The organism is Streptomyces sp. NBC_01190, from assembly GCF_045039895.1.
Classification (GTDB): domain Bacteria; phylum Actinomycetota; class Actinomycetes; order Streptomycetales; family Streptomycetaceae; genus Actinacidiphila.
This window is the reverse complement of sequence record NZ_CP108580.1, coordinates 6518357-6576027: the sequence shown is the minus strand read 5'-3', so window position 1 is coordinate 6576027 and position 57671 is coordinate 6518357. Positions and strand designations below refer to the sequence as shown.

The window sequence follows — 57671 nt, the reverse complement described above, 5'->3', positions numbered from 1 at the left end:
AGCCGGCCACCGACCGCGAGGCCGACGTGGCGGCGGCGCTGCGGGCCGACGGACACACCAACCGCTGGTGGCTCGACCCGATCCACGGGCGCGGCTACCCGCAGGACATGGTCGAGCTCTACGGCGTCGACCTGCCGATCAAGGACGGCGACCTGGAGTCCATCGCGGCTCCGCTGGACTGGCTGGGCCTGAACTACTACTTCCGGCAGATCATCGCGGACGACCCGACGGGCCCCGCGCCGCACGCCAAGTCGGTGTACCTGCCGGGCGTGCGCCGCACCGCGATGGACTGGGAGGTCAACGCCGACGGTCTGGAGCAGTTGCTGGTCCGGCTCTCCGAGGAGTACGGCGCGAGCCGGATCCTGGTCACCGAGAACGGCTCGGCCTACCACGACACGGTGGGCCCTGACGGCCAGGTGGACGACCCGGACCGGTCCCGCTACCTGGAGGAGCACCTGGCGGCCTGTGCCCGCGCGGTACGCCGCGGGGTGCCGCTGGCCGGCTACTACGCCTGGTCGCTGCTGGACAACTTCGAGTGGGCGTACGGCTACGACAAGCGCTTCGGCCTGGTGCACGTCGACTACGCCTCGCAGCAGCGCACCATCAAGGGCAGCGGCCGCCGCTACGCGGAGATCATCGCGGCGCACCGCCGCAAGGCGCGCCGCGCGGCCTGACCCCGATGGGCTGACCTGGTGCCCGGCTCCGTCCGGGGTCCTCGCTCAGTTCCCGCCGGCCGGCCGTTCGATGAGCCGGCCGGTGGGGTCGCCCGCCACCGCGCCGTCCCGCGCCACCACCCGGCCCCGCAGCCAGGTGGCGCGCACCACTCCGGACAGGGTGCGGCCGGCGTAGGCGGTGACCGGGTTGCGGTGGCGCAGCCGGGCCGGATCCACGGTGAAGGTCTCCTCGGGGGCGAGGACGGTGAAGTCCGCGTCGAAGCCCTCGGCGATGGCGCCCTTGACGGCGTCGAGTCCGGCGAGGCGGGCCGGTCCGGCGGACATCCAGCGGGCGACGTCGGCGAGGGTGTGACCGCGGCGGCGGGCTTCGGTCCAGACCGCGGGCAGGCCGAGCTGGAGTGAGGAGATACCGCCCCAGGCGGCGGCGAAGTCGCCGGTGTCCCGGTGCTTGAGCTCGACGGTCGACGGCGAGTGGTCGGAGACCACGCAGTCGATCAGCCCGTCGGCCAGCGCCCGCCAGAGCAGATCCTGGTTGGCGGCCTCCCGGATCGGCGGGCAGCATTTGAACTCGGTCGCCCCGTCCGGCACTTCCTCAGCGGTCAGGGTGAGGAAGTGCGGACAGGTCTCGACCGTGATCCGTACCCCTTCGCGGCGCGCCGCCGCCAGCAGCGGCAGCGCGCCGGCGGAGGACAGGTGCAGGATGTGTACCCGGGCACCGAGCCGGCCGGCCAGCGCGATCACCGCGGCGATCGCCCGCTCCTCGGCCACCGGGGGACGCGAGGCGAGGAAGTCGGCGTACCGCCGCCCGGGGCGCCGCGGGGCGCCGTCGATGACCGCCGGATCCTCGGCGTGCACGATCAGCAGCCCGTCGAAGCGGACCGTCTCGGCGAGGGCCGCTTCGAGTTCGGCCGGCCCGAGCGGTGGGAACTCCTCGACGCCGGAGTCCAGCAGGAAGCACTTGAAGCCGAAGACCCCGGCGTCGTGCAGCGGCCGCAGTTCACCGGTGTTGCCGGGGACGGCGCCGCCCCAGAAGCCGGTGTCCGTGTGCACCCGGCCGCGGGCGGTGTCCCGTTTGACGGCGAGGTGGGCGGTGCTGGTGGTGGGCGGGACGCTGTTGAGCGGCATGTCCACCAGGGTGGTGATGCCGCCGGCCACGGCCGCGGCGGTCGCGGTCGCGAAGCCCTCCCACTCGGTCCGCCCGGGATCGTTGATGTGCACATGGGTGTCGACCAGGCCGGGCAGCAGCACATCGTGGCCGAGGTCGGTGCGGCGGACCCCGGTCGGCACCGGGGCGTCGTACGGCAGCACCGCGCTGATCGTGCCGCCGGTCACCGCGATCGCGGCGGGACGTTCGCCGTCCGGGGTCACCACCCGGGTCGAGCGCACCAACTGCCTGCCCTGCACGGGCTCCGCCACCGTACGCCCCCCGGTTCTCCGGCCGCCTCGCCGTATCGTTGACGACACCTTCGACAAGCGCCTTCGACGGCACCACTGACGGCACCTTCGACGGCCATCGTGGAGAGCGTTCGGCCCCACGTCAAGGACGGTAGGATTCCACGGAGCGAAACCCACCTTCCGCTCGCCTCGCGCGCCGCCGCGCTTCCGGGCCGGGCTCCCCGGCGAGTCGCGCGCACCGCCGCGCCGGGGCTCGACCGACCGAGGGGATGGCACCGTGTCCGCTGACCGCGCCGGGGGCGTCCAATCGCTCGAGCGCGCCTTCGACCTGCTGGAGCGGATGGCCGACTCGGGCGGCGAGGTCGGCCTGAGCGAGCTGTCGGCGACCAGCGGGCTGCCGCTGCCCACCATTCACCGGCTGATGCGCACCCTGGTGGCCTGCGGTTACGTCCGGCAGCAGCCCAACCGGCGGTACGCGCTCGGGCCCCGGCTGATCCGGCTCGGCGAGGGGGCCTCGCGGCTGCTCGGCAGTTGGGCCCGGCCGTATCTGGCGGAGCTGGTCGACGCGACCGGCGAGACCGCCAACATGGCGCTGCTCGACGGCGACGAGGTGGTCTATGTGGCGCAGGCACCCTCCCGGCACTCGATGCGGATGTTCACCGAGGTCGGCCGGCGGGTGCTGCCGCACTCCACCGGGGTCGGCAAGGCGCTGCTCGCCGACCTGCCGGCCGGGGAGGTCCGCGCGCTGCTGGCCCGCACCGGCATGCCGGCCGCGACCGAGCACACCATCACCGAACCGGACCTCTTCATCGCCGAGTTGGAGCGGATCCGCGATCGCGGGTACGCCGTGGACGACAACGAGCAGGAACTGGGCGTGCGGTGTCTGGCCGTCAGCGTGCCGGACGCCCCCACCGCGGCGGCCATCTCGGTCTCCGGCCCGGCCGGCCGGCTCACCGAGGCCGCCACGGAGGCGATGGTGCCGGTGCTGCTCGCGGTGGCGCGCCGGCTGGCGGCGGCGCTCGCCGACACCGGGGTCCCCGCCGGGGCCGGCACCGGGCTGCCGGTCGGCTGAGCGAACCGGCCGGCCCCGGCGGCCGGTTCGGGCCCGGGAGCGCGGTTCGGCCCGCGGGCGCCGACCGGAGCCGGCCTGTCAGCTCCCAGGTCAGGTCACGTCAGGTCTGGTCAGCTCACATCCGGCCGCCGTACGGCGGCGCCAGGGTCTCCACCGCCTCGCGCACGGCGTCCAGCGGTACGGTCAGCGCGCTGACCGAGCCGAGCGCGGCGGTGACCAGGAGTAAGGAGTGCCGGAGGTGCTCGGTGTCCGCCAGGATCCCGGGGCAGCCGGTCCTGACGGCCTGCCCCGCCAGCGCGTGCAGTTCGTCGAGTTCGTCCTCCGCGACCGCGCGGTCCGGTAACACCGGTCGGTACGCCGCGAGTTCGCGGCGCAGCTTGGCCACGGCGGCGTGCAGGCACACCACCGCGCCTCTCGGCACTACCTTCTCGCCCAGCCGCTCGGACCTGCCGAAGCGGTCGTCGTCGAGCACCTGACTATCCCCCACCACCACGTACTTCCAACCCCATTGAGTCGTACTGGCTCCCGGGCGTCTCGGCCCTCGTCCCCCGGGGCGGATCAGTAAACGCGACCGGGCGGCGTTCGCGCTATACAGTCGTAGAAAATTGCGCCGAATTCCACGTCGGGCCGGACCGCTGTGTGCGCGACTGATCACTCTCGGACGTTTTGTCCCCCCTCCCCACGCTCCCCACGCTCCCCCACCACCCGCCACACCAGGACGTCCAGCGTGGTGTAGCGCTCCGCGCCCTGTGACGAGGGGAGTTGACGAATCGTCAGCACCGCGGTGGCGCCGTCCGCCGAGCGCAGGCACAGCCGTGTGCCGGCCGACACCGAGGCGCTGCGGACGAGTTGGGCGCCGGGGGCCGCGGCCCGGCACGCGTCGGGCGTGACGGGGGCTCGGGGCGGGAGCGGCGCGAGGGTGCCGCGGCGGGGGTCGACCACGAAGGCGTCGGCCGCGGGGGTGAGGCCGAAGTCGCCGTTGTACGGGCCGGGGCGGGCCACCGGCGGACCGTCCCGCCATGACAGCGCGTAACCGGCCGGCAGCCGAACCGCGGGGTAGCCGACCGGGCCGGACGGCTGGGCCGATCCGGTGGCGCCGCCGCCGCCCGGGGCCGCGGGGGACGGCGCGGGCGCGGCGGGGGACGGCGCGGGTGCCGCGGGCGCGGTGGGTACGGCCGGCAGCGAGGAGGCGGGCGCGGCGGCGGCTCCCTCGCCGTGCGCCGGCTGGTCCACGCGCAGTCCGTCCGCCGCCACGACGCCCGCGGTGACGGCCAGCGCCAGGCCGGCCACCGCCGCCACCAGCACCGAGGTCCGTCGCCTCGGCCGTCGGACGGTCAGCCCGTGCGGCCGGTACGGCGGCCCCCACGGGAGAGCGTGCGGAAGCCTGGCGCCGGGGGGCGCGGCGGCCGGGACCGGGGGCGCGAGCGGCACCGGCGGCACGGGGCGAGTCGGCTGGGCCGGCTGGAGCGGCGGGGCCGGATGGAACGGCACGGCGGTCGGTGGAGGAGGCGCCGGCGGAAGCGCGGCCGGGCCCACCGCGGCCGCGAGGGTGGCGGGCAGCCAGGGCGCGGGGTGCCGGTGGAAGCGGCGAGCCGACATCGGGGCGGCCTGCCGGCACATCGCGGCGATCTGGGCCGGCGACGGTCGCAGCGCCGGGTCCTTGATCAGGCAGCGGGTGACGATCTCCCGCAGTTCGCCCGGGAGTTCGCTGAGGTCCGGCTCCTCCTGCCGGACCCGCGGCAGCACCGCGTCCGCCGCCCCCGGACCGAAGGGCGCCGCGCCGATCGACGCATAGGCGGCGAGTTGGCCGAGGGCGAAGATGTCGGTGGCGGCCAACGGCGTCTTCCCGTCGGCTTGTTCGGGCGCGAGGAAGACCGGTCCACCGCCGGCCGCCGGGTCCGCGCCGACCGGCGTGAGCCCGTACCCCTTGAGCGCGGGCCCCTCGGCGGTGAGCAGGACCTGGGCGGGCCGCAGATCGCCGTGGACCACCCCGGCGTGGTGGACCACCCGCAGCCCCTCGACGACGCCCGCGACCAGCCGCAGCACGGTTCGGGTCGGCAGCGGGCCGGCCCCGTCGACGGCGGCCCGCAGCGAGATCGCGGGCAGATAGGCGGTGGCGAACCAGTGCCGGTCGCCCTCGCTGCCGCTGCCGAGTACCGCGACCGTGTACGGGCCGGCGGGGACGCGCCCCGCGCTCCGCACCTCCTGGTGGAGGCGTGCGGTGAAGCCGGGGCGCTCGGCGGCCGACCGTGACGGCACGGTGAGGGCGACGGGGCGGCCGTCGGGGGCGTACGCGAGATAGACCCGGCCGAGCGCGCCGTCACCGAGCACCGCGATGATCCGGTGGCCCGAGAGCGCGGGCGGGTCCCCGGCGGCGAGCGGCCGGAGGACCGGCGCCGGGAGGAACTGGCCGAGGTGCGACACGCCCATCAGCCCCCGTCCCCGTCCTCACCCCGAACCGCCCCGCCCGGGATACCGTCCGGGCGGTATCCCGGCGGTGTCCGACGATACCGGAACCCGCCACGCCGACCGGGGCCTGTTCCCGGACCGTGCGGCGCGCGGTATGCAGGGGGGATGGAGACGAAGGGCGAGGTGGCCGGTCTGCTGCTGGCGGCCGGCGGGGGACGGCGGCTGGGCGGCCGGCCCAAGGCGCTGCTGCCGTTCGGCGGCCGGCCGCTGGTCGAGCATGTGGTGCGGGTGCTGCGGGCCGGCGGCTGCGGCCCGGTGCACGTGGTGCTGGGAGCGGCGGCGGCCGAGGTGCGCGAACGGGCCGATCTGGCGGGCTGCGTCGTCGTGGAGAACCCGGACTGGCGGCAGGGCATGGGCTCGTCGCTGCGGGCCGGCCTCGCCTCCCTGGCCGGACCGGCCGCGGGCTCGATCACCGGGCCGGTCGCCGGGCCGACGGGGGACACCGCACCGGGCGTACGGGTGCGGCCGGCGTCCCGGGCGGGCGCGGTGGCGCGCCCCGCCGCCGCGCTGATCGGCCTGGTCGACCAGCCGGGCGTGGGCGCCGCCGCCGTGTCCCGGGTGCTGGCGACGGCGCCGAGCGGCGCCGGCCTGCCGCTGGCGCTGGTGTCGGCGATGTACGGCGGGCGGCGCGCGCATCCGGTGCTGATCGGATCGGGCCACTGGGCCGGGGTGGCGCGCAGCGCCGGCGAGGACCGGGGAGCGCGCACGTATCTGCGGGAACACGCCGAGCGGACGCTGCTGGTGGAGTGCGGCGACGTGGGCGACCCGGCGGATATCGACATCCCGGCGGACCTGCGGCTTCTCGACGCGGCCGCCCGGCGTGCCACCGAGCGTTGAACTTCCGCAACGTGAAAACTATGCTCCACCTGGCAGAAGCGCCCGTATTCCGTCGCGGCCCGGCAGTGGGTGGATCCCCGGTCTCGGGCCGGGGAACCACCGGCCGGCCGGACCCGGCGGACGCCGACTCCCTTTGCTCTGTGGAGGAGTGACCGCATGTCCGCAAGCGCGCCGACCCCGGCCGTCGTCTCCGAGGCCGCCCCGCCGGTGGCCCGCGCCGAGGAGGTGCTGACGCCGCCGGCGCTGGCCTTCCTCGGTGAGTTGCACCGCCGCTTCGCGCCCCGGCGCGCCGAACTGCTGGAGCTGCGCGGCCGGCGCCGGGCCGAGATCGCCCGCACCGCCGCCCTGGACTTCCTGCCGGAGACCGCGGAGATCCGGGCCGGCGCATGGCAGGTGGCCCCGGCTCCGGCCGCGCTCGAGGACCGCCGGGTGGAGATCACCGGCCCCACCGACCGCAAGATGACGGTCAACGCGCTCAACTCCGGTGCCAAGATCTGGCTCGCCGACTTCGAGGACGCCTCCTCCCCCACCTGGCAGAACGTCATCGGCGGCCAGATCAACCTGATCGACGCCTACGAGCGGCGGATCGACTTCACCTCCGCCGAGGGCAAGACCTACGCCCTCAAGGACGCGGCCGAACTCGCCACCGTCGTGACCCGGCCGCGCGGCTGGCATCTGAACGAGCGGCACCTGACCGTCGACGGCGAGCAGCTCCCGGGCGCGCTGGTCGACTTCGGGCTCTACTTCTTCCACAACGCTCAGCGGCTGATCGACCTCGGCAAGGGCCCGTACTTCTATCTGCCGAAGACCGAGTCGCACCTCGAAGCGCGGCTGTGGAACGACGTGTTCGTCTTCGCCCAGGACCATGTCGGCATCCCGCGGGGCACCGTCCGGGCCACGGTGCTGATCGAGACGATCACCGCGGCGTACGAGATGGAGGAGATCCTCTACGAGCTGCGCGAGCACGCCTCCGGGCTCAACGCGGGCCGCTGGGACTACCTGTTCTCGATCGTGAAGAACTTCCGGGACGGCGGCGAGCGGTTCGTGCTGCCGGACCGCAACGCGGTGACGATGACGGCCCCGTTCATGCGCGCCTACACCGAACTGCTGGTGCGCACCTGCCACAAGCGGGGGGCGCACGCCATCGGCGGCATGGCGGCGTTCATCCCGTCCCGGCGCGACCCGGCCGTCAACGAGCTGGCGTTCGAGAAGGTCAAGGCGGACAAGGACCGCGAGGCGGGCGACGGCTTCGACGGATCCTGGGTGGCCCACCCCGACCTGGTGCCGATCGCCCGGGCCTCCTTCGACGCGGTGCTCGGCGACCGGCCGCACCAGAAGGACCGGCTGCGCGAGGACGTCCGGGTCACCGCCGCCCAGCTCATCGACATCGCCTCGCTGGACGCGAAGCCGACCTTCGAGGGTCTGCGCAACGCGGTGCAGGTCGGCGTCCGCTACATCGAGGCGTGGCTGCGCGGCGCGGGCGCTGTGGCGATCTTCAATCTGATGGAGGACGCGGCGACCGCGGAGATCTCGCGCTCGCAGATCTGGCAGTGGACCAACGCGGGGGTCGTCTTCGACGACGGCGAGACCCAGGTGAAGGCCACCGCGGAGCTGGTCCGCCAGGTCGCCGCCGACGAGTTGGTCGCGATCCGCACCGAGGTCGGCGAGGACGTCTTCGCGATCGGCAAGTGGACCGAGGCCTACGACCTCCTCCTGCGTACCGCCCTGGACGAGACCTACGTCGACTTCCTGACCCTCCCGGCCTACGACCAGCTGACCGACTGACCCCTCCCGCGCGCCGAAGCCGGGCGCCCCGCCAACTCGCCTGCCGGGGCCGCCCGGCGCGGCGCCCGGCCCGGCGCCCGGCGGTCAGTGGAGGCCGGCGATGGCGGACAGGCGGCGGGCCTCGGTGCGGGTCAGGTGTGCCAGGGCTTGCTCGTCGGTCCGGGTGAGGTGGCCGTGGTCGACCACCGGGACGCCGTTGACCAGGGAGAGCGTCACCGGGGCCGCGGGGCCGAGGACGAGGGCGGCGACCGGGTCGGCGATGGACGCGTGGCCGATCCCGTCCAGCTTCCACAGCACCAGGTCGGCGAGTTTCCCCGGCTCCAGGGAGCCGATCTCCGCGGCGCGGCCGAGCACTTGGGCGCCACCGTAGGTGCCGAGGCGCAGCGCCTGCCGGGCGGTGAGCGCCCGGACGCCGCCGCCGAGGCGGTTGATGAGCAGCGCGTTGCGCAACTCGGTGTGCAGCTCGCCCGATTCGTTGGACGCGGTGCCGTCCACCCCGAGGCCGACCGGGACCCCGGCGGCGAGCATCGCGGGCACCCGGGCGATCCCGGCCGCCAACCGGGCGTTGGAGGAGGGGCAGTGCGCCACTCCGGTGCCGGTGCGGGCGAAGGCGGCGATGTCGGCGTCGTTCATGTGGACGCAGTGCGCCATCCACACATCGTCGCCGAGCCAGCCGGTGGACTCGAAGTAGTCGGTCGGGCCCATCCCGAACAGCTCGTGGCAGAACTTCTCCTCCTCCACCGTCTCGCTGCCGTGGGTGTGCAGGCGTACGCCCTTGCGCCGCGCCAGCACCGCGGCCTCCCGGAGCAGTTCGGTGGAGACCGAGAACGGGGAGCAGGGCGCGGCGGCGATCCGCAGCATCGAGCCGAAGGAGGGGTCGTGGTGGGTGTCGATGGCCTGCTCGGTGGCCAGCAGCGCGTCCTCGGTGGACTCCACCGCGAAGTCCGGCGGCAGTCCGCCGTCGCTCTCGCCGCGGTCCATCGAGCCCCGGGTGGCTGTGAAGCGCACCCCGATCTCGGCGGCCGCCCTGATCTCGGCGCCGAGCAGGTCGCCGGCGCCGCGCGGGAAGACGTAGTGGTGGTCCATCGCGGTGGTGACGCCGCCCCGGACCATCACCGCGAGCGACCCGGCGGCGGCCGCGTACACCATCGGCTCGTCGATCCGCGCCCAGGTGGGGTAGAGCTCGACCAGCCAGTCGAACAGCCCGCTGTTCTGGGCCAGGCCGCGGGTGAGCCACTGGTAGAAGTGGTGGTGGGTGTTGACCAGGCCGGGGGTGGCCAGATGTCCTTCGGCGTCTATCCGCCGGGTCACGCCCTCGACGGCGGGGGCCGGTCCGGGACCGACCGCTTCGATGAGGTTTCCCGCGACGACGATGTGCCCGGCGGCGTACTCGGTGCCGGCCGCGTCCACGGTGGCGACGGCGCAGTTCTCGATGACGATGCGTTCGGTGGGGCTCACGTGCGCGGTCATGGGTGGCCTCTCGCCTCTCCGTGCGGTCCGCGGTCGGGTCCGGTTCGTTTCAGTCCTGTTCGGTCCGGTCTAGTCCGTTTGGGTACGGCTCAGTCCCGTTCAGTCCGGCTCAGTCCGTTACTGGAATGCCGGGCGCCTCGCCCTCCCGCAGCACCGTGCCCTCGATGAGGCCGTAGGGGCGGTCGGCCGCCAGATACACCTCGTTGTCGTTCTTGAGCCCGAACGGCGCCAGGTCCACCAGGAAGTGGTGCTTGTTGGGCAGCGACAGCCGCACCTCCACCACCTCCTCCCGGTGCTCGACGACCCGGCTGCCCATCGCGTACAGCGTCTGCTGGAGCGAGCGCGAGTAGGTGTCCGCGAACGCCGTCAGCAGGTGGCCGCGGACGGCCCGGTAGGACTCGTCCCAGTCGGGGGCGGCCCCACTGTCCTCATTGGTCCCATCGACCCCATCGGCCCCGTCCCCACCGGTGTCCCCGGGATCCGCCGCGCCTGTCCAGCCGAACCGCCAGCGCGCGGCGACCTCGGTCGCGAGGACGCGGTCGTCGGTCTCCTGGAGCGTCGTGTACTCGTCCTTGAGGAAGCCGCGGAACTCCGAGTCGGTGGAGTTCATCACCACCAGGTCCTTCAGCCCGGAGATCACCTGCCAAAGCTCGCCGTCAAAGGTGACCTCGGTGGTGCGGGTCTCCTGGCCGGTGCGGACGAAGGAGTGCTCGCCCTCCTTCGCGGTGGGGATGCGCTCCCAGCCGTACTCCTCGATCCGGATCCTGGCCCGGTGGATCGTCGGCTGACCGCCGACGAAGTGCCGGGCCAGATGGATGGCGAACTGCTCGGCGGAGTCGATCCCGTGTTCCTTGGCGAAGGCGAAGACCGTGTTCTTGGTCGTGTCGGTCGTCAGCACTGAGGCGTTGGAGCCGGTGAGGTGGACGTCGTCCATGGCGCCGGAGAGCGCCACCGACACATTGAGGTCCTTGATGTGGTGGGTGGCCCCCTCACGGACGATCCGCACCACGCGGGTCTCCGCCTTGCCGTACTGGTTGGGGCCGAGCCGGGCCGGCCGGGCGGGGCGTGATGCGGCGGTCATGGTGCTAGCTCCCTCGGTATACGGAGTAGCCGAACGGGTTGAGCAGCAGCGGTACGTGGTGGTGCTCGCCCGGGCGGACCGCGAAGACGGTCGCCACCTCGGGGAAGAACACCCCGCTGTCCCCCGGCTGTTCGGTGTTCCGCTGTGCGGAGTCCCGCTGTGCGGCGGCGAGATACGCCTCGACCTCGAAGCGCAGCCGTACGTGGGTGGTGTCCGCCGGCAGCGCCGGCAGGTCCTTGCAGCGCCCGTCCGCGTCGGTCGTGCCGGCGCCGTGCGCGGTCCAGGGCGCGTCGTGCGCGGCGCGCACCGAAAGCTCGACGGTGACGCCTTCGGCGGGGCGGCCCGCGGTGGTGTCGAGGATGTGGGTGGACACGGACGTCATGACGGGTCCTCCTGGGTCAGCCGGTCGACCAGCCCGGTGAGCCGGACACGGTTGATCTTTCCCAGTTCGGCGCGGACGATCTCACCTTCGGTCGCCGCGTCGTTCCCGATCCGCGCCGTGAGCGCGGCCAGCATCTCGGCGCCGGTCCTGCCGGTGGCGCAGATCAGGAAGACATGTCCGTGGGCGTCCTGGTAGTCGAGGTTCAGCCGCAGCAGTTCGGCGCGCTCCCCGTCCCGTACGCCGCTCTGCTCGCGCGCCGAGGTCGGGTCGCCCGGCGTGGGCCTGCCGATGGGCGGGTGACCCGCGACGGCTTCGCCGAGGTCGGCGGCGGTGAGCGCGGTCATGGCCGCGTCGCTCGCGGTGAGCAGATCATCGAGCCGGGCGTACGGCCGGCCGGCGGCCACCGCGGCGCCCCACGCCGTACTGGCGCAGACCTCGCGCAGCAGCCCGGCCAGGGCCGGCGGCGCGGCGTCGTTGAACCGGGTCAGTCCCGGCGGGGCGCTGGACATCACATCCGCACGCTAGGAGGCGCCGGCCCGACGCGTCAACAGATTGTTGAAAAGTGGCCGGTCGGCGGCGCGTTCACTCCGCCGTCCGGGTGGCGTTCTCCCTGTTCAGATAGTTGTAGACGGTGAAGCGGCTGACCCCGAGCGCGGACGCGACGGTCTCCACCCCGTGCCGGACCGAGAACGCGCCGCGCTCCTCCAGGCCGCGGACCACGGTCTGCTTCTGCTCGCGGCTCAGTTCGGCGAGCGGTCCGTGCCGGCGTTCCAGATCCGCCAGGATGTGGTCGAGCGAGTCGGCGAGCCGGGGCAGCCGGACGGCCAGCACCGCCTCGCCCGCCCAGCGCAGCACCACGTCGTCGCCGCGTGCCTCGTCCGGGGCCACCAGCTCGGCGCCCAGCGCGTCCACCAGCGGCCTGACCGCGTCGGCCAGCGGGTGTCCCTCGGGCGCGGTCACCGCGGGTCCGCCGCCGACGCGGCCCCGGCCCGGGGCCCGGCCTCGCCCACCACGTTGAGCTGGAGAGAGACCCGGGTCGCCCCGACCGCGAGGGTGCGCCGCAGCAGTTCGCCGACGGCCGCGACCACCGCCTCGGTGGAGCCCTCCACGGTGTTGCCGAAGGGGCCGACGTCCACCGAGTCGAACGCCCCGTCCCTGATCACCTGACGGGCCACCAGCGCGTGCTCGGGCGGCTCGTCCAGGTCGAACGGCTCGGTCGTGAATTCCAGCCTCAGTCTCACCAGGGCCCCCACGGCGGCAGCGACGCGCTCGGCGTTCTCGGTCCGGCCGCCCCGTCGCGGCGGCCCGGCTCGCAGGCGACCCTAACCGACCGGGCCGCCGCGGCGGGGCGGGCGGCAGGTCAGGCCCCGCGGACCGGGCGGGCCGGAGGGACCCGGGGCGCCCCGGGTGCCCCGGGTGACGGAGTGTCCCGATCCGGTCACAGCGGAGCGAAGTTCCTGCACTATGGAGTCGGACAGCGTCGGCGTCCACGACCGACCGGGAGGTGCGGACCTTGGCCGACAGAGCGCTGGTGAGCTGCCCGGCCTGCGGGCAGGAGAACCACTACACCCCGCCGACGTTCGCCTGTGCGTGCGGCGTACCGCTGGTGCCCGCCGTCCGGCCCGGCGAACCGGGCGTGCACATCCGGCACTTGTCGTGGGAGGACTCCTGGGTACGGGTGCGCTGTCCGGCCTGCGGACGCTGCGACCAGTGGCCGCGGCCGGAGTTCGACTGCGCCTGCGGCGCCCTGGTGCGGCTGCCGGTCGGCGACGGCGAGACCCCGGCGGTCCCCGCCCCGGACGGACCGCGGCCGGCGGCGGGCGGCGCGGCCGCGCACCCGGGCAGCACACGGCCGCACTTCCGGCCGGTCACCGTCCGCACCGCGCGGGATGTGCTGGCCACCGCGGAGCGCTATCTGAAGTGGCTGGGCTTCGCCGGGGTGCGGCCGGCCGGCGACCGCTCCGCCACCGGCGTCGATCTGCGCGGCGACGGCCTGGTGGCGCAGGTCGATCCGACGACCTTGCCGACCGCGCCGCGCGCTGTCGAGTGCCTCTGGCTGAACTGCGCCAACGAGGACGCCGCCGGCGCGTTCTTCTCGCTGGCCGGCTTCGCCCAGGAGGCGCGGGCGAGCGCCGACCGGTTGGGCGTCCCGCTCTTCGTACTGGATCTGACCGGCACCCCGCGACCGGTCAACGACGCGGCGGACGCCCTGGTCCGCGCCGGGCCGGTCCGGGGCGGCTGACCGCGGGCGTTCACCCCTCGGCGCGGAAGCCCTCCCGCAGTTCCACCTTGCGGATCTTGCCGCTGACCGTCATCGGGAAGGCGTCGAGGATCCGCAGATGGCGCGGGACCTTGTAGTGCGCGAGCCGGCCCGCGCAGAACTCCGCCAGGTCCGTGAGCGTGGGCGGGTCGGCCGGGTCGCGGGCGATCACGCAGGCCATGATCTCCTCGCCGTAGCGCTCGTCCGGCACCCCGACCACCTGGACGTCGGAGATCTTGGGATGCGTGTAGAGGAACTCCTCGATCTCGCGGGGGTACACGTTCTCGCCGCCGCGGATGATCATGTCCTTGATCCGGCCGACGATGGCGAGATAGCCGTCGTCCCGCATCACCGCGAGGTCGCCGGTGTGCATCCAACGCCCCTCGTCCACGGCTTCCTTGGTGCGTTCCGGCTCGTCCCAGTAGCCGAGCATCACCGAGTAGCCGCGGGTGCACAGCTCGCCGGGGGTGCCGCGCGGCAGCGTCGCGCCGCTCGCCGGGTCGATCACCTTGACCTCTATGTGCGGCAGCGCGCGGCCGACGGTGGCCGTACGGTGCTCCAGGTCGTCGTCCATCCGGGTCTGGGTGGACACCGGCGAGGTCTCGGTCATGCCGTAGCAGATGGACACCTCGGCCATGTGCATCTCCGCCATCACCCGCTTCATCACCTCGACCGGGCACGGGGAGCCGGCCATGATGCCGGTCCGCAGCGAGGTCAGGTCGTAGGAGGCGAAGTCGGGCAGGCCCAGCTCGGCGATGAACATGGTGGGGACGCCGTAGAGGGAGGTGCAGCGTTCCTGCTGCACCGCGCGCAGGGTCGCGGCCGGGTCGAAGCCCGGCGCCGGTATGACGATGCAGGCACCGTGCGCGGTGGCGCCGAGATTGCCCATCACCATGCCGAAGCAGTGGTAGAAGGGCACCGGCAGGCAGACCCGGTCCTGTTCGGTGTAGCCGACCGTACCGCCCACGAAGTAGCCGTTGTTGAGGATGTTGTGGTGCGAGAGGGTGGCGCCCTTGGGGAAGCCGGTGGTGCCCGAGGTGTACTGGATGTTGACCGGCTCGTGGCAGGTCAAGGTCGCCTCGCAGGCGGCGAGATGGGCGGCGGGCACCGCGGATCCGGCCGCGAGGAGTTCGTCCCAGGAGGACTCGCCGATGTGCACGACCTCCTGCAACGCCGGGCACCTGGGCCGGACTTCGGCGGTCATCGCCCGGTAGTCGCTGCCGCGGTACTCGGTGGCGGCCACCAGCAGCCTGATGCCCGACTGGTTGACCACGAACTCCAGTTCGTGGAGCCGGTAGGCCGGGTTGATGGTGACCATGATCGCGCCGAGCCGGGCGGTGGCGTACTGCACCATCACCCACTCCGGGCAGTTGAGCGCCCATATGCCGACCCGGTCGCCCTTGGCCACTCCCCTGGCGGCGAGGCCGAGGGCCACCTCGTCCACCGCGCGGCCGAACTCGGCGTAGGTCCACCGTCTGCCGCTGGGCGCGTCGACCAGCGCCTCCCGGTCGGGGTGGGCTTCGACCGCGCGGTCGAGGTTGCGTCCGATGGTGTCACCCAGCAAGGCCGTGCCCCCCGTCCCGTGCGCGTAGGACGGCGCGGGCCCTGGCGGGTAAGACGGTGCCGTCACCGATAGTCCTCCTCATGGAACTCCCTGCTCCCGTCGTGCATGGTCGCCTCCCGTAGCTCGATGCGCCGGATCTTGCCGGAGACGGTCTTGGGCAGCTCGGCGAACTCCAGCCGCCGGACCCGCTTGTAGGGCGCGAGCACCGACCGCGAGTGCGCGAAGATCGCCTTGGCGCTCCGCTCGTCCGGCGACCAGCCCTCGGCCAGCACCACATACGCCTTGGGGACCGAAAGACGCAGCTCGTCCGGGGCGGGCACCACGGCGGCCTCGACGACCGCCTCGTGTTCCAGCAGCGCGCTCTCCAGCTCGAACGGCGAGATCTTGTAGTCCGAGGACTTGAAGACGTCGTCCGCCCGCCCGATATAGGTGATGTATCCGTCCGCGTCCCGCCGGCCGATGTCGCCGGTGCGGTAGTAACCGCCGCCCATCGCCTCGTCGGTAAGGCCGGGCTCCCCGGCGTACCCGGTCATCAGACCGACCGGCCGCTCGGTGAGGTCGAGGCAGATCTCGCCCTCGTCGCCGGGCACACCGCTCACCGGGTCGACGAGGGTGACCGTGTAGCCGGGGGTGGGGCGGCCCATGGAGCCGGCCTTCACCAGCTGGCCCGGGCTGTTGGCGACCTGGACGGCCGTCTCGGTCTGCCCGAAGCCGTCCCTGATCAGCACCCCCCACAGCCGCTTGACGTGCTCGATGACCTCGGGGTTGAGCGGTTCGCCGGCCGCCACGGCCTCGCGCGGCGGGGTGCGCAGGGCGCTCAGATCGGCCTGGATGAGCATCCGCCAGACGGTGGGCGGGGCGCAGAAGCTGGTCACCCCGGCCCGGGCCATCTCGGTCATCAGCCGGCGGGCGTCGAAGCGGGAGTAGTTGTGCACGAACACCGTCGCCTCGGCGTTCCACGGCGCGAACAGGCTCGACCAGGCGTGCTTGGCCCAGCCGGGCGAGGAGATGTTGAGGTGCACGTCGCCGGGGCGCAGCCCGATCCAGTACATGGTGGCGAGGTGGCCGGCCGGATACGACAGGTGGGTGTGCTCGACCAGCTTGGGCTTGGCGGTGGTCCCGGAGGTGAAGTAGAGCATCAGCGGCTCATCCGAACGGGTGGCGCCATCGGGCGTGAACTCCGGCTCGGCGGCGTAGGCGCTCTCGTAGGCGAGCCAGCCGGGGGTGGCGCCCCCGACGTCCCCGGCGCTTCCGGCGCCCCCGACCGCGATCCTGGTGTAGTCGCCGTGCACCTCGTCGAACTTCGCGGTGTCGGCGGCGCGCACCACGGCGTGCCGCACCTCGCCGCGGTCGACCCGGTCGCGCAGGTCGGCGGGGCCGAGCAGCGGCGTGGCGGGGATGACGACGGCCCGCAGCTTCATCACCGCGAGCACGGTCTCCCACTGCTCGACCTGGTTGCCCAGCATCAGCAGCACCCGGTCGCCGGCCCGCACGCCCCGCTCCCGCAGCCAGTTGGCGACGCGGGAGGAGCGCTCGGCCATCTCCCGGAAGGAGACCCGGGTCTCGGCGCCGTCCTCCTCCACGATCCACAGGGCGGGCCGGTCGTTGTCCCGGGCGATGACGTCGAACCAGTCCAGGGCCCAGTTGAAGTGCTCGGGGCGGGGCCAGCGGAAGCCTTCCCTGGCGGCCCGGTAGTCCTCGCGGTGCCGCAGCAGGAAGTCCCGGGCGTCCCGGAACGCCCGGGTCGCCTCCGATGCCGCCATGTGCCCTCCTTGTCGATGAACCCCCAAGTAGCATCGTCCGTGAGTGACCTGGGTCTCACTACCCCCGGACGGGGGTGAGGAGAGGATGTCGGACACCGAGGGAGGGTCATCAGGTGGACGCACGGGGCGAGGCCGTCGAGGTACGTGCGGCGCTGTTGCGGATGCGGCGGTCCGGACTGCTGCCGGTGGCGTTCGGCGGACTGCTGGCGGGCGCCGGGGGCGCGCCCGCCGGCCGGCCGGTCGCGCAGGGGGTGCGGCGGTTCCGGATCACCGAGCTGTCCGGCACCGCCACCGAGTCGCTGCGCGGCCTCGGCATCGCCACCGGCACCGGGCTCGGCGGCAAGGCGCTGGCGATGTCGCGGCCCTGCGCGGTCACCGACTACAGCTCGGCCCGCACCATCAGCCACGAGTACGACGCGGCCGTCGCCGTGGAGGGCCTGCGGTCGGTGCTCGCGGTGCCGGTCGTGGTGCACCGGCGGGTCCGCGGCGTGCTCTACGGGGCGCTGCGGCAGCCCTTCGCCCTCGGCGACCGGGCGCTGAACGTGGCGATCGACGCGGTCCGGGAGCTCGAACAGGCGCTGGCCGTGCGCGACGAGGCGCAGCGGCTGCTCTCCTTCGCGCAGGCGCCGCTGACCGGCGACCCGCGGGCGTGGGAGGAGGTCCGCGCCGCGCACACCGAACTTCGGGCGCTCGCGGTCCGTATCCCCGACGCCCATCTGCGGCAGGAACTACTGGCCGCCTGCGCCCGGCTGGCCTCGGCCGGCGCGGCCATCGCCCCCGAGGCGCCGCCGCTCCGGCCGGGGGCGTCCGCGCAGCTCACCCCGCGCGAGCTGGATGTGCTCTCCGCCATCGCCTCCGGGGCCACCAACGCGGTGGCGGCGGCGCGGCTGCGGCTGCGGCCGGAGACGGTGAAGAGCTATCTGCGCTCGGCGATGCGGAAGCTGGGGGCGCACACCCGTCTTGAGGCGGTCGTCGCGGCCCGGCGGGCCGGGCTGCTGCCCTGATTGCGCGGCCGCTGACGCACCGGGTATCGCGCGCGGTGCCGTACTGGGACGCCCGGGACCCCCGGTCGGGTTGAGTCGCCGGCGGGTGACGGATGTGTGAGGAGACGCACACATCGGTCAGCTGCGAAACGTTTGCGTTTCGATAAAGACGATCGTACGGTCAATCGAGTACGAAACCGTTTCGTTCCTGCGGGTCACCGTCCCACACAGGAGTCACGCCCATGTCGACTCATTCCACCGCACAGCCGCACTCCGCCGCCGGGCTCGACCCGGGGGCCGGCGGTCCGGCGACCGAGAAGGTCCCACTCGGCAAGGCCCCGGCGGCCGACCGGTCGGAGCGGCCCAACCACCGCTGGTGGGTGCTGGCCGTCATCGCGCTGGCCCAGCTCATGGTCGTCCTCGACGCGACCGTGGTGAACATCGCGCTGCCGTCCGCGCAGCACGACCTCGGCTTCAGCGACGGCAACCGCCAGTGGATCGTCACCGCGTACTCGCTGGCCTTCGGCAGCCTGCTGCTGCTCGGCGGCCGGCTGGCCGACCTGATCGGCCGCCGGATCGTCTTCCTCATCGGTGTCGTCGGCTTCGCGGGCGCCTCCGCACTGGCCGGCGCGGCGCAGAACTTCGAGGTGCTGGTCTCCGGCCGCGCCCTGCAGGGCCTGTTCGGCGCGATGCTGGCCCCGGCCGCGCTGTCGCTGCTCAACACGACCTTCACCGACGCCAAGGAGCGGGCCAAGGCGTTCGGCATCTACGGCGCCATCGCGGGCGCCGGCGGCGGCGTCGGCCTGCTGCTCGGCGGTGTGCTCACCGAGCACCTGAGCTGGCGCTGGACGCTCTACGTCAACCTGGTCTTCGCGGTGATCGCCTTCATCGGCGGTCTGCTGCTGCTGCGCAAGGGAGCGCCGGCCGAGCGGCCGAAGCTGGACCTGCCCGGCACACTCCTGGTCACCACCGGACTCTTCGGCGTGGTCTACGGCTTCTCCAACGCCGAGACGCACCACTGGGGCTCCCCGCAGACCTGGGGCTTCCTGGTGGCCGGCGCCCTGCTGGTGGCGGCGTTCGCCTGGTGGCAGACCCGGGCGGCGCACCCGCTGCTGCCGCTGCGCGTCCTGCTCGACCGCAACCGCGGCGCGTCGTTCACGGTGCTGGCGATCTCCGGCGCGGGCATGTTCGGCGTCTTCCTCTTCCTGACCTACTACCTCCAGTCCTCGCTGCACTACACACCGGTCAAGACCGGTCTCGGCTTCCTGCCGATGATCGGCATCCTGATGGTCGCGGCGCAGCTCGTCACCAACATCTTCCTGCCGAAGCTCGGCCCGCGGCCGATCGTGCCGCTCGGCATGCTGCTCGCGGCCGGCGGCATGGTCTGGCTCACCGGGCTCGACCTGCGCAGCACCTACGCCGCGGCCGTACTGCCGCCGCTGCTGCTGATCGGCTTCGGCCTCGGCATGGTGATGCCGGCCGCGATGAGTGTGGCCACCGGGGGCATCGGCCCGGAGGACGCCGGTGTCGCCTCCGCCGCCGTCAACACCATGCAGCAGGTGGGCGGTTCGATCGGTACCGCGCTGCTGAACACGCTGGCCGCGAGCGCCGCGACCAGTTACCTGGCGGGCCGCTCGCACACCCCGGCGCACCTCGCCCAGGCCCAGCTCCACAGCTACTCGACCGCCTACTGGTGGTCGGCGGGCCTCTTCGCGGTCGGCGCGGTGGTGACCCTGCTGATGTTCCGCTCGGGCCGCCCCGAGCAGCCCGCGCAGGATACGGCGGCGCCGGTGCACATGTAGGACACCGGTGGGCCGGCCGCCACGGCCGGCCCGCTCGGCGCCGATCCGTCGCGCGGTCCGCGGCACGGTCGGTGGCACGTACCCCCTGACTCCCCGGCCGCTCCCGAGCGGAGAGCGGCCGGGGATCGGGGCCGCGGACGCCGGGTCATCGTGGGGACGGGACACCCGGCAGCCCGTCGGCCCCCTCGCGGCCGCCCCGCCGGTGCACGACCCCCGTGTGCGCCGGCGGGGCGGCGCTCTGCGCTCCCCGCACGTTTTTCTTCTGCCCAGGACCGGCCGGAGTCCGCACCCGCCGTGTCCCCTCATGTCGCTGGAACGTCCCCTCGTGTCCCCGGCTTTCGGCGGGCGCGGGCATGCGGGTGCATTTGGCGGGCCCGCACCGCCGGGTTCCGTCCACCGGGGGGCCGGGCACGACAGGCTGCTGCAATCGCTCGTCCCTCCCCCCACGGAAGGCCGCCCATGCAGCCGTCGCCCTCAACCACCCGTCCGCACCCGCGCTTCGGCCCTCGAACCCGCCCATCGCGCGGGCCGGTCCGCGCTCTCGGGATCCTCGGCGCCCTCGCGCTCGCCGCCGCGCTGCCGTTGGGGTGCGCGGGCGACTCCGCGGCCTCGGACACCGGGTCGGCGGGGACGCCGTACCTCCGCTACCTGCCGGCGCCGATCGGCCCGGCGGATCGGGCGGCCTTCGCCCTCGACGGGTCGGTGAGCCCGCCGGTCACCGAGGTCGCCCAAGAGGAGAACGGCGAGTTCAGCCTCATGGTGGTCAACACCGGGAGCACCACCGCCCAGGACGTCCGGGCGCTGCTCGACACCGGGCAGCGGGGCAACGGCATCGGCTCCGCGGACGGGCGCTGTCTGAGCCGGCAGGACGCCCGGTCGCCGGCCGACCTGTGGTGCGAACTCGGCGATGTGGCACCGGGGCAGGGCGTCGCGGTGACCGTGCACGCCTACATGTCCCGGTGTGTGTGGCTCGATCCGGCCACCTCGGCACCGAGGTTGCACGCCGCCGCCTTCCACTGGCGGCTCGGCTGGCGCACCGACGGCGCGGGACTGGCCATCAACGGCGCGACCCCGCGGTGGAGTTGCCGGAACAGGGGATAGAACGGGGGATAAACGGGGAATACCCGCCGGACCTTGACACCGATCCGGCGGCGCGGCGACCCTGAACCCAGGACATAGCACCGCCCGTGCAGGACCGCAACCGCTCTCCGGCCGCCGCACCGCCCGGCGGTCGACAACCCGCCGCAGGATGCCGGTCGCCCGGCGGCATCACGGCACGGACCCGGTAGTCCACGAGAGGCCGTCATGTCGTCCGACAGCACCGACGCACCGCTCTTCGACACCGCCTGCCCCATACCCGGGGACTGGGGCCCGCACCGGATCCCCGGCCTCGGCGGCAGGCTCGCCGTCGTCACCGGCGGCAACACCGGACTCGGGCTCGCCACCGCCCGCGAACTGGCCAGGGCGGGCGCCGATGTGGTGCTCGCGGTCCGCAGCACCGGGCGCGGCGCCGCCGCGGCGGCTGACATCCGGCGGGCGGCGCCCGGCTCCCGGGTGGACGTGCACCGGCTCGATCTCGCCGACCTGGCGTCCGTGGCGGACTTCGCCGACCGCTTCCTGGACGAGTACCCGGCGCTCGACCTGCTGATCAACAACGCCGGGATCATGACGACCCGGCGGAGCACCACGACGGACGGCTTCGAGTCGCAGTTCGGCACCAACCACCTCGGGCACTTCGCGCTGACCGGCCGGCTGCTGCCCGTGCTGGCGGCGGCCACGGCCGCCCGGGTGGTCACCGTCAGCAGCGCCGCCCACGCCCTGGGCCGGCTGGACTTCCGCGACCTCCAGTCCAAGCGGCGCTGGGGGCGGCTGCGGGCGTACGGGAACTCCAAGCTGGCCAACCTGCTCTTCACCGCGGAACTCGACCGCCGGGCGGGCGCCGCCGGCCTGGCCCTGCGGGCGTACGCGGTCCACCCCGGTTACGCCGCCACCTCGCTCTTCACCGCCGGACAGCCCCCGCTGGTCCGCGGCCTGTTCGCGCTGCCGGGCGCGGTGCTCGCGGTACGCCCGCTGACCGGCGCGCTCCCCACGCTCTGCGCCGCCACGCATCCCGGGCTGCCCGGCGCGACCTTCCTGGGCCCGCGCGGCGCCGCCGGACTCCGCGGCGCCCCGGCCGTCGTCACCCCCGCCCCGCGCGCCCGGCACCGCGCCACCGCCGTCCGCCTGTGGGAGGTCTCCCAGGCGCTGACCGCGGTCCGCTACGACTTCCCGTCGCCCGCGGCGGTCAGCGACCGCCCGGCGTAGCGGCCGGCGCTGACGGCGCGTCCCAGCGCGTCCCAGCGCGTTCCGCTCTGTCCGGACGCCTCCCGGTCTATCCGGGTGCGTCCCGCGCCCTCCGTCACCGCCGGACCGGCCGCCGAACTCCCGCGACGGCGTGTTCCGTTCCGGGTACACGAAGGGTAATCGTGCCGATACGGTAGAACGCGTTCGAGCCGTTCGAGTCGTTCAAGCCAATCGAGTCAGATCGAGGACGGGAGCGCGTACCGATGAACCCGGTGCCGGGGCACGAGATGCTCGCCTTCCTGGAGTGGTTGACGACGACGCACCCGGAGATCGAGTCCGTGGTCAACCAGCCGAGGGAGCGACTGCTCACCCTGGCGGCGGAGTTCGACGCGGAGAGCGGCCGCAAGCCGCTCTACCACCGGGTGGACCTGTGGGAGCGGAGCCTGTCACTGCTGCTCGACACCGCGGTGCCCGCCGACGACTACGACCGGGTGCGCCGCTTCGAGCGCTTCGGCGCGCTGCGGGTACGGCAGTTGGCGCGCGATCCGCTGCGTCGGCTGCGCGACGCACCGCTGCACGCGCTGTTCCTGTACTCGAGCGAGGACCGGGCGCTCGCGTCCTATCTCGTCGAGCAGTGGAGCGCGCTCGACGGGATGTCGGCCGGGCTCTGCGACATCCACCCCAACTTCGAGCAGTTGCTCGGCGAGGACGACGCGTACACCGCGCTGCGGACACTCCAGATGGTGGTCGACGCGGTGGACGGGGTCCGGCTCTCGGCCCTTCCCGTCCTCCTGTACTGGGACGGGGCGGGCCACGCCGGGCAGCTCTCCTTACGCGGCTGGGACGGTGCCACGATCGGGGACGGCCTGCGGACGGTCTTCGAGCGGGTACGGATCGAGCCCGGGTTCGCCTCACTGGCCGAAGGGGCCGCGGCGGCGACCGCCCTGGCCGAGAAGCGCCGCTCGTCGCGGGGCGGCACGACGTCGGCCGGCGGCCGCGGGACGCTCGCGAACACATCGGGCCCACCGGGGCCGCCAGGGCCGCCGGCCGGCCGGAAGCGAGCGCGCCCGCGTCCACTGCGGGCCATCGCCGAGCGGCTGCGCGACCTCACCCGGCTGCTGCCCGAGGACCGGTGGCGCGAGGTACGGCGGGATGTCTCGCTGCTGATCGACACCTACGCCGACGGCCAGTCACGGCTCGACGCCGCGGTCCGGATCGAGACGGCCCTGCTGGCCGCGCCGGCGGACGAGGGCCAGGCCGCCGAGGTGGACTCCGTGCTCACCGAACTCGGCCGCCGCGTCCTCACCTTGATGAGTGACTGGCGCTACGACGACGACTGGCTCTGACCTGCTCAACCAGCCGAGCCGGCCACCGGAGTGGGTGGTTGCCCCTGTCCACCGCGCACCGCGCAGGTGGCCACCCGGTTCCGGCCGGATGCCGCCGCCCTTCCCGCCCCCCACCGTCCGATCGGGTGATACGCCTCGCCGGGGGTACCCCGGCGGCCCCCGTCCGTAACGGATCGGCCCATCCCCGGCTGCCGGCCGGTGGTGGGTTGCTCGCGCAGTTCCCCGCGCCCCTGACGGGGCCCGGGAAGGCTTCCCGGTGCGCGGCGGACGGGGCCGCGGGGCAACCACCCACCCCCGGTGGCCGGCTCGGCCGATCTCGATCGGAACGGCCGAAGTGCGGGGACGGCGGCTACGGGGTGGTGGTCGCCGACTGCTGCCGGTCGGGCGCGCCGTGGCCGCCGGCCGGGGGAGCGGCGGACTCGACGGACCGGGCCGGCTCGGTGGGCTGGACCGGTTCCGTCGGCGCTGTCGGCGTCGTCGACACGGTCGGAGCGGCCGGCTCGGTGGTGGTCGGGGCGGCCGGCGGCCGGGCGGTCAGCAGTGGGTCGACGGTCAGATGGAGCGCGCCCAGCGGTTCGGCGAGCCGGCGCAGCGCGGCCTCCGAGAGCCGGATCCAGGGATGGGTGGGTCCGAGCACCGAGCGCAGCCGCTGGTCACTGGTGAACGCGACCGCGGTCCTGGTGCCGAACGGGGTACGCCACAGCCGCACCACCGCCCCCGCGGGACCGCGTCTGACCGGCACGTACAGCGCCGCCCGGCCCGCCGACGGAGGGCGCCCGGCGCCAGCCGCCCCTTCGGGGTCCTCATCGGATGGCGTGGCGAGCGGCAGGCCGGGCGCCGGGTCGGCGGCAGACCCGACGGCGTGTCCGCCGTCGATCGGCTCGTCGGCGGACGGCCGCTGTGGGCTTGCGTGCATGCGGCAACGGTAACCCGGCCGTAGCACTCCGCAGGCGCGCCGCCCAGCCACCGGACAGCGCGTGGCCACCCGGTTCCGTCCGGCCGCCGGCACCGCGCTCACCCGGCGGGCTGTACGTCCCCGACCATCAGCGCCATGACGTCGCCGCGCCCGGCCAGATCGCCCGGCGGGATGCCGGGATGGTGGCCGGCGCCGGCGAAGGGCGCGGCGGGGGCGGCGCGGGGCGCGTCGCCGAGGGCCAGCCGGGAGACGATGCGGTAGCGGTCCCCCCGGTAGACGGAGTGCACGTACTCCACGGGGCGGCCGGCGTCGTCCCTGGTCAGGCGTTCAAAGAGCAGGGCAGGGGAGAGGACGGGCACGCCGATGAGGCGGGCCTCCTCCTCGTTGGTGACGGTCGGCTCGATCGACTGGACGGCCTCGTGGACCCGGACCCCGTGCCGGTCGCGCAGCACGTCGTAGAAGTCGCCCGCCTCCATGTCCTCCGGGGTGAGCCCGGGGACGAGGGCGGCCGGGACGTGCAGGTACTCGATGGCCATGGGCTCGCCGTCGACGGTGCGGAGCCGGGCGATGTAGGTGATCCGCTCGGCCGGCGAGATGCGCAGCTTGCGGCCGACCCGGGCGCCGGCCTGGACGGTGCTGAACTCCAGTACGCGGCTGGCCCAACTCCCCGACGCCTGCGGCAACCGGTGGGTGCTGGCGTCGGGCACCAACTCCTGGGTGATCTTGGCGCGGGCGACGAACATGCCGCGGCCGTGCTCACGGACCAGCAGCCCGGTGGTGACGAGTTCGTCCACTGCGGAGCGCAACGTGGGCCGGGAGACGCCGAGTTGCTCGCACAGGACACGCTCGGAGGGGATCGGGTCGCCCGGTGAGCGGGACTCCACCAGCTCCATCAGATGGTCGCGGACCCGTTCGCGTTTCAGCGCCGAGCGCGACGGCTCCTTCTCCATGACCTGGTCCCTTTCCGCGGCGGTGCTGTCCGGTCGAGGTTAGCGGTCTGCTGACCAGTACGCCAGTACCGGCCTGACCACCTCACCAGGCACGCAGCGGCGGGGCTCGGCCGGTCCCGCGCTTCGGTCGGGCCGAATTCCCGGTAACACCGCTGTCCCGTAGCGGTGTACGAACGGGGCGGCCCGCTCCGCGCCACCCCTTGACGACCCCACTGGTCTATGCCACCTTCTCTCACCAGCACCATACCAGTTGCCAAGTGGTAAGTTCCGCCGTCGTCCCCCCGCCTGCCGCCCCCTCGGCTTCCAGGAGACACCGCTGTGATCATTCCGCGTCCCACCCATCTCGCCCGGCTCCCCGGCGAGTTCACCTTCGACGAGAACACGGCGGTACGGGCCGAGGGCCGTGCGGCGCCGGCGGGCCGGCTGCTGCGTACGCTGCTGGCGCCGGGCACCGCGCTCCCGCTGCGGCCGTCCCCGGCCGGCCGGGTGGTGCTGGCCCTCGATCCGCGACTCCCCGGTCTCGGCACCGAGGGCTACCGGCTGACCGTCGGCCCGGACGAGGTGCTGCTGCGGGCGGCCGGTTCTGACGGACTGCTGCGCGGGATCCAGACGATCCGCCAGCTCCTGCCGCCCGAGGCGCTGTCGAAGCGGCCGGTGGCCGGGGTGCGGTGGCGGATGCCGTGCGTGGAGATCACCGATGTGCCGCGGTTCGGCTGGCGGGGCGTGCTGCTCGATGTCGCCCGGCGCTTCCAACCGGTTTCGTACCTGCGGCGGTTCGTGGATCTGCTGGCCCTGCACAAACTGAACGTGCTCCATCTCCACCTCACCGACGACCAGGGCTGGCGGATGCCGGTGGCGGCCTATCCGCTGCTCACCGAGGTGGGCGGGGTGCGGGCCCGCTCGATGCTGGGCCAGGCCGGCAGCGGCAGGTTCGACGACGAGCCGCAGGCGGGCTCCTACACGGCCGTCGAACTGCGCTCACTGGTCGGCTACGCGGCCGAGCGCGGCGTCACCGTCGTACCGGAGATCGAGATGCCCGGACATGCCAGGGCGGCGCTCGCCGCATATCCGGAGCTGGGCAACGTCCCCGCGCGGCGGCTCGATGTGTGGACCGAGTGGGGTGTGTGCGAGAACATCCTCGGCGTCCACGACGAGGTGCTGGATTTCTGCCGGACCGTGCTCGGCGAGGTGCTGGACGTCTTCCCCTCGCCGTATGTGCACCTCGGCGGCGACGAGTGCCCGGTCGTCGAGTGGGAGAACAGCCCGCGGGCGGTCGCGCGCGCCGCCGAGTTCGGCCTTGCGGCGCCCAGGGCGCTGCACGGCTGGTTCCTCGGCCGGATGGGCGCCTTCCTGCTGGAAGCCGGGCGCAAACCGCTGTGCTGGGCGGAGGACGAGGGCACGCTGCCGGCCGAGTTCACCGTGATGCCGTGGCGGGACGCCGGCCACGGGCTGTCCGCCGCGCGCCTTGGCCACGACGTGGTCATGACGCCGCACCTGACCACTTATCTCGACTACCCGCAGTCCGACGACCCGGCGGAACCGCTCGGCCAGGCGGGCGCGGTGGTCGATCTGCGGGCCGTGCACGGCGCGGACGCGGCGCCGCCGTCCTGGGAACCGGCCGCCGCGGCCCGTGTCCTCGGCACCCAGGCCCAGTTGTGGACCGAGTTCGCCCGCACCCGGGAACAGCTCGAATACCTGGCCTTCCCCCGGATGTGCGCGCTCGCCGACCGGGCGTGGAACCCGGCCAGCCGCTGGGCCGACGACTTCCTTCCGGCGCTCCGGCACCACGAGGCCCGCCTCGCGGCGCTGGGCGTCACCCGGCGGATCACCGCGCACCCGCGCGCCGATCCGCTCCCCCGCGCCACCTCTCACTGAATTCCCCGGAAAACCCCACTGTTGAAAGGGATCACCGTGTCAGGAAAGTTCCGCGTACCCACCAGGGTGCGCGCCGCCATGGCGGTGTGCACCGCCGCCGGCCTCGCCTGCGCCGCGCTCACCGCGCTGCCCGCGTCCGCGGCGCAGGACTCGATCACCGCCCAGTACCGTACGAGCGCGTCCGGGGCCACCGCGGACCAGGTGGAGCCGTGGCTCGAGCTCACCAACACCGGGAGCACCACGGTGCCGTTGAGCCGGCTCACCGTGCGCTACTACTTCAGGTCCGACGGCCCGAGCGTCAGTTACCGCTTCGCGTGTTCGTGGGCGGTCAAGGGCTGCGCCAACGTCACCGGCACCTTCGGCACGCTCGCCAACCCGACGGCGACCGCGGACCGCTATCTGGAGGTCGGCTTCACCTCGGGCGCCGGCTCGCTCACGCCGGGCCAGAACACCGGTGATCTGCAACTGCGCTTCTACCGCGCCGACTGGCAGACCCTCACCCAGTCCGACGACTACTCCTTCAACGGCGCCCAGACCGCCTACGCCAACTGGTCGAAGGTGACGGTGCAGGACAGCGGTTCGGTGGTCTGGGGCACCGCCCCGGCGGGCAACGACCCGACACCGCCCACCACACCGCCCACCACTCCCCCGACCAGCCCGCCGGGCGGCGGCGGTGGCACCCCCACCGGGGCCACGCTCTTCGACGACTTCACCTACAACACCGGCGCGGACGCCGCGATCCAGCAGCACGGCTGGACCGTCAAGTCCGGCCAGGGCGGCCCCGGTGTGGCGGGCGCCACCTGGGCGCCCGGGGATCTCACCTTCGTCGCCGACGGCTCCAACAAGGTGATGAACCTCAAGCTGACCACCGACGGCACCGCGGCCGGCACCCGCGAGACCGAGATCCAGACCAGCGCGCAGAAGTTCAAGAACGGCACCTACGCGGCCCGGGTAAAGTTCGGCGACACCCCGACCGGCGGCCCCGACGGCGACCACATCGTGCAGACGTTCTTCACCTTCACCCCGCTCAACGCGCCGATGGACCCGAACTACAGCGAGCAGGACTTCGAGTACCTGCCCAACGGCGGCTGGGGCGAGACGCAGAACATCATGTACGAGACGTCCTGGGAGACGTACAACCCGGACCCGTGGAACGCGGTCAACACCCACGGCCAGCAGTACGGCAGCTTCGACGGCTGGCACAACCTCCAGATCACCATCGACAACACCAGCATCACGTATTACATCGACGGCCAGGTGGTGGCCACCCACGGGGAGCCCTACCTGCCCGAGGGCGGCCAGTTCATCGACTTCAACCACTGGCTGATCGACCTGGCCGGGCAGACCGGCACCACCTCCCGCTCGTACAACGAGCAGGTGGACTACGTGTACTTCGTCAAGGACCAGGTGCTGACCCCGGCGCAGGTCCAGTCCGCGGTCTCCGGGCTGCGCAGCGCCGGTACCGCCTTCAAGGACACCGTTCCCTCGAGCTGACCGGCGCGGCCGGCGCCGCCCGCCCTCCCGGGCCCGGGAGGGCGGGCGGCCCGCACCGGCGCCCCGGAGTTTCTGTTATCCGCAGGTCATGGCACCGTCTCCTGTTCAAGGGCAGAGAACAGAGACGAGATGGGGCTGTGATGCGCGCAGGCGATCGGGTCGGTCCGGACCCCGGAATGGTGGTCGCGGCACGAGCAGGCGATCAGCGGGCGCTGGATCTGCTGGTCGCGGAGTGCCTTCCGCTGGTCTACAACATCGTCGGCCGGGCGCTCGACGGGCACGACGATGTGGACGACGTGGTGCAGGAGACGCTGCTGCGGGTGGTGCGCGGGCTCGGCGAGCTGCGCGATCCGGCGGCGTTCCGCTCCTGGCTGGTGGCGATAGCCGTCCGGCAGGTACGCGACAGGGAGCAGGCCCGCAAGGCCTCCTGGCACCAGCAGACCGCGCTGGACGCCGCCGAACTGATACCGGACCCGGCCTCGGACTTCGCCTCGGTGACCATCCTGCGGCTCGGCCTCACCGACCAGCGCCGGGAGATCGCCGAGGCCACCCGCTGGCTGGACCCGGACGACCGTACGCTGCTGGCGCTGTGGTGGCTGGAGGAGACCGGTGACATCGGCCGCTCCGAGCTGGCCGGCGCGCTGGGGCTCAGCCGGCAGCACGCGGCGGTGAAGGTCCAGCGGATGAAGGAGCAGTTGGAGACGTCCCGCACCGTGGTGCGGGCGCTCGGCGCCGCCGAGCAGTGCCAGGGGCTGCACCAGCTCGCGGCCGGCTGGAACGGCGTGCCCAGTCCGCTGTGGCGCAAGCGGTTCGCCCGCCACATCCGGGGCTGCGAGGCCTGCGGCCGCGTCGGCGGTGTGCTGCTGCCGATGGACCGCCTGCTCAGCGGTCTGCCGATGCTCCCGGTCCCGGTCGGCTTCCCGTTCACCATGCCCCACCCGGGCCTGGCCCCGATGCCCGCGCACGCCGCGGCGTCCCCCGTACCCTCCCCCCCGGCCGCACCCGCAGCGGCCCCGCGCACCGCTCCGCACCCCCGCGAACCCCTCGCGCGGAGCGGTGCGCGGCGAGGAGCCCATGGCGCGCGCCGGGCCCGGCCGAGGCTGCTGCGCGGCCCCTTCGGCGGTCCGGCCGCCGCGATGGGCGCCGTCGCGGCCATCGCGGCCGGCGCGCTGCTCGCCGTGCACCTGTCAGCCGGGAACACCGCGCCCACCGCGCACGCCGCCGTCAGCCCGCGTCCTTCGGTGACCTCGCCGGTCACCACCACACCGCCCCCGACGACCCCGTCGAAGACGCCGACCCCGAAGAAGACTCCGCCGACGCACAAGCCGACGCCGGCGAAGCCCACCACCCACGCCCCGGCCAAGCCCCCGGCCGTCCCGGCGGCGCCGCCCGCGGCGCCGGTGTCCTCGGTGCGCAAGGGGGTCGGCGTGTGGTCCTTCAACGGCGTCAACACCGCGCTGCAACGCTCCGGCGCCGGCTGGTACTACACCTGGTCGACGACGCACAGCGGCATCAGCGGCCCCGGCTTCGTGCCGATGATCTGGGGCTCGGGCAGCACCGACGCCACCACCCTGGCCCAGGCGAAGCAGGCCGGACCCTATCTGCTGGGCTTCAACGAGCCCGACATGGGCGGCCAGGCGAACATGACGGTGGACCAGGCGCTGTCGCTGTGGCCGAAGCTGATGTCCACCGGCAAGATCCTGGGCAGCCCGGCGGTGGCGTACGGCGGTGACACGGCCGGCGGCTGGCTCGATCGCTTCATGTCAGGCGCGCGGTCGAAGGGCTACCGCGTCGATTTCATCGCGCTGCACTGGTACGGCGGCGACTTCACCACACCGAACGCGGTCGCCCAGCTCAAGTCGTATCTCCAGGCGGTCTACAACCGCTACCACAAGCCGATCTGGCTGACCGAGTTCGCGCTGATCGACTTCTCCAACGGGACGCGCTTCCCGACCGACCAGCAGCAGTCCGCCTTCGTCACCTCCGCCACGAAGATGCTCGACGGGCTGTCGTACCTCCAGCGGTACGCCTGGTTCGGGCTGCCGGCCGACGACTCCAAGCCGAGCAGCGGGCTCTTCCACAGCGGACCGGTGGAGACCGCGGCGGGACGGGCGTTCGAAGCGGCGAGCTGAACCGGGCGGCCGCCCGGTGGCACCGCTCAGGGGGCCTCGAAGCGTACCTGCGTGAACTCCGCGCCCGGATCGGACGCCGCCAGCAGCCGGGCGCCCTCCTCGGCGAGGGTGTCCCGGTCGGCGGTCCCCAGCGCGGCGAAAGGGCTGACGACCACCGCCGCCCGGCCCTTCGCCCGCTCGAACCGCCAGACGCCGCCGACGAATCCGTCGATCAGCACGGTGCCGCGGACGAGCCCGTTGACCGTGATCACCCGCGTCTTCGGCACATCGCCGAGGACGCGGGTGCGGTCGGCGTGCGACAGGACGAGATTGTCGAAGTCGGCGACGAAGCGGGCGGGCACCGGCGCCGCCCCGTCGGCGAGCGGCGCGTCCGGCAGGTCGTAGAGCGTCCGGCCGGACGCGCCAGGACCGGCCGGGTAGGTGACGAGGTCGAGCCGGTCGAAGAGTTCCTTGAGACCGGTGAGACCGGACCACTTCTGCGCGTCGGCCGGGGTGGCGGGGCCGTACGCCGCCAGGTAGCGGCGGACCAGGTCGGCCGGCCGGGGGTCCTCGGCCAGTGGCGCGCCGACCCACTCGTCAAGGAACGCGTACCGCGGGCCCCCGCTCGCCCCCCATATCCCGCGTGGCGGGATCTGCACCAGCGGCGCCCAGGCGCGCAGCGCGGTGGCCAGTGACTCCGGGTCGCTGGCGGGGAAACGTCCGCCGAGCGCGACCCGCAACTCGGCCGGCCCGAGGGGCCGTTCGGCCAGCAGGCGCCGCCCGTGGGCGACCAGCGCGTCCCGGTCGACGCCGACGATGCCCGGCGCCCAGCGGGAGGAGCGCAGGTCCCGCTCGAACTTGGCCCGGAGCCAGGGGTGCAGCCGGAGCGCGTCCGCGGCCGTCACGAGATGCACGGTGCCCCGCATCGCCACCACGCGGACCACCCGCCGCCGGGTGAGCAGCGTGCTCAACCGGTCGAAGGTGAAGCCCTCCAGCCTGCTCCACAGCCCCGGGTAGGGCGAGCCGGGCACCTGCGACTGGAGCCCTATCAGGTGCGCGACGGCTTCCTCGGCACCCATGCCGGACCTGGTCAGCAGGGATTGGCGGCGCAGCAGGGTGCGGTTGAGGGTGCGGCGGTCCAGCGGAGTGGCGGGCATGGCCTCACCGTAGAGGCAGGGGCTGACAGGCCCGGTCCGCGGCGCGAGGGACTCGGCACCGGGGCACTTGGAGCACTGGGCACGGGCACTGAGCACGGGCGCTGGGCACGGGCACCCCGCGCCTGTCCGTACGGTGCGGCGGCCTAAGCCGCCGGGGTGCCCAGTCGCCTGGGCAGCGCCGGGTCGGCGTCCCGGTGGATCGGGGTCAGCGCGCCGGTCAGCGGTCTGCCGCTGCCGCCGTGGCGGTGGGCGACGATCTCCGCGGCGATGGAGAGCGCGGTCTCCGCCGGGGTGCGGGCGCCCAGGTCGAGGCCGATCGGCGAGTGCAGCCGGGCCAGGTCGAGTTCGGTCAGACCCGCTTCCCGCAGCCGGTCGAGCCGGTCGACGTGGGTGCGGCGTGAGCCCATGGCGCCGACGTAGCCGACCGGCAGGCGCAACGCCCGCGCCAGCAGCGGCACGTCGAACTTCGGGTCGTGGGTGAGGACGCAGATCGCCGTGCGTCCGTCCAGCCGGCCCGCCCCGGCCTCGGCGTCGAGACAACGGTGCGGCCAGTCCACGACCACCTCGTCGGCGTCGGGGAAGCGCCGGGCGGTGGCGAACACCGGCCGTGCGTCGCAGACCGTCACCCGGTAGCCGAGGAGCTTTCCCGCGCTGGTCAGGGCGGCGGCGAAGTCGATGGCGCCGAACACCAGCAGCCTGGCCGGCGGCCTGCTCGTCTCGACCAGCAGCATGAGCGGTGCCCCGCGGCGACCGCCGTCGGCGCCGATCGCCACGGTGCCGGTACGGCCGGCCGCGAGCATCGCCCGCGCCTCGCCGGCCGCCGTCCGGTCCCGTTCGGCGTCGCCGAGCGAGCCCTCCCCCGCGTCATCACCCGCGTCATCCACCGCCTCATCCACCGCCGCGGCCATCACGCCTTCCGCGTCATCAACCGCATCATCGACCGCGGCGTTCACCCCGCCGCTCACCGTGCTTCCCGCCGTACCGTCCGCCCGGACCAGCAGGGCCCGGCCGAGCAGGCCCGGCGGTCCGGCGACGATCCGGGCGAGCGCCGTCGCCTGCCCCGAGCGGGTCGCGGCGAGCGCCCGTACCAGCTCGGGCCGGGTCGCCGGGTCGATCCGCTGGACGAAGATGTCGATCTCGCCGCCGCAGGTCAGGCCGACCGCGAAGGCGTCCTCATCCGAGTAGCCGAACCGTTCCAGCCGGGTCTCGGGACCGCCGCCCAGCGCCTGCTGGCACAGCTCGTAGACCGCGCTCTCCACACACCCGCCCGACACGCTGCCGATCGTCGTGCCCTCCTCGTCGACGGCGAGGGCGGCGCCCGGCGACCGGGGGGCGCTGCCGCCGATCGCGACGACGGTCGCGACCGCGAACGGCCGGCCGCGTGCGCACCACTCACGCAGCTCCTCGGCGATGTCCAGCACGGTGGCTCACCTCCTGCCGGGTCGTGGCCGCGGCGCCGGCCGGTCGCTGGGTTCCGCGGGGTCTTGGACCCCGCGCGGGGTCCAAGACCCCGCGGGGCGGGTCGGTCCACTGTCCAGCCAGGCACAGGGAAGGTCCCCAGTACAGGGCTGTGCGGCCGTTCGGGTGCAGTCACCGAAGCCCTGAAGCATCGGGCGGCCGGGCCGGCGGGTCTTGTAGATTCCTCCGACAGCACCCGCGCGGAAACCTCCCGGCAGCCCACCGGCAACCCCGATGGAACGTTCATGGAACGCCGACGGAACCCGGACGGAACCCTGCCGGAAAAACCCCGCGGTCACCCTGGTGGACGGCCTGTCGGCCCACCGGCCGACGCGCCCGACCAACCCGATCAACGCCCGACCATCCCCGACCATGCCCGACCATGCCCGACCATGCCCGACCAAAGGGTGCCATCCACCCGGAGCGCCCGGAGACACGTGCACCTACGGCCCCGGGCCGACGACAAGGCGACGACGATGCGGCTGCGCGCACTGCTTGACACCCAGGCTCTGGGTCTTCGCCTGCTCGGCGGCGAAGAGGAGCTCGACCGTACGGTACGCGGCGTCATGACCACGGATCTACGGGATCCGAGCCGCTATCTCACCGGCGGCGAACTCGTCCTGACCGGCCTCGCCTGGCGCCACGGCCCGGATGACGCCGAACCCTTCGTCCGCATCCTGGCCGGCGCCGGGGTGGCCGCCCTCGCGGCCGGCGAGGCGGGTGTGCGCGCCATCCCCGACGATCTGGTGGCGGCCTGCGCCCGCCACCGGCTGCCGCTGTTCGCGGTGGACGAGCGGGTCGCCTTCGCCACCGTCACCGAATACGTGGTCCGGCAGGTGTCAGGCAAGCGGGCCGGGGACCTGGCCGCGGTGGTCGACCGGCACCGCAGGCTGATGTCGTCCGGGCCCTCCGGCGGCGGCCCCGACGTGGTGCTCGACCTGCTCGGCAGCGATCTGGACCTGCGGGCGTGGGTGCTGTCGGCCACCGGCCGGGAGATCGGCGGCTCGGACCGGCCGCTGCCGGCCGGGATCCGCGCCGAACTGGCCGGCGCCCAGCAGACCGCGACCCGGACCGGCCGCCCGGCGCCGCACCGGGTGGCCGTGCGGGGCTGCGGTACGTACTCGCTCTTCCCGGTCCGGGCCGGCGGTGCCGCCCCGGACACCTCGGACGCACGGGTCGGCGTGCTGTCCGACTGGTTCCTCGCGGTGGCGGCCGACGCGGGCGAGTGGCCGGCCGAGCGGCTCGATCTGCTGTGGGGCGTGACCCAGCTCATCGCGGTCGAACGGGACCGGCGCGACGCGGCCCGCACGGTCCGGCGGCGGCTCGCCGCCGAGGTCTTCGAACTGCTGCGGACCGGCGCGTCGTCCAGTGAGATCGGCGCCCGGTTGCGGATGGCGGCCTCGGTGCTGGTGCCGGGTCTCACCTCGGCGCCGCGCTGGCAGATCGTGCTGGCCCGGGTGGAGTGGGCGGAGGGCGGAGCGGCGGCGGGACCGGCGGCGCGGGCGGTGCTGGAGGAGGCGCTCGCCGGACCGGCCGAACCGGCCGAACCGGCCGAACCGGCCGAACCGGCCGGACCGTCTGGACCGGCCGGACCGGGCCCGGCCGCCGAGGACCGGATCGCGGTCGCCTGGACCGACGACGAGGCGATGGCGCTGGTGCCGCTGCCCCCCGCGGGCCCCGCCGATCCCTGGGCGGCCGACGAGCCGGGCCGTACGGACGGGGCGGCCGCCCAGCGGGACGCCGTCCCGGTCGGCGGCCGTCCGGGGATCGGGCAGCCGACCGGTCCACCCGGCACCGACCGCCGTGCGGGCGCCGGTGTCGGTGTCGGTGCCGCGATGGGCCCGGGCGGCGCGCCGGCCGGGACGGACACCGAACGGGGCGCCGCCGACGACCCCATGGCGCTGACCGCCCAGCGGCTGCTCGCGGTGGTGCGCGGGCCGGTCGCCGGGGGGCTCGGGGAGGGCGGCCGGCTGACCGTCGGGATCAGTGGGGCGGTGGACTCGCCGGAGGGGCTGCGCGGCGCGCTGGAGGAGGCCAGGCACGCCCGGCGGGTGGCGGCGGCCCGGCCCGGCCCGGTGTGCGTCTCGGGACACGAGGAGCTGGCCTCGCACGTGCTGCTGCTGCCGTTCGTCCCCGACGACGTGCGGCGCGCCTTCACCGCACGGCTGCTCGACCCGCTGCGGGCCTACGACCGGCGGCATCGCGCCGATCTGATCCCGACCCTTGAGGCGTTCCTCGAGTGCGACGGGTCGTGGACCCGCTGCGCGACCCGGCTGCACCTCCACGTCAACACGCTGCGCTACCGGATCGGGCGTATCGAACAGTTGACAGGGCGTGACCTCGCCAAATTGGCGGACAAATTGGACTTTCTGCTGGCCTTGCGCATGAGTTGACCCCCTACCGGCCGGTACGGAGTGCTGCCCCGGCTATACAGCACCGGTCGCAACATGTCGTTTGCCGTCATTAGTGATCCCATTCACAAGAAGTGATCTCCGACCCCTTGGCGCGGATGCCCTCCGCGTGCTGGACTTCCGCCACTGGCTGTCAACTGGCGGACATCTCCGGGACAACCCGCCGTCGGCCGCCCGCACCACCGCACAAGTGCCGCACGTCCAGAGGTACGGCCTCAAACCAGTTCGAAGACGCGCTTGGGGGAGATCGTGGCGGACACCGCCCTGTCGGAATCTGTGGTCGGGGTACCCGATGTCTGGCGGCTGCGGGCGCGCGGCTGTTGGGCCGAGGGGGCGGCGCTGCTCGCGCCCTTCTGCGACGACGATGCCCGGGCGGCCCTGAGCAGGGCGGAACTCCTGGTCGAAGGCTGCTTCTACCAGCTCGCCGGCTGGGCGGAGGCGGAAGACGCGCTGCGCACCGCGGAGGCGCTGGCCGGCACCGACGAGGAGCGCGGCGCGGCGGCCTCCGAGCGCGGCTATCTCGCCTACGGGGCCACCCTCTTCTCGGTGCGGGACCGCGCCGACGAGGCGCGCTCCGCTTTCGGACGCAGTGCGGCCTTGCTCTCCCCCGGCTCCCCGGCCCGGCCGCTGCTGGACTTCCGGCGCGGCCTGGTCGCCGAGAACATCGCCGCCAACCCGGCCGCCGCGCGGGCCGCCTACCGTCGGGCGCACGCGGGCGCGGTAGCCCACGGGGACACCTTCCTCACCTCCTTCACCTGGCGCCACCTGGCCGGTCTGGCCGCCGCCGAGGGCGAGCTGGCGGAGGCCAGGCACGGTTTCGCCGAGTCGCTGCGCATCCGGGTCTCGCTGGGCCACCTCGTCGGCGTCGCCCCCGCCCTGCTCGCGCTGGCCGACGTCGAGTCGGAGGAGACCGCGGAGCGTCTGCACGCCGAGGCGACCCGGCTCTACGCGTTGCTGAACGGTGTCCCGGTCTGGCTGGCGGCGGAATTCACCGATTGACGGGGGGAAGGCGGCGACCGCTGGGCGTGACTTCCCGAGGGCGGAGGGCCCGGCGGCCCCCCGAGCCGCACCCCCGCACACCCGGCCGGTCGGTCGGTTGGTCAGGGGGCCGGAAGGGCCGGGCGCGGGGAGTCCGAGAGCCGGGTTTCCGAGGGCGGGGGCGCGGTCGCCGAGGGGGGCCGCCCGGTCGGCGACCGGTGTCAGCGCCAGGTGGAGCCGCGGAAGTGCTCGCGGGCCAGCGACTCGACGGTCAGGATGTCGCCGGCGATGAGGGCTTCGAGCAGTACCCGGTGCTCGGTGGCGTCGGCGAGGAGCGCGCCCTGGCCGGTCGGCCGCCGCGGGTGGGGCGCGGCGGACAGTGGCCACTGGGCGCGGCGGTGGAGTTCGTCGGCGACCGCGACGAGTTGGAGGTTGCCGGAGAACTCCAGCAGCGCGCGGTGGAAGGCCCGGTCGGACTCGGCGTATCCGGCCCGGTTCCCGACCGCGGCCGCGGCCACCGTCGCCTCGGCGAGCGGGCGCAGCGCCTCCCAGCGGTCGGACGGGACACTGCGGGCGAGTGCCAGTACCACCGGCACCTCCAGCAGGGCCCGTACCTCGGCCAGCTCCGCGAGGTCGCGCGCGGTGCGTTCGGAGATCCGGAAGCCCCGGTTCGGCAGCACCTGGACGACACCCTCGCGGGCGAGCAGTTGCATCGCCTCCCTGACCGGCGTGGCCGACACCGCGTAGCGGGCGGCCAGCGCGGGCGCGGAGTGCACGGAGCCCGGTTTCAGCTCCCCGCCGAGGATCTCGCCGCGCAGCGCGCCCAGCACCTGGTCCCGTACCGAGAGCCGCTCCGGCATCCGCCGCGGCGGCATGCCCCCCTCGATGAGAGCGCCGTCCTCGGCGGCCTCGCACGGGTCCGGGACCCGGGTGCGCGCGGCTCCGTCCACCGGGTCCTCCCCTTCGCTCGCTGTCGTCCGCGCTCCGCCGGTTCCCGGCGGGCTGGTACGGCTCTTCCGATTGCTGCCGATTGCTGCCGGCTGGTGCCGACTCTCCCGGCCCGGTCTGCTCGGCCGGCCGGCCCGTACGCCGATCGAACGCTCCGGCCGGCCGTCACCCGACCGGCGCACTGCGGTTAGGTTAAACCCCTGGTCCAGTGCCTAAGGTAAGCCTTACCATGCCTGTGATCACTTCCTGTTACGCCCGCGTCACCGCTGTCCACCCGGGGCTGGTGGTGAGCGCGGCCGATCCCCGTACCGGCGCCGGGTGGACCACCGCCGGTGAACTCGCCGAGGGCGGCCCCCGCACGGCCGCCTTCGTCGCCCGGGAGACCGCCCGGATGGCCGGCGAGTACGGCAGGGCGCCGCGGCCCGACGTGGCCGCGACCCTGGCGCTGCACCGCTATCTTTGGCCCGCCTGCCTGCTCTTCACCGCGCCCTGGTTTCTGCGCCGCCGGGTGCCGCGGCTGCCGGTGGGCGATGTCTCCGCACACGCGGCGAGCGGCCGGATGACCGTACGGCTCAGGGCCTTCACCTGTCTGCCCGGCGATCCGGCGGCGCGGCTGCCCGGCGCGCGGACCGTACCGGACGAAGCGGCGCTGCGGACGGAGCTGCGGGATGCCTTGACGGAGCATCTCGCCCCCGTACTGGGCGCGTTCCGGCCGCTGTCGCGGCGCGGACCGGTGGCGCTGTGGCGGATGGCGACCGATGAGATCACCCAAGGGCTCTGGCACGTCGGGCGGTTGCTGGGCGAGGAGGACCGGGCGGTCGCCGAACTCTCGGCGTTGCTGCCGGACGGTGCGGCTCCCTTCGCCGGCGGGGCCGGCTTCGCCGGGCGGCACACCGGGGAAATGACATCCGACACACCGTCAGATCACCTCAACGGCAACGGTGGTTGGGCCCGTACGCGCCAGACATGTTGCCTCTTTTATACCATCAGCCCCACCAGCACCTGTGTCGGCTGTCCTCGGGGTACCAATCCGGACCCAATCGACCGCCGGGCGTCGGCGGCCTGACCGCTCACGCTACGATCTCGCTCAACTCAGCAGTCCTGGCACGAGAGTTCGAGCATCTGAACCGTAAGCGTGCTCTTGTGCCATAACGCCCGCACGTATCCGCGCTCTTCGCAATGATGTCGGTCGTAATCGGCCCGAGCGCGACGGAAGCGACACGAGGATTCGCACACATGAGATTTGACGCCATATCGCTGGACTGGACGATCTCGGGCGCCGTCGGCCTGCTCGTTCTCATTGGCTGCGCCGTCGTGTTCCGCAACCACCGTGGTTCCGGTACGGACACGCAGGGTGACTCGTGGGAGCGCAGCGAGGAACGCCGTCGCCGCAAGGAGGCGATCTACGGCAGCGCGTCCTACGTCCTGCTCTTCTGCTGCGCCGCGGTCGCCGCGGCCCTCTCCTTCCACGGTCTGGTCGGCTTCGGTCAGGAGAACCTCGGGCTGACCGGCGGCTGGGAGTACCTGGTGCCCTTCGGCCTCGACGGCGCGGCCATGTTCTGCTCCGTGCTGGCCGTCCGTGAGGCCAGCCACGGCGACGCGGCGCTCGGCTCGCGCATGCTGGTCTGGCTCTTCGCGGGTGCGGCCGCCTGGTTCAACTGGGTGCACGCGCCGCGCGGCATCGACCACGCGGGCGCCCCGCAGTTCTTCGCCGGCATGTCGCTGTCCGCGGCGGTGCTCTTCGACCGCGCGCTGAAGCAGACCCGCCGGGCCGCGTTGCGCGAACAGGGCCTGGTGCCCCGTCCGTTGCCGCAGATCCGGATGGTGCGCTGGCTGCGCGCGCCGCGTGAGACCTACGGCGCCTGGTCGCTGATGCTGCTGGAGAACGTGCGCTCGCTCGACGAGGCGGTCGAGGAGGTCCGGGAGGACAAGCGGCAGCGCGAGCACAACGCCCTGCGCCGCCGTGACCACGACCGCTTGGAGCGGGCCCGGATCAAGGCCTACAACCGGCAGCACCGGCCGTGGCCGCGTGGCGGCCGGGGCGGGCGTCAGGTGGAGCTGCCCGCGGCGAGCGCGGCAGGCGGCGGGCAAGCCGTATCGGAGCCTGCCATAGGAGCCTCGGCGGATCTCCCGGCCGGTGAACTCCCGGTGCGGGCGCGGCCGGCGCTCCAGCCGGTGCGGGAAGAAGCGGAAGCGGCCGAAGTGACCACAGCGGCCTCTGCGGCGTCGCCCTTCACCGTCGACCTGACGGCGGAGGACGACACGATGACCCTGCCGCGGCTGGACTCGCTGGAGCGCAAACTCCAGGACCTGGAGCGGCAGTTCGGCTGATCAGCCGCCGCCGGGGCTGAGACGGCGAGGGCGAGGGCGGCGTGTCCGCCGGCGGGGAGGGCGATCTCCCCCCGGGCGACACGCCGCCTTCGTGTCGGGTCCTCGACGTCGTACGGTCAGGCCGTGTCTATGGCGTCCATGGCGACCGTGGCATCCGTGGCGACCCCGATGCCCGTGGTGTCCGTGATATCGGCCGGGGCCGCCGGACCCGCTGGATCCGCGCAGAGTTCGAACCACACCACTTTGCCGGTGCCGCACGGCTGGGCGCCCCAGGCGTCGGCGAGCACCTGGACCAGGAGCAACCCCCGCCCCGAGGTGCTGTGTTCGCCGGGCTCGAGCGCTCGGGCGACCGCTCCGGGCGGCGGCAGCCGCGGCCGGCCGGCCAGCGAATCCTGGACCTCCACCCGCAGGCGCGGCCCGGAACCAGGACCGGGGCCGGGCCCGGGGCCGAGATCAGGGCCGGCATCCGGGCCGGCGCCGGCGGCCAGCGTGGCGGTGAGGACGGCGCCGCCGCCGGTGTGCTGGAGCGCGTTGGTGAGGAGTTCGGTGGCGAGCAGTTCCGCCGTGTCGGAGAGTCCCGTCACGCCCCAGCGCCGCAACCGCTCGCGCAGCAGGCCGCGTGTCTCGGACACGGCGGGAAGGTCGGCCGGTCGTACCGCGTGCCGAAAACAGTGCCCCGTGATGTCCGTCTGCTTCCCCCGTCGCGCGCCGGATCCTTTCCCCTGTCGATAGGAATGCCCACCCCGCACAGGTCCAGTCATGTGGGCCGGAAGTCGCCCCCGCCTGAAGCTGGTTCAGACGAACTCAGACCAACACAGACCTACTCAGAACGGCTCAGACCGACTCAGAGGAACACAGCGTCAAGTCGGCCAATACCTCCGATGTATCGGGGTCGAAGACTTGACATGACCGGTCACGGCGGCCACTGTGTGGCGCACTCATCCCCTGTGTTTCGCGGATGTTGCGCCGCCTGGCGCCCCCTGTGCCACCCCTCTGTTCCCTCGGTTCTCTGTGTTCTCTGTGTTCTCTGTGTTCTCTGTGTTTGTTGTCCGTCAGCTCTCCGTCAGCTGTCCCGTCGCCTCGGGAGGGGCCGTGCCCGCACCGCACCGCACATTCGGAAGCCGCCGAATGGTCCGACCACCCGTTTTGGCCGCTGCCGCACTTCTCACCGCCGGTCTGCTCGTACCCGTGGTGTCCCAGACCGCCTCGGCGGCCACCACCACGACCGCCTGGCAGAGCGGTAGTTTCCACGTCGACACCCCCAATGTGATCCGCCGCTCCAACATCGTGCTGGGCAAGGCGAACACGGCCGCCGCCCAGTCGCTGCCGCTGGGCAACGGCTCGCTCGGCGTGGCCGCCTGGGCGGCCGGCGGCTTCACCGCACAGCTCAACCGGGCCGACACGCTGCCCGGCCGGCTGTCGCCAGGCCAGGTGCAGATCCCGGGTCTTTCCACCCTCACCAGCGCCGGCGACTTCAAGGGTTCGCTGGACGTATACACCGGGGTGCTCAACGAGTCCGGCGGCGGTATGACGCTCAAGGCGTGGGTCTCGGCCACCAAGGACGAGCTGATCGTCGACGTCACCGGCGCCAACCCCAGCACCCAGCAGAGCGCGACCGTCAGCCTGTGGTCCGGCCGCCACCCCACCGCCGCGGTGTCCGGCGCCACCGGCACCCTCGCCGAGACCTGGGTGGACAACCAGGAGGCGGGCAACTCGGGACGCACCTTCGGCTCGCTGGCCGCGATCACCGCCGGCGGCCGGAGCGTGGCGTCCTCGGTGGTCAACTCCACGCAGGTGAAGACCACCTTCACGCCGAACACCGACGGCAGCTTCCGGGTCATCGTGGGCGCGCCCACCTGGACCGGCGGCAACGCCGCGACCACCGCGTCGAACCTGCTCGGTTCCGACGCCACCGCCGCCGAGTCGTCGCTGCTCTCCTCCCAGCAGTCGTGGTGGGCCAACTACTGGGCCAGCAGCGGCGTGCTGGAGGCCAACTCGTCCGACGGCCAGGCCCAGTACATGGAGACACTGCGCACCCTGTACCTGTTCATGGAGGGTGCCTCGATGCGCGGCACCATTCCGGGCAGCCAGGCCGGTGTCGCCGACATGTTCAACTTCGGTCAGGACCACCAGAGCTGGACGCCCTCGGCGACCTGGCTGTGGAACCTGCGCACCCAGATCTCGGCCAACATGAGCAGCGGCAACTTCGCGCTCAACATCCCGATCTTCAATCTCTACCAGAACAACCTGTCCGCCATCGAGGCCTGGACCAAGCAGCAGATGGGCGGTCTGCCGGGAGCCTGCGTCCCCGAGGTGATGCGCTTCAACGGCAACGGCGGCGACCCGGGTGCGGGCGCCAACGCGGCGTGCAGCCAGCCGGGCAGCCCCAACTGGAACGCGCTGGACATCAGTTCCGGCCCGGAGATCAGCCTCTACGTGTGGCAGCAGTACCAGGACACCGGTGATCTCAACTTCCTGCGCACGTACTACCCGTTGATGAAGGACTCGGCGGTCTTCCTGCTCGCCTACCAGAAGGTCGGCTCGGACGGGAAGCTGCACGCGGTCGCCAACGCGCACGAGACCCAGTGGGCGGTCCAGGACCCGACCACCGACCTGACCGCGGACTCCGCGCTCTTCCCGGTGGTGATCAAGGCGGCCCAACTGCTCAACACCGGCGACACCTCGCTGATCAGCCAGCTCAACACCGCGATCCCGCAGATCCCGGACTGGGCGCGCACCGACTTCAGCCGCACCCAGGTGCTGCCGGCCTCCGCGGACTCGTCCGGCAACGACATCATCGCGTACTCGTACCAGCCGACCGCGCAGATCCGCAACAGCGAGAACATCGACCTCGAACCGGTCTGGCCGTGGAACCTGATCACCGACAACCCCGGTGCGCTCAAGGACCTGGCGGTGCGCACCTACAACCACCGCGCGGTGAACGGCGGCAACGACTGGAGCATGGACGCCATCGACGCGGCCCGGCTCGGGCTGTCCAGTGAGGTGGCGGCCAAGCTGGTCTCCATCACACAGAGCCACCAGGTCTACATCAACGGTCTGTCGGACCTCGGCAACACGGTGGGCACCGAGGGGTACATCGAGCAGGTCTCGGGAGTGGCCACCGCGCTCGACGAGGCGCTGGTGCAGGACTACGACGGTCTGCTGCGGATCGCGCCGGCCTGGCCGTCCGGCTGGGACGTCAGCGGCACGGTCTCGGTGCAGGGCAACACCAAGGTCGATGTCCAGGTCCAGGGCGGCACTCCGGTGACCGTGGCCATCCAGGCCGGATCGACGCAGACCATGCAGGTCCGCAACCCCTGGCCGGGTCAGTCGGTCGAGGTGGTGGGCGGTTCCAGCAACGCGGTCGTGGTCTCGCCGACCACCGCGGGCACGCTGAGCGTGCCGGTCAGCTCCGGCCAGAGCTACCTGGTGGAGCGGACCGCGAGCCTCACCACGTCGCTGCCCTTCGCGCAGGTCTCCGGCACCCCGGCGACCACCGCCAAGCACCTGGGCAACGTCCAGATCGGCCTCGACGGCGGCAGCACCACGCCGCCCTCGGGCACCCCGGTGATCTCGCTGAAGGCGCACGCCAACGGCGACTACGTGACCGCCGACAACGCCGGCGCCTCCCCGCTGATCGCCAACCGCACCGCCATCGGGCCGTGGGAGAGCTTCGACGAGATCGACCAGGGCGGCGGCTACATCGCCCTGCGGGCGCACGCCAACAACCTGTACGTCACCGCGGACAACGCCGGCGCCGCGCCCCTGCTGGCCAAGGTCACCGCGGTCGGCACCTGGGAGCAGTTCCTGCTGATCCACAACAGCGACGGCAGCGTCAGCCTCCAGTCGCGGATCAACGGCGACTACGTGACCGCGGACAACGCGGGCGCGTCACCGCTGATCGCCAACCGCACCTCCATCGGGCCGTGGGAGGAGTTCGACCTGATCACCGACTGAGCCGGGGCCGGAGAGCCGGGAGAGCCGGGAGAGCCGGTGACCCGGTGACCCGGTGAGAGCCGGGTGACGACCGCCGCGCCCGTGACACCTGTCACGGGCGCGGTACGTTGCGCAGGTTGGAGCGGGCGAGCTGCACCATCTTGCCGACCCCGCCGTCCAGCACCACCTTGCCCACCGACAGCGCGAACCCGCCGATCTGCTCACCGGTGATCTTCGGCGGAATCGACAGCGCGTTGGGATCGGTGACCACGTCCACCAGCGCCGGGCCCTTGTGCCGGAAGGCGTCCCGCAGCGCGCCCCGCACGTCCTTGGGCTTCTCCACCCGCACCCCGTACGCGCCGGCCGCGCGGGCGATCGCGGCGAAGTCCGGATTGATGTTGGTGGTGCCGTACGCCGGCAGCCCCTCGACCATCATCTCCAACTCGACCATGCCGAGCGCGGAGTTGTTGAACAGCACGATCTTGACCGGGAGTTCGTACTGGACCAGGGTCAGGAAGTCGCCCATCAGCATGCTGAAGCCGCCGTCGCCCGACATCGAGACCACCTGGCGCCGCCGGTCGAGGAACTGGGCGCCGATCGCCTGGGGCAGCGCGTTCGCCATCGAGCCGTGCGAGAACGATCCGATCACCCGGCGCTTGCCGTTGGGCGTCAGATAGCGCGCCGCCCACACGTTGCACATCCCGGTGTCCACGGTGAACACCGCGTCGTCCGCGGCCTCTTCGTCGAGCACCGAGGCGACGTACTCGGGGTGGATCGGCAGATGCTTCTCCACCTTCCGGGTGTACGCCTTCACCACGCCGTCCAGGATCTCGCTGTGCTTCTTCAGCATCCGGTGCAGGAAGCGCCGGTCGGACTTCTCCCGCACGGCGGGCGTCAGACAGCGCAGCGTCTCCCGTACGTCGCCCCACACCGCCAGGTCCAACTTCGAGCGGCGGCCAAGGTGTTCGGCCCGCACATCGACCTGGACGATCGTCACGTCGTCGGGCAGGAAGGCGTTGTACGGGAAGTCGGTACCCAGCAGGATCAGCAGATCGCACTCGTGCATGGCCTCGTAGGCGGCGCCGTAGCCGAGCAGTCCGCTCATACCCACGTCGTACGGGTTGTCGAACTGGATCCACTCCTTGCCCCGCAGCGCGTGCCCGACCGGTGCCTTGACCCGTTCGGCGAACGCCATCACCTCGTCGTGCGCCCCGGCCGTACCGCTGCCGCAGAAGAGGGTGACGCGCTGGGCCCGGTCGACCAGCCGGGCCAGCTCGGCGATCTCCGCGTCGCCGGGGCGGACGGTGGGGCGGCGGGTGACCAGGGCGTGCTGGATGCTGCCCCGCGGCGCCTCGTGGGCGGCGACGTCACCCGGCAGGCTGATCACCGAGACTCCGCCCCGGCCCACCGCGTGCTGGATCGCGGTCTGGAGCACGCGCGGCATCTGCTGGGCGTTGGAGATCAGCTCGCTGTAGTGGCTGCACTCCTGGAACAGCCGGTCCGGGTGCGTCTCCTGGAAGTAGGTCGTACCGATCTCGCTGCTGGGGATGTGCGAGGCGAGCGCGAGCACCGGGGCGAAGGAGCGGTGCGCGTCGAACAGACCATTGATCAGATGCAGGTTGCCGGGGCCGCACGAGCCGGCGCAGGCCGCGAGCCGCCCGGTGAGCTGGGCCTCGGCGCCGGCCGCGAAGGCCGCGACCTCCTCGTGCCGTACGTGCACCCACTCGATGGCACGCTGTCGGCGCACCGCGTCGACCACCGGGTTGAGGCTGTCGCCCACCACCCCGTACAGGCGCTTCACACCCGCGCTGACGAGAATGTCGATGAACTGCTCGGCGACGGTCTGCTTCGGCATGTACCCATCTCCGCACAGGGCAGGGCGTCACGCATCCCGGAGACGGGCATCCAGGGCCGGTCCGCGCGCGGGTCGGGGCCGGGCGGGAGCCGAGGCGGGGCCGGGTGGAGGCCGCGAGGCGGGGCCGGGCGGGTGAGGCGGGTCAGGCGTCCCAGACGGTCACCACCGTACGGTCGTCGGCGTACCCCTTGACCCGGGTCTGCGCGTCGGCGAGATACGAGGCCAGACCCGGCACCCGGCCCGCGCCCCAGCGGACCGCGAGGTGCACGGCCAGCTCGGGCTCGGCGCGCAGCGGCTCCGCGAGACCCGCGCTGCACATCAGCAGCGCGTCACCCGGCTGGGCGACGGTGGCCCGGAAGCGGAAGGGCGCCGAGGTCTCGTCCGGCGCGAGGTCCAGGTCCTGCCAGGCCCCGTCCCTGATCCGGAAGAGGCCGCCCTCCCCCACCCCGAAGAAGAGCCGGATCCGGCTGTCCGGATCCGTCGGCAGCAGCAGACAGCGCAGCGACGCGGTGTAGGTGCCCTCGTCGAGCCCGAGATCCTCGCCCTTGGTCCGCAGCTTTCCGTAGCACCGGTCGGTCAGCCGGTGCAGCCCGGACTTGAGGGAGCCGCGGCGCGAGGCGCGCAGATCGTCCGCCAGCCGGCCCTGGCTTCGCCCGACCGCCCCTGCGATCCACCGCACCGCGTCCTGCGCCGCCCGGTGCGCGTCGTCCGCGCCCCGCGCGCCGCTCGCCATCGCCACCAGCAGCAGCGCGTCCTGACCCGTCCCGAACCGCGCGGTCAGCAGCGCGTCCCGGCGCGGCTGCCCCCGGTAGCGGGCGGAGTCGCCGCGCAGCGCCACGGTCCTGACGGTGAGCCGCCCGTACTGCGCCCCGTCCAGTACGGTGTCGGCCACCAGACCGTCCAGCGCGTCCGGATCGGCCTCCGGCCAGGCGGTCGGCTCCGGCCCGTACGTGGGCGGGCCGCCCCCCACCACCTCCGGCTCGCCCACCGGCTCCGGCAGCCCCGCCGCCGGCTCCCAGCCGGGCGGCAACTCCGGGGCCCAGCGCACATGCCCTTCCGCGAAGACGGTCTCCCCCCACTCCTGGCGGGGCGCCTGCGGCGCGGTCCCGGCCGGGGGTGGCGCGAAGGCCCGTACGGACTCGGCCGGCCGCGCGGGCTCGGGCGCCTTCGCGGTGGGCAGGTCCGCCAGCCGGGCGATCCGGGGATCGGGGAACTGCTCCCGCCGCGGTTCGGGCAGCAGGGCGTCGTCCCGCCCGGCCTCCGGTGAGCCGTCCGCCAAGGGCTCCTCCGGCGCGGTTGGGGGGAGTTCTGCGGGCGGGTCCTGGGGATCGACGGCTTCAGCAAGGTCCGGCTCGGGGGCCGGCTCGGGCTCGGGAGCCGGGTCGGCTACGAGCGCGGGTTCAGCCGCGGGCTCCGGTTCCGTATCGGCTTGGGTCGCGGGTTCGCGCTCGGGCTCGGGCTCGGCGTCCGGTTCCGGTTCTTGTTCCGGTTCAGCCTGAGCTACGGGAGCTGGTTCGGGCTCGGGGTCCGCTTCCGGTTCCGCGTCGGCAAGGGGAGCCGGTTCGGGTTCGGCTACGGGAGCCTGGTCGGACGCAGACTCCGGCTCCGCGTACGCCTCAGGTTCCGGTTCGGGCTCAGGCTCCGGGTCGGCAGGGGCATCGGCCCCCGGGGCCGGTACGTCCGCTACGTCCTCGGCGGGCTCTGCGGGTGGGGTGGATGGCTCCTCCGCCGACTCCGGCGCCGCCGCTTCGGATCCCGACGTCGGCGGACCCCACTCCTCGGCAGGCGGCGGAGCCGTCGGAACGGACGCCGGGCGGGGGGCGACCCATGCCTCCCACGGCTGCACCGGCGGCGGTTCGGGATCCTCCCTGACCAGGGACTCCCCCCGCCCGTACGTCGGTTCGGCCGACCACGCGTCCCACGGGTGCGGCTCCTCCTCCTCGGCGGCCTGCGCGCCGCCGCCCGCACCGGACGGCGCCTCCTCCGCCGCCCGACCGAACGCGGGCGCGGCGGACCACGCCCGCCAAGGCGAAGGACCGGACTCCCGCGCGTCGGCTTCGCCCGACTCCTCCGACGCGATCACGGCACCCGATTCGCCCGGCTCCGCCTCAGGAAACACCGGCGACGCGGCCCACGGATCGAAGGTGTCGGCCTCGGACGCCTCCTCAGCAGGCACGGCCCCAGCTTCAGCGGAGGCCGGCGAACCGGACGGGGGAAGCTGTACACCGGCCCCCGACGACGATTCGGCGTCTCCCTCCCCCGCGGCGGCCGGTGCCGCAGACCAGGACGCCGCCGGGTCCACCTCGGACGGCACCCCGGACTCCGACGCGGCATCAGGCGCTACAGGGACCGGCGAACCGGACCGGGAAGGCCCTACACCCGCCCCCGACGACGATTCGGCGTCTCCCTCCCCCGCAGCGGCCGGTTCCGCAGACCAGGACCCGGGCAGGTCGGCTCCGGACGGCACGTCAGAAGCCTGAGCGACACCGGACTCCACCGGCTCCGCCTCGGGAAACACCGGCGACGCGGCCCACGGATCAAAAGCGTCAGCCTCAGACGCCTCCTCAGCAGGCACGGCCTCAGCCTCAGCGGAGGCCGGCGAACCGGACGGGGGAACCTGTACACCGGCTCCCGACGACGATTCGGCGTCTCCCTCCCCCGCAGCGGCCGGTGCCGCAGACCAGGACGCCACCGGGTCCACCTCGGACGGCACCCTGGACTCCAACGCGGCACCGGACTCCACCGGCTCCGCCTCAGGAAACACCGGCGACGCGGCCCACGGATCAAAGGCGTCAGCCTCGGACGGCTCCCCCGCACCCGACGCGGCAGGCACGGCCCCAGCCTCGGCAGAGGCCGGCGAACCGGACCGGGAAGCCCGTACACCCGCCCCCGACGACTCGGCGTCCCCATCCCCGGCAGCACCCCGCGACGCCGTCGGGTCGACCTCGGACGGCACCCCGGTCTCCGGCTCGGGCGCGGGGAAAGCCGGAGGCGCGGACCAGGGGTCCAATGGCTCCGAGCCGGGTGGCTCGGGCGTCGCCGGAAGGTCGGCGGCAGCCCCCCGCACGGGTCCGTGACCTTCCGGGTCGGCCTCGGGCCCGGTGCCAGGGGCCTCCTCCGGTGACTGCGGCTCCGCCGCGTACCTCGGGTCATGCTCGGGCCCCGCGACCTCCGGCGCCTCCGCGGGAACCGCCTCGCCCGAGCCGGGCTGTCTCGGCCACGGTTCCTGGTCGCCCGTCCGAGGCGCCGCCTCGGGCGCGGCGTGGCGCGATGTGCGCGGCTGCGTCGCCGGGTCGCCCGCCGGGCCGGCGAACCACGAGTCGCGGGGGCCCGCCTGCCGCTCGGGCTCCACGGGCTCCGGCGCGGCGGCCTGCTGCGGGTCCCGCACACCCTGCTCCTGCGCCGCTTCGGGCGCCTCGGCTCTCGCGTTCCGGGCGAGGGACTGCCGGGCGAACCAGGACTCGCGGGCCCCCGGCTCCGGTTGCGTCTCCGGCTCGGGCGCCCGGGACGGCGCGGGACCCGGGGGTACGTCAAAGGTCGGCGGGGCCGCCCATACGTCCCAGGGCTGGGTCTCCCGGCCGGCCGGCGGCACCGGTGGCACCGGCGGAGCCGAAGCGGCCGTCGGTTCCGGCGCCGCCTCCGGGACCCGGCCCACTCCCAACGGCCGCCGCCCGGCGCCCCGTTCGTTACCCTGCCGCCCGTCCGGGTCGCCCGGTGCCGGAGTCGAGCCGTAGCCTCGCCGCTCGGCGGGGCCCTCCGGTGGGGCGGGCAGCGTGGCCGCGCGCCAGGGCGCCGGACCGCCGGGGCCGAGACCTCCCTCGTCCTCGGGCGGGAACTCCCGCCCGTCCCCTACCGGTTCCTGACCGTCGTCGCGGTCCTGTCCGGGGGCACCCGGCGGCGGAACCGGCGGCCCGGCGGAAGGAGGCGGGCCCGGCGGCTCGTAGGGCGGTGGCGGCGCGTCCCGCGTCGGGCGGGGCCAGGAGGGCGGCGGCGGGGGCGCGGTCGGGCGCCGCAAGCGAAGCGTTTCCGCACGGGGCGGCGGGGGCGGCGCCATCGCGTTCAGCGCCGAGTCGAAGTGCGCGTCGATCGAGTCGCCGCCGGAGCGGGGCCCGGGGCGGAGTTCGGGGCGAGGTTCTGGGCGAGGTGCGGACCGGGGCGCGGAGCGCGGGCCAGGACCCGTGTCCGGGCCGCCGGCCGGCCTGCCACGCGGCGCGGACGTACCGCCCTCCGCGGCCTCCTCGTCGTACAACTGCCGCCACCAGTCGTCCTCTTGGCTGCCCTGCGCATCGCCCTGCTGGCTCATGCCCTTATTGTCCACCGCGGCGGGCGACGGGAAACGCGAAACGCCGGGTGCCGGCCCCGTCCCCGCCGCGCGGCACCACCCCGGACGTGCCGCGCGCTTCCCGCCGACCGGGCCGATCCCCCTGCGATACGGGCTTCGGTGGCAGGCGGCGCGCCGGGACGAGAGGATGATCGCGGCGCAAAGCCGCCGTGGCTCTTTTCCGCCAGGCCGGGTCGCCCGTCGACCCGAACCGATCCGTACCGACCCGTGCCGCCGCAGCACTGCGTCACCGCACTACCGCACCACGGCAGAACCGCGTCACGCACCACCACGAACGACCGCAGGAAAACGAGGGGGGCTTCGTTGCTCGGCGCCATCGGCCTGACCGACATACAAGAATCGGCGTACCGCGCCCTGGTGGGCCTGGGCGCCGCCGACGTGGGCGATCTGTCGCACCGGCTCGGCCTGCCGGAGGACGACGCCGGGCGGGTGCTGCGCCGGCTGGAGGGGCACGGCCTGGTCGCGCGGTCCTCGGCCCGGCCGGGCCGGTGGGTCGCCGCGCCGCCGGCCGTCGCGCTGAACGCCCTGCTCACCCGGCAGCGCCGCGAGCTGGAACGGGCGGAGCTCGCCGCCGCCGAACTGGCCGCCGGATTCCGGGCGGAGGCCGGCGAGCCGGCCGTGCACGATCTGATCGAGGTGGTGACGGGCGCGGACGCGGTCGCCCAGCGGTTTCTCCAGTTGCGGTTCGGTGCGCGGAGCGAGGTGTGCGCCTTGGTGACGGACCCGGCGGCGACGGTCACCGGGGCGGCGCACCCCGCGCACCCCGCGCACCCGTCGGACCCCGCAGACCACTCCGACCGCCGGGCGTACCCCGAGGACACCGCAGGGGAGAGGACGGGGCCGCCCGTGATCCATCGCGTCGTGGTGGAGCGCGCCGCGCTGACCGGGGCTCAGGGCTTCGCCGAACTGACCGCCGCGCTCGGCCGTGACGAGCAGGTGCGGGTGGTGGACCGGGTGCCGGCGAGGCTTCTGGTGGCCGACCGTGCGACCGCGCTGGTGCCGCTGACCCGGCGACTGGCCGAGCCCGCCACGCTGGTGGTGCGGGCCGGCGGGCTGCTGGAGTCGCTGATCGGGCTCTTCGAGGGGGTGTGGCGGCAGGGGATGCCGCTGCGGCTGGAAGGCGCGGGCCTCGTCACCGAGGAGGTGCCCGAGCAGCCGGACCGCACCGATCTGCGGATCCTCTCACTGCTGCTGGCCGGACTGACCGACGCCTCGGTCGCCAAGCAGCTCGATCTGGGGCTGCGGACCGTCCAGCGGCGCGTCAAGGGGCTGATGGAGATCGCCGGGGTGACGACCCGGCTGCAACTGGGCTGGCAGGCGTACGAACGGGGCTGGGTGGCCCGCGAGGCGCGGTGACGGTGCGGCGGCGGACCGGTGGGGCGGCGGGTGGCGGACCGGTGGGGCGCTGAGGGGTGGATGAGAGGTGGCGAAGCGGTAGCTGGCCGGCGGCGACCGGCGGCCGGCGGGCGTGGCGGCCGCCCGGCGGGTGGCCCAGTCCGGGCGGGCGGCGCTGTCGCTCTTCGGGCAGGGTTGCCTTCATGGGGACCCCTGAGTTGAGCCTGATCGGCGCGGTGATGGTGCTCGGGCTGGTCGGTGTGGCGGCTCCCGGTGTGCCCGGGGCGCTGCTGGTGTGGGCGTCGGTGCTGTGGTGGGCGGCCCTGGTGCACACCACGCTGGCCTGGGGTGTCCTGGCGGGGGCGACCGTCGTGCTCGTGGCGGCCGAGTCCGTGGTCTGGCTGCTCCCGTCCCGCCGGATCACGGAGTCGGGCGTCACCTGGCGGACCGTGCTCAACGCGAGCGGGGTCGCGATCGCCGCCTTCTGGGTGCTGCCCGTCGTGGGCGCCCTGCTCGGCTTCGTCGGGTCGATCTACCTGACCGAGCGCCACCGCCTGGGCGGCGGCCACGGCGGCGCCCGCGCGGCCACTCGCCGCGTCATGCGCACGGTCGGCAATTCCGTCCTGGTCGAACTGCTGGCCTGCCTCCTCATCACCGGAACCTGGCTGGGCGCGGTGCTGGCGAGCTGACCACGGCGTTCAGCTTCCTGGCGCCCAGGAACTCGGCACCGTCGCCGATCGGCATCGCCGCGGATCGGCGACCGACCAACCGCCCCACGGTGACCGCCGCCCACCCGCCCCTGGCCGGGTCCGACGCCCGCCCGCCCCCGAGCGGGCGGCCGCAGCCGCCCAGCGCCCGCGCCCCTCAGTAGCCCAGGGTGAACCGGGCCTGACGGTGTGCGGGATTCTCGACCTCGTCGGCGAACCGCCGGTGGTCAGCGGGCGCCCGCCGGCCGGACCTTGGAGGCTGATCTCGGGGAGCGGCTCGACCTGATCGTCCGGGACCACCCAGGGCGGGACCAAGTGCGCACGGACGATCTGGAGCAGGCCCTTGCCGAGCCGGAACACCTCGTCGGCGCGGCGTGCGGTGGCGAACGGCCCGGCCAGGGCGAAGTCCTCGGTGACGTCCGCCGGGCACTCCCGCGCCGCGGCCAGGAACTCGCCGCGGCCGACGCGGGCACAACGCCACCCCGACCGGCCGCGACGTCACGCCGGACACCGCGTTCTCCCAGGCCGGGCAGACCGGGCAGACCGGCGGCGCCGCGTCGCCGGAGGGAGACGGCCCGAGGAGACCGTGGGGCTGACGAGAAAAACCAAAAACCACCGGGACCACCCAGAGAGCGCTCTCACGCTCCGGCCCGTGACCGGATACGCTGTGCCCTGCCGATATTCACCCGGGGATTTTTGTTATCCGCGCGCCGAGGAGCCCTCCGTGTCCGACCCGACCTTCGCGCCCCGTCCCACCCTGGAGGCCGTCGCGGCGCGGGCCGGTGTCTCGCGGGCGACCGCCTCGCGGGTGGTGAACGGCAGCGAGGGCGTACGGGCACCGCTCGCCGAACGCGTGCGGCAGGCCGTGGACGAACTCGGTTACGTGGCCAACCAGGCCGCCCGCACCCTGGTCACCCGGCGCAACGACGCCATCGCCGTGGTGGTGGCCGAACCGGAGACCCGCTTCTTCACCGACCCGTTCTTCGCCCAGCAGGTACGCGGCATCAGCCGTGAACTGACCGCGCACAACAACCAGTTGGTGCTGCTGCTGACCGAAGGCGCGGCAGACTTCGGCCGGGTGGGGCGCTATCTGGCCGGCGGTCACGTGGACGGGGCGCTGATCTTCTCGCTGCACGCCGACGACTCGCTGCCCATCCTCGCCCGCAAGGCCGGCGTGCCCACGGTGATAGGGGGACGGCCCGGCTGGTCGGACGCCGAGACGCTCTACGTCGACTGCGACAACCGGGGCGGTGCGCGGGCAGCGGTAGGTCATCTGCTCGGCCTCGGCCGGCGCCGGATCGCGCACATCGCGGGGCCCCTGGACCAGACCGCCTCGGTCGACCGGCTGGACGGCTTCCGCGACGCACTGCCGGACATCGACCCGCGGCTGATCGCCGAGGGCGACTTCACCCCGGAGGGCGGCGCCCGGGCGATGGCCGAACTGCTGGATCGCTGGCCCGACTTGGACGCGGTGTTCGCGGCCTCCGACGTGATGGCGTCGGGCGCGCTGCGGGTGCTGCGGAACCGCGGGCTGCGGGCACCGGACGACGTCGCGGTGGTCGGCTTCGACGACATCGTGTCGGTCTCCGAGTGGACCGACCCGCCGCTGACGACGATCCGCCAGGACATCGAGGAGATGGGCCGGATGATGGCCCGGCTGCTGCTGCGCAGCGTGTCGCCTTCGGCGATGGCGGACGGGGTGCCGGCGCTGTCGTCGATCGTGACCCCCACCCACCTGGTCGTACGGCAGTCGGCCTAGGCCGTGTCTGACAAATAGCGTCGTCCGCCCGCAGGGCGGGGCCCGCGGCGTCTGGTGCGTGCGCTCGCAAGGCGGAGGGTCGTCCTCGTAGTGGGCCTACTCGGACGACTCCGACAACGCAGCGAGCGTGCGTGCCAGGCGTCGCGGGGCAGGCGGGATTTGTCAGACACGGCCTAGCGCGTGTTTTAGATGTCCCTCCCCCAGCTGCCGCTGGGGCCCGCCGCCCTTGCGATCTGGGGGTAGGTCTGGGGGAGCACCAGACGCCGTGAGCCACGCCCTGCGGGCGGACGACGCTCTTCTCAAGCACGGCCTAGCCGTACCGATCACGGCCGACTGCACGCTTCACCGCCCCTGTCTCGTCCTGCTGAACTCGGCGACGCTCGCCGGCTCGGTGGGCCGGGGGCGGCAGGAGATGCCCCTTTGGGACGGTGGCGATCCGCGGGTGCGTTGTGGTCGGGCGCGCAGTTCCTCGCGCCCCTTGCGGGGCCGCCTCGAAGGGGCCCGCCACCATCGCCTTTCCGCCCGCTCCGGCACCCCGGGCCGCCCCCCTGGGCGCCGGTCGGCCGCGCCCGATTCCGCCGCCCGCGGCAAGCGGGACCACCTCCGCACATCCGGTGAACTCCTCTCGCCCGACCGTGGGTTGGAAACGCCGGGCAACGGGAATGTCACGGTCAGGCAGCGAAAGTGATGGTGCGGTGAAGGCCGCGCGCAGGGCGAGGAGGGTTCGGCATGGCCTACAGCGTGATTCTGGGGATCGTGATCGTCGTACTCGTGGTCGCCGGTGTCATCGGTTCGTTCTGGAGCGCGGGCAGTCCGCTCGGGGTCCGACGGCGACACGGCCGGGGTGACGGGGCCGGCTGACCGGCCGCTCACCACGGCTCTCGGGCCGCGGCGGCCGTCGATGGGACCGACGACCGCCGCCATGGCCGGCTTGACGGCTTGACCGGTCAACCCGGCGAATCAGCCCGGCGGATCAGCCCGGCGAACCCGCCCCGCCCGTCAGAACACGCGCCCGTGGCGGTGCCCGCCGCCTCCGCCGCGCTTGCGCTCGTACATCTCCCGGCCCGCCGCCGACCGTTGTTTCCACTCGCGCCGCATCTCCGACCGCAGCCGCTGGTCGGTCCGGGAGGCGATCCACAGGTTCTCCCGCAGCAGCTTGCGGTAGCTCTCCAGCCGGCGGTGCGTCAAGGCGCCCTCCTCCAGCGCGGCGAGCACCGCGCAGCCGGGTTCCGTCCCGTGCGAGCAGTCCTGGAAACGGCAGCTCTCGGCGAGCAGGTGGATCTCGGCGAAGACCTGGCCGAGCCCGGACTCGGCGTCCCACAGCCCGACCCCGCGCAGCCCCGGCGTGTCGATCAGTACGCCGCCGCCGGGCAGCGGCAGCAGATCCCGGGTGGTCGTGGTGTGCCGGCCCTTCCCGTCGGCGTCCCTGGTGGCCTGTACCTCCTGCACCTCCTGGCCCAACAGGGCGTTGGCGAGTGTGGACTTGCCCGCACCCGACTGTCCGAGCAGCACCGCGCTCCCGCGGTCGAGCGCCGCCGACAGGATGTCGAGCCCCTCGCCCTCGGCCGCGCTCGCCACGACCACCAGCACCCCGGGTGCGGCGGCCTCGGTGTCGGCGAGCAGATGGGTGGTGTCCGGCACCAGATCCGCCTTGGTCAGGACGACGACCGGCTGCGCCCCGCTCTCCCAGGCGAGCGAGAGGAACCGCTCAAGACGCCCGAGGTCGAGTTCGGCCGCGAGCGACATACAGACCACGGCGTGGTCCACGTTGGCGGCGAGCACCTGCCCCTCGGACCGCTTGGAGGACGTCGACCGTACGAACGCCGTTCTGCGTGGCAGCAGTTCACGGACGAACCGCGGCTCGGCGCCCACCGGGTCAAGGGCCGCCCAGTCCCCGGTGCACACGATCCGCATCGGGTCGGCGGGCATCACCAGCGCGGTGTCCGCCCGCACCGGCCCGGCGGCGGTGAAGACGTCACACATGTTCCGATCCACCCGTACGACCCGCCCGGGCACCAGCCCCCGCGCGTCGTACGGCGCGAACTCCGCCTCCCACACGTCGTCCCACCCATAGGGCACGAGAGCATGCGAGGAAGCCGAGACAAAAGAGAAAGACAAGGGGAAACCCTTCAAACAGGGCCCCGGCGGCACGCGCACTCACGCGCGGCGAAGAAGAGGAGTCAGCCGGAGGCCACGGAGGTGAACCGCACGATCAACTGAAGACGGGCAGCGCCCAGCACAGAGACAGCCATCGGGTCACACCTCCCTGATCCTGCACGAGCCGATCCGGGCGGCCGATCGGCACCCGGGAGAACGCAACCGACCTTAGCGGCGCTGATTCCGCCGCGCCAGCACATTTACGCCGACGGGGCGGGCGAGCCGGTCTCCGAGGTGCCGGCCGCGGACGGGGCGGCGCCCGGCGCCTCGGCGGCCGGCTCGCGGAGCGGAAAGTGGCAGGCCGCCACATGGCCGGGGCCGAAGGACCGCAGCGCCGGCTCCTCGTGCGCGCAGCGCTCGCGTGCCAGCGGGCAGCGGGTCCGGAAGCGGCACCCCGAGGGCGGCGAGACCGGGCTCGGCAGCTCACCGCCCACGCCCGCGCCGCCCTTGGCCCGCTCCACCCGCGGGTCCGGTTCCGGCACGGCGGCCAGCAGCCCGGCGGTGTAGGGATGGGCGGCGCGCAGGTGGATGTCGTCCGCGGCGCCCGCCTCGACCAGCCGGCCCAGGTACATCACGCCGATCCGGTCGGCGAGGTAGCGGATCACCGCGAGGTCGTGGGAGATGACGACGTAGGACAGGCCGTGCGCCGCCTGGAGCCGCTTCATCAGGTTGAGCACCTGGGCGCGTACGGAGACGTCGAGCGCGGAGACCGGCTCGTCGGCGACGATCAGCTTCGGGGTGAGCGCCAGTGCCCTGGCGAGCCCGATCCGCTGGCGCTGGCCGCCGGAGAACTCGTGCGGGAAGAGCTCGACGGCCCGCTCGGGCAGGCCGACCTCGGCCAGCAGTTCGGCGACCCGGGCCTGCTGCTCGCGGGCGGTGCCGATGCCCTGGATCCGCAGCGGTTCGCGCAGGATCGCGCCGACCCGCATCCGGGGGTCGAGGGAGGAGAAGGGGTCCTGGAAGACCATCTGGAGGTCACGGCGGCGCCGGCGCAGTTCCCGGCCGCGCAGCCCGCTGATGTCGGTTCCGTCCAGGGTGACGGCGCCGGCGTCGGGCCGGTCGAGGCCGACCAGCAGCCGGCCGAGGGTGGTCTTGCCGCAGCCCGACTCCCCGACCAGGCCGAAGGTCTCGCCGGGGCCGAGGGTGAAGGAGACGCCGGAGACGGCGTGCACCACGCGCCGGCCGCGGCCGGGCAGCCGGCCGCCGCGGACCGGGAACTCCCGGACCAGGCCGCGCGCTTGGAGCAGCGGCGCGGCGGGTCCCGGGCCGGACACGGCGGCGGGACGCGGGACGACGGCGCTGGGCGCCGGGGGCAGCGGCCCGTCGGTCGGGTGCCAGCAGGCGTAGCGGTGCTCGTCCGGGCCGGTGAGCCGCGGCTCCTCGGTACGGCACCGGTCGGTGGCGTACGAGCAGCGTTCGGCGAAGCGGCAGCCGGCCGGCGGGTCGGTGAGGTCCGGCGGCAGCCCGGGGATGGTGGGCAGTGGCCTGGCCGGATCCTGGGTGAGCCGCGGCACCGAGGCGAGCAGGCTCTGGGTGTACGGGTGGCGCATGCCGCGGAAGAGCCGTTCGGTCGCGGTGCTCTCGGCGATGCGTCCCGCGTACATCACGTTGACCCGGTCGGCCTGGCCCGCGGTGACGCCCATGTCATGGGTGATCAGGATCATCGCCATGCCGAGCCGGGACCGCAGATCGGCGAGGAGGGCGAGGATCTGGGCCTGGATGGTGACGTCGAGGGCGGTGGTGGGCTCGTCGGCGATCAGCAGCCGGGGCTCGTTGGCCAGCGCC

At 73.7% G+C, this 57671-nt stretch carries 43 protein-coding genes (2 of these 43 running past the window's edge); 22 read left to right on the top strand and 21 right to left on the bottom strand.

What is annotated here, in order from left to right:
- A protein-coding gene (locus OG519_RS27575; protein ID WP_405589283.1) for a GH1 family beta-glucosidase crosses the window boundary here: on the top strand, positions 1-674 show its end. 682 nt of this gene lie to the left of the window's left edge; the window shows 674 of its 1356 coding nt (coding positions 683-1356); its start codon lies off the left edge, out of view; the stop codon is at positions 672-674.
- Between the two features lie 45 nt (positions 675-719).
- Here the strand turns inward: OG519_RS27575 and allB are convergent, their stop codons facing one another.
- Entirely contained in the window at positions 720-2090 is a 1371-nt protein-coding gene (allB, locus tag OG519_RS27570) for an allantoinase AllB (protein ID WP_405589280.1), read from the bottom strand.
- Positions 2091-2346: 256 nt separating this feature from the next.
- Between allB and OG519_RS27565 the strand changes: the two genes are divergently transcribed.
- Positions 2347-3141 (top strand): IclR family transcriptional regulator, encoded by a 795-nt coding sequence (locus OG519_RS27565; protein WP_405589277.1) that lies wholly within the window; start codon positions 2347-2349, stop codon positions 3139-3141.
- A 115-nt stretch (positions 3142-3256) separates the two neighbouring features.
- Here OG519_RS27565 and OG519_RS27560 read toward each other — a convergent pair whose 3' ends face one another.
- Positions 3257-3613, bottom strand: a complete 357-nt coding sequence (locus tag OG519_RS27560) for a DUF5955 family protein (protein ID WP_405589275.1) — start codon at positions 3611-3613, stop codon at positions 3257-3259.
- A 179-nt stretch (positions 3614-3792) separates the two neighbouring features.
- On the bottom strand, positions 3793-5571 hold the full coding sequence (locus tag OG519_RS27555; RefSeq protein WP_405589273.1) for a protein kinase domain-containing protein: 1779 nt from the start codon (positions 5569-5571) through the stop codon (positions 3793-3795).
- Between the two features lie 144 nt (positions 5572-5715).
- Here OG519_RS27555 and OG519_RS27550 point away from each other — a divergent pair, with 144 nt between their 5' ends.
- Positions 5716-6447 (top strand): NTP transferase domain-containing protein, encoded by a 732-nt coding sequence (locus tag OG519_RS27550; protein WP_405589271.1) that lies wholly within the window; start codon positions 5716-5718, stop codon positions 6445-6447.
- Positions 6448-6603: 156 nt separating this feature from the next.
- The gene (gene aceB / locus OG519_RS27545) at positions 6604-8232 is read left to right on the top strand and encodes a malate synthase A (protein WP_405589269.1); all 1629 of its coding nucleotides are present in this window, start codon (positions 6604-6606) and stop codon (positions 8230-8232) included.
- Positions 8233-8316: 84 nt separating this feature from the next.
- Here the strand turns inward: aceB and OG519_RS27540 are convergent, their stop codons facing one another.
- The 6 genes from OG519_RS27540 to OG519_RS27515 all read right to left on the bottom strand — a co-directional run bounded on the left by OG519_RS27540 (position 8317) and on the right by OG519_RS27515 (position 12406).
- Positions 8317-9702 (bottom strand): 8-oxoguanine deaminase, encoded by a 1386-nt coding sequence (locus OG519_RS27540; RefSeq protein ID WP_405589267.1) that lies wholly within the window; start codon positions 9700-9702, stop codon positions 8317-8319.
- A 109-nt stretch (positions 9703-9811) separates the two neighbouring features.
- Positions 9812-10783 (bottom strand): factor-independent urate hydroxylase, encoded by a 972-nt coding sequence (gene pucL, locus OG519_RS27535; RefSeq protein WP_405589263.1) that lies wholly within the window; start codon positions 10781-10783, stop codon positions 9812-9814.
- A 4-nt stretch (positions 10784-10787) separates the two neighbouring features.
- A complete protein-coding gene (gene uraH / locus OG519_RS27530; RefSeq protein ID WP_405589259.1) occupies positions 10788-11165 on the bottom strand; it encodes a hydroxyisourate hydrolase in 378 nt (125 codons plus the stop codon).
- Positions 11162-11674, bottom strand: a complete 513-nt coding sequence (uraD, locus tag OG519_RS27525) for a 2-oxo-4-hydroxy-4-carboxy-5-ureidoimidazoline decarboxylase (RefSeq protein ID WP_405593057.1) — start codon at positions 11672-11674, stop codon at positions 11162-11164. Before uraD ends, uraH begins: the two co-directional genes overlap by 4 nt.
- A 73-nt stretch (positions 11675-11747) precedes the next feature.
- Positions 11748-12125, bottom strand: a complete 378-nt coding sequence (locus OG519_RS27520) for a helix-turn-helix domain-containing protein (protein ID WP_405589257.1) — start codon at positions 12123-12125, stop codon at positions 11748-11750.
- Positions 12122-12406, bottom strand: a complete 285-nt coding sequence (locus tag OG519_RS27515; protein ID WP_405589254.1) for a hypothetical protein — start codon at positions 12404-12406, stop codon at positions 12122-12124. Before OG519_RS27515 ends, OG519_RS27520 begins: the two co-directional genes overlap by 4 nt.
- Positions 12407-12678: 272 nt before the next feature.
- Here OG519_RS27515 and OG519_RS27510 point away from each other — a divergent pair, with 272 nt between their 5' ends.
- Entirely contained in the window at positions 12679-13407 is a 729-nt protein-coding gene (locus OG519_RS27510) for a hypothetical protein (protein WP_405589251.1), read from the top strand.
- Between the two features lie 10 nt (positions 13408-13417).
- Here the strand turns inward: OG519_RS27510 and OG519_RS27505 are convergent, their stop codons facing one another.
- Entirely contained in the window at positions 13418-15055 is a 1638-nt protein-coding gene (locus tag OG519_RS27505) for an AMP-binding protein (RefSeq protein WP_405589248.1), read from the bottom strand.
- Positions 15052-16752 (bottom strand): AMP-binding protein, encoded by a 1701-nt coding sequence (locus tag OG519_RS27500; protein ID WP_405589245.1) that lies wholly within the window; start codon positions 16750-16752, stop codon positions 15052-15054. The genes OG519_RS27505 and OG519_RS27500 overlap by 4 nt, the downstream gene beginning before the upstream one ends.
- A 161-nt stretch (positions 16753-16913) precedes the next feature.
- On the opposite strand from OG519_RS27500, the gene OG519_RS27495 reads away from it, so the two are divergent.
- From OG519_RS27495 to OG519_RS27475, 5 genes are all read left to right on the top strand, one after another.
- The gene (locus tag OG519_RS27495) at positions 16914-17756 is read left to right on the top strand and encodes a response regulator transcription factor (protein WP_405593055.1); all 843 of its coding nucleotides are present in this window, start codon (positions 16914-16916) and stop codon (positions 17754-17756) included.
- Positions 17757-17977: 221 nt separating this feature from the next.
- Positions 17978-19537 carry a DHA2 family efflux MFS transporter permease subunit gene (locus OG519_RS27490; protein WP_405589242.1) on the top strand — a complete coding sequence of 520 codons (1560 nt, stop codon included), beginning with the start codon at positions 17978-17980 and terminating at the stop codon, positions 19535-19537.
- A gap of 459 nt (positions 19538-19996) precedes the next feature.
- Positions 19997-20638, top strand: a complete 642-nt coding sequence (locus OG519_RS27485; RefSeq protein ID WP_405589239.1) for a hypothetical protein — start codon at positions 19997-19999, stop codon at positions 20636-20638.
- A 204-nt stretch (positions 20639-20842) separates the two neighbouring features.
- On the top strand, positions 20843-21841 hold the full coding sequence (locus OG519_RS27480; RefSeq protein ID WP_405589236.1) for an oxidoreductase: 999 nt from the start codon (positions 20843-20845) through the stop codon (positions 21839-21841).
- A gap of 242 nt (positions 21842-22083) precedes the next feature.
- Complete coding sequence (locus OG519_RS27475) at positions 22084-23166, top strand: hypothetical protein (RefSeq protein ID WP_405589233.1); 1083 nt, start codon at positions 22084-22086, stop codon at positions 23164-23166.
- 349 nt (positions 23167-23515) lie between these two features.
- Here OG519_RS27475 and OG519_RS27470 read toward each other — a convergent pair whose 3' ends face one another.
- Both OG519_RS27470 and OG519_RS27465 read right to left on the bottom strand, forming a co-directional pair.
- Positions 23516-24082, bottom strand: coding sequence for an SAV_915 family protein (locus tag OG519_RS27470; RefSeq protein ID WP_405589231.1), 567 nt, complete (start codon positions 24080-24082; stop codon positions 23516-23518).
- 98 nt (positions 24083-24180) lie between these two features.
- Positions 24181-25032 (bottom strand): GntR family transcriptional regulator, encoded by an 852-nt coding sequence (locus OG519_RS27465; protein WP_405589228.1) that lies wholly within the window; start codon positions 25030-25032, stop codon positions 24181-24183.
- 318 nt (positions 25033-25350) lie between these two features.
- On the opposite strand from OG519_RS27465, the gene OG519_RS27460 reads away from it, so the two are divergent.
- The 3 genes from OG519_RS27460 to OG519_RS27450 all read left to right on the top strand — a co-directional run bounded on the left by OG519_RS27460 (position 25351) and on the right by OG519_RS27450 (position 30533).
- A complete protein-coding gene (locus OG519_RS27460; RefSeq protein ID WP_405589226.1) occupies positions 25351-26907 on the top strand; it encodes a beta-N-acetylhexosaminidase in 1557 nt (518 codons plus the stop codon).
- Positions 26908-26985: 78 nt separating this feature from the next.
- Positions 26986-28401 (top strand): cellulose binding domain-containing protein, encoded by a 1416-nt coding sequence (locus OG519_RS27455; RefSeq protein WP_405593053.1) that lies wholly within the window; start codon positions 26986-26988, stop codon positions 28399-28401.
- A gap of 140 nt (positions 28402-28541) precedes the next feature.
- Positions 28542-30533, top strand: a complete 1992-nt coding sequence (locus tag OG519_RS27450; RefSeq protein ID WP_405589224.1) for a sigma-70 family RNA polymerase sigma factor — start codon at positions 28542-28544, stop codon at positions 30531-30533.
- 26 nt (positions 30534-30559) lie between these two features.
- On the opposite strand, the gene OG519_RS27445 is transcribed toward OG519_RS27450, so the two are convergent.
- Together OG519_RS27445 and OG519_RS27440 are read right to left on the bottom strand one after the other, a co-directional pair.
- Positions 30560-31669: a winged helix DNA-binding domain-containing protein gene (locus OG519_RS27445; RefSeq protein ID WP_405589221.1), complete on the bottom strand. Its 1110-nt coding sequence runs from the start codon at positions 31667-31669 to the stop codon at positions 30560-30562.
- A gap of 143 nt (positions 31670-31812) precedes the next feature.
- Positions 31813-33090 carry an XdhC family protein gene (locus OG519_RS27440; RefSeq protein ID WP_405589218.1) on the bottom strand — a complete coding sequence of 426 codons (1278 nt, stop codon included), beginning with the start codon at positions 33088-33090 and terminating at the stop codon, positions 31813-31815.
- A gap of 513 nt (positions 33091-33603) precedes the next feature.
- On the opposite strand from OG519_RS27440, the gene OG519_RS27435 reads away from it, so the two are divergent.
- Entirely contained in the window at positions 33604-35520 is a 1917-nt protein-coding gene (locus OG519_RS27435) for a PucR family transcriptional regulator (RefSeq protein ID WP_405593051.1), read from the top strand.
- A 267-nt stretch (positions 35521-35787) separates the two neighbouring features.
- Positions 35788-36537, top strand: a complete 750-nt coding sequence (locus OG519_RS27430) for a hypothetical protein (protein WP_405589215.1) — start codon at positions 35788-35790, stop codon at positions 36535-36537.
- A gap of 200 nt (positions 36538-36737) precedes the next feature.
- On the opposite strand, the gene OG519_RS27425 is transcribed toward OG519_RS27430, so the two are convergent.
- Positions 36738-37466 carry a GntR family transcriptional regulator gene (locus OG519_RS27425; protein WP_405589212.1) on the bottom strand — a complete coding sequence of 243 codons (729 nt, stop codon included), beginning with the start codon at positions 37464-37466 and terminating at the stop codon, positions 36738-36740.
- A gap of 227 nt (positions 37467-37693) precedes the next feature.
- Between OG519_RS27425 and OG519_RS27420 the strand changes: the two genes are divergently transcribed.
- Positions 37694-38530: a (2Fe-2S)-binding protein gene (locus OG519_RS27420; protein ID WP_405589209.1), complete on the top strand. Its 837-nt coding sequence runs from the start codon at positions 37694-37696 to the stop codon at positions 38528-38530.
- Positions 38531-38700: 170 nt separating this feature from the next.
- Positions 38701-39795 carry a DUF2637 domain-containing protein gene (locus OG519_RS27415; protein ID WP_405589206.1) on the top strand — a complete coding sequence of 365 codons (1095 nt, stop codon included), beginning with the start codon at positions 38701-38703 and terminating at the stop codon, positions 39793-39795.
- A gap of 116 nt (positions 39796-39911) precedes the next feature.
- On the opposite strand, the gene OG519_RS27410 is transcribed toward OG519_RS27415, so the two are convergent.
- Positions 39912-40556 carry an ATP-binding protein gene (locus OG519_RS27410; RefSeq protein WP_405589204.1) on the bottom strand — a complete coding sequence of 215 codons (645 nt, stop codon included), beginning with the start codon at positions 40554-40556 and terminating at the stop codon, positions 39912-39914.
- A gap of 427 nt (positions 40557-40983) precedes the next feature.
- Between OG519_RS27410 and OG519_RS27405 the strand changes: the two genes are divergently transcribed.
- On the top strand, positions 40984-43752 hold the full coding sequence (locus OG519_RS27405; protein ID WP_405589201.1) for a fascin domain-containing protein: 2769 nt from the start codon (positions 40984-40986) through the stop codon (positions 43750-43752).
- A 91-nt stretch (positions 43753-43843) separates the two neighbouring features.
- Here the strand turns inward: OG519_RS27405 and OG519_RS27400 are convergent, their stop codons facing one another.
- The gene (locus tag OG519_RS27400; protein WP_405589198.1) at positions 43844-45586 is read right to left on the bottom strand and encodes a pyruvate dehydrogenase; all 1743 of its coding nucleotides are present in this window, start codon (positions 45584-45586) and stop codon (positions 43844-43846) included.
- Positions 45587-45728: 142 nt separating this feature from the next.
- A complete protein-coding gene (locus OG519_RS27395; RefSeq protein ID WP_405589195.1) occupies positions 45729-46865 on the bottom strand; it encodes a protein phosphatase 2C domain-containing protein in 1137 nt (378 codons plus the stop codon).
- 3366 nt (positions 46866-50231) lie between these two features.
- Between OG519_RS27395 and OG519_RS27390 the strand changes: the two genes are divergently transcribed.
- From OG519_RS27390 to OG519_RS27375, 4 genes are all read left to right on the top strand, one after another.
- Complete coding sequence (locus OG519_RS27390; RefSeq protein ID WP_405589192.1) at positions 50232-51284, top strand: helix-turn-helix domain-containing protein; 1053 nt, start codon at positions 50232-50234, stop codon at positions 51282-51284.
- A gap of 182 nt (positions 51285-51466) precedes the next feature.
- Positions 51467-51952: a DUF456 domain-containing protein gene (locus tag OG519_RS27385; RefSeq protein ID WP_405589189.1), complete on the top strand. Its 486-nt coding sequence runs from the start codon at positions 51467-51469 to the stop codon at positions 51950-51952.
- 742 nt (positions 51953-52694) lie between these two features.
- The gene (locus OG519_RS27380; RefSeq protein ID WP_405589187.1) at positions 52695-53729 is read left to right on the top strand and encodes a LacI family DNA-binding transcriptional regulator; all 1035 of its coding nucleotides are present in this window, start codon (positions 52695-52697) and stop codon (positions 53727-53729) included.
- A gap of 729 nt (positions 53730-54458) precedes the next feature.
- Positions 54459-54590, top strand: coding sequence for a hypothetical protein (locus OG519_RS27375; RefSeq protein ID WP_405589184.1), 132 nt, complete (start codon positions 54459-54461; stop codon positions 54588-54590).
- A gap of 138 nt (positions 54591-54728) precedes the next feature.
- On the opposite strand, the gene rsgA is transcribed toward OG519_RS27375, so the two are convergent.
- Complete coding sequence (rsgA, locus tag OG519_RS27370) at positions 54729-55862, bottom strand: ribosome small subunit-dependent GTPase A (protein WP_405589181.1); 1134 nt, start codon at positions 55860-55862, stop codon at positions 54729-54731.
- Between the two features lie 224 nt (positions 55863-56086).
- Positions 56087-57671 carry the 3' portion of a dipeptide ABC transporter ATP-binding protein gene (locus OG519_RS27365; RefSeq protein ID WP_405589179.1) on the bottom strand. The gene runs 587 nt beyond the window's last position, so the window shows 1585 of its 2172 coding nt (coding positions 588-2172); its start codon lies off the right edge, out of view; the stop codon is at positions 56087-56089.

Excerpts from the sequence above, each read along its gene's own strand:
- OG519_RS27420 (WP_405589209.1), top strand. The coding sequence starts at position 37,694 with ATGCCTGTGATCACTTCCTGTTACGCCCGCGTCACCGCTGTCCACCCG.
- OG519_RS27435 (WP_405593051.1), top strand. The coding sequence starts at position 33,604 with ATGCGGCTGCGCGCACTGCTTGACACCCAGGCTCTGGGTCTTCGCCTG.
- uraH (WP_405589259.1), bottom strand. The coding sequence starts at position 11,165 with ATGACGTCCGTGTCCACCCACATCCTCGACACCACCGCGGGCCGCCCC.
- uraD (WP_405593057.1), bottom strand. The coding sequence starts at position 11,674 with ATGTCCAGCGCCCCGCCGGGACTGACCCGGTTCAACGACGCCGCGCCG.
- OG519_RS27410 (WP_405589204.1), bottom strand. The coding sequence starts at position 40,556 with ATGACTGGACCTGTGCGGGGTGGGCATTCCTATCGACAGGGGAAAGGA.
- OG519_RS27475 (WP_405589233.1), top strand. The coding sequence starts at position 22,084 with ATGAACCCGGTGCCGGGGCACGAGATGCTCGCCTTCCTGGAGTGGTTG.
- OG519_RS27445 (WP_405589221.1), bottom strand. The coding sequence starts at position 31,669 with ATGCCCGCCACTCCGCTGGACCGCCGCACCCTCAACCGCACCCTGCTG.
- OG519_RS27400 (WP_405589198.1), bottom strand. The coding sequence starts at position 45,586 with ATGCCGAAGCAGACCGTCGCCGAGCAGTTCATCGACATTCTCGTCAGC.
- OG519_RS27555 (WP_405589273.1), bottom strand. The coding sequence starts at position 5,571 with ATGGGCGTGTCGCACCTCGGCCAGTTCCTCCCGGCGCCGGTCCTCCGG.
- OG519_RS27465 (WP_405589228.1), bottom strand. The coding sequence starts at position 25,032 with ATGGAGAAGGAGCCGTCGCGCTCGGCGCTGAAACGCGAACGGGTCCGC.
- OG519_RS27470 (WP_405589231.1), bottom strand. The coding sequence starts at position 24,082 with ATGCACGCAAGCCCACAGCGGCCGTCCGCCGACGAGCCGATCGACGGC.
- OG519_RS27455 (WP_405593053.1), top strand. The coding sequence starts at position 26,986 with ATGGCGGTGTGCACCGCCGCCGGCCTCGCCTGCGCCGCGCTCACCGCG.
- OG519_RS27540 (WP_405589267.1), bottom strand. The coding sequence starts at position 9,702 with ATGACCGCGCACGTGAGCCCCACCGAACGCATCGTCATCGAGAACTGC.
- OG519_RS27500 (WP_405589245.1), bottom strand. The coding sequence starts at position 16,752 with ATGGCGGCATCGGAGGCGACCCGGGCGTTCCGGGACGCCCGGGACTTC.
- pucL (WP_405589263.1), bottom strand. The coding sequence starts at position 10,783 with ATGACCGCCGCATCACGCCCCGCCCGGCCGGCCCGGCTCGGCCCCAAC.
- OG519_RS27375 (WP_405589184.1), top strand. The coding sequence starts at position 54,459 with ATGGCCTACAGCGTGATTCTGGGGATCGTGATCGTCGTACTCGTGGTC.
- OG519_RS27485 (WP_405589239.1), top strand. The coding sequence starts at position 19,997 with ATGCAGCCGTCGCCCTCAACCACCCGTCCGCACCCGCGCTTCGGCCCT.
- aceB (WP_405589269.1), top strand. The coding sequence starts at position 6,604 with ATGTCCGCAAGCGCGCCGACCCCGGCCGTCGTCTCCGAGGCCGCCCCG.
- OG519_RS27550 (WP_405589271.1), top strand. The coding sequence starts at position 5,716 with ATGGAGACGAAGGGCGAGGTGGCCGGTCTGCTGCTGGCGGCCGGCGGG.
- OG519_RS27450 (WP_405589224.1), top strand. The coding sequence starts at position 28,542 with ATGCGCGCAGGCGATCGGGTCGGTCCGGACCCCGGAATGGTGGTCGCG.
- OG519_RS27480 (WP_405589236.1), top strand. The coding sequence starts at position 20,843 with ATGTCGTCCGACAGCACCGACGCACCGCTCTTCGACACCGCCTGCCCC.
- OG519_RS27415 (WP_405589206.1), top strand. The coding sequence starts at position 38,701 with ATGAGATTTGACGCCATATCGCTGGACTGGACGATCTCGGGCGCCGTC.
- OG519_RS27490 (WP_405589242.1), top strand. The coding sequence starts at position 17,978 with ATGTCGACTCATTCCACCGCACAGCCGCACTCCGCCGCCGGGCTCGAC.
- OG519_RS27495 (WP_405593055.1), top strand. The coding sequence starts at position 16,914 with ATGCGGCGGTCCGGACTGCTGCCGGTGGCGTTCGGCGGACTGCTGGCG.
- OG519_RS27385 (WP_405589189.1), top strand. The coding sequence starts at position 51,467 with ATGGGGACCCCTGAGTTGAGCCTGATCGGCGCGGTGATGGTGCTCGGG.